The following is a 57,671-nucleotide window of genomic DNA, read 5'->3' as shown; positions in this document are numbered from 1 at the left end:
CAGCGGGCTCTGTGGTTTCCAAGACATCGCAGGGGACAGCAATGGTTATGGATTCAATGGGAAATGCCGCAGGAAGGATGTCGCAGAGCATGTCTGCCTCCTCCTCCTCTGCTCCTTATTTTGAGGAGAAAGGAAATTATATGAGCGACAGGCTTAAAGGAAATTCAAAATAAACTAAAAAGATCATCCCATGTTCAGCAAAATGAATAATATAGACACTGCTTTTAAGTATGTCAGAGGATTTACAATGCTTATTATCGTTGGATGCGTCACAATCTGCTGCTATACGCTTTACAAAAGTTTTCAGACTGTCAGCCGGATGCAGGATAAGGTATATATCCTTGCGGCAGGAAAAGCTCTGGAAGCATATGCGTCAGACAGGAAGGATAATGTGCCTGTTGAAGCACGAGATCATATTAAAACTTTTCACCAATTTTTCTTTACCCTTGACCCAGACGATAAAGTAATCAAGTCCAATGTTACCAAAGCCCTTTATCTGGCGGACGAAAGCGCTAAAAGAATTTATGATGACCTGAAAGAAAACGGCTTTTATTCCGGAATCATCTCAGGCAATATAAGCCAGACCATTCAGATTGACAGTGTAACTGTCGATACACGTGACTATCCCTACCTCTTTAAATGTTTCTCGCGGCAGAACATCATCAGAACCACCAGCATTTTGAAACGAAGCCTGATTACGCAAGGGAGTCTGCGCAATGTATCAAGAAGCGACAACAATCCGCACGGTTTTTTAATTGAACGTTTCAATACGATTGAAAACCGAGATTTAACTGTTGAAAACCGAAAATGACAGGTTATGAAATCACTGCTTGAAAAACGAGAAACTGCATTTACATACCATAGGCACTATCTCTCTGCACAAAAAAAATGGTCTGAAAAAATGAGCAGCCTGGCGGAAGGGTGTTCAAAGAGAAAGCTCATTTTTCTTCTCAGCTTATTTGTTATCCTATCAGCAGGCTACCTTCTTTATAACATCTATAATACCTTTTCAGAAAAGGAAACACAACAGGTAAAAATTTCAGAGCAGACTGTAAAAATTAAAATAATCGATTAAAAAATAAACACATGGAACAGAAGACGATATCACTTAAAGAAGCAAAAAAACGAAAAATGCTTCTGGTTCTGCCAATCATAACACTTCCTTTTATCACCATTCTTTTTTACACCTTGGGAGGAGGAAGAATGGAAGCGGCAGCGGCTGAAAATGAAATAAAGAAAGGATTTAATTTTAAACTGCCGCTTCCAAATTTTAAAGAAGATTCTTCTTTGGATAAAATGAGCTACTATGACCAGGCAGCTGTAGATTCAATCAAACTGCAGGAGCAGATTAAAAAAGATCCCAACTATTCCAATCAAAAAGTTCTTGAAGAATCTTTGAAGGAGTTTCCTGAACTGGATTTTGCATCACAGAGTTTTTCAAAAAAAAGAACCGGCTTGAATGCAGTGGCCCCGCAGGACAGAAACGAGCAGAAAATCTATGAAAAACTGCAGCTGCTCCAGAAAACCATCAGCCAGCCTGCATCTGTTAAAAATTATGGCCAGGATATGAGGGAGTTCGAAAACTATGGCTCATCCAATGAAGCATCTGCCCAGATTAAGAACTTGGAACAGATGATGTCTGCAATGGGTGAAACTCAGCCGGACCCGGAACTGCAGCAGCTCGGAGGCATGCTCGAAAATATCCTGGATATTCAGCATCCTTCAAGAGTGCAGGAACGCTTAAAACAAAATTACGAGAAAAAAAAAGGAAAAGTTTATTCCGCAGGCCTTAAAAATACGGAAGACAATATTTCTTCTCTCCAAGAAAATGCAATACCTGCGGACACCTTTAAATCGAACGCTTTTTTCACTGCAGATGAGGATTTAAATCCAGATCATACGCAAAATGCACTTGAAGCTGCCGTGCACGAAACACAGACCATTGTAAATGGATCTGTGGTTAAACTAAGGCTCACTGCCGATATTACACTTCAGGGAACAACAATACCCAAAAACACCTTTGTATACGGCATGGCGGCATTGAAAGGAGAAAGGCTTGAAATAAAGATAGAAAACCTCCAGCATCATGGTTCACTTTTTCCGGTGCAGCTCTCGATCTATGATATAGACGGAATTGAGGGAATATACATTCCTGGTGCCATTAGCAGGGATGCTGCCAAAGCATCTGCCGACCGCTCGATTCAGACACTTGGACTTACCGGGGTTACTGATTCATGGGGAGCACAGGCTGCTGGAATGGGCATTGAGGCAGCCAAAAGTCTTATAAGCAAAAAGGTTAAACTCATAAAGGTACTGGTAAAAGCAGGATACAAGGTGCTGTTGTATGATGAAAAACAAAAGAATTTAAAACCATAAAATAGAGAAAGATGAAAAGAATTAATTATTTGTTTTTAATGAGTCTGCTGCTGGTTACTGTTTGGGCTTATCCCCAGCTAAAGAGCAGGGAAACTGTTTTTTACGAAGACCACTATAAAAATCTTCAGATCGGCTATTCGAAGACTACCAGCATAGTTTTTCCGTACCCGATTAAAAGCATCGATAAAGGGAGTGCTGATGTGCTGGTGCAGAAAGCCAAAGGAGTCGAGAACATTCTCCTTGTAAAAGCTGCAAGACAATACTTTTTCCAGACTAACCTGACAATAGTCACATCTGACGCAAAATTATATGTATTTGTACTGAACTACAATGAAGACTGCCCGGACCTGAATATAAATGCAGAAAATGCTTTAGCTGCAAGTAAGGAAGTGCTATTTACCCTAGTAAACGAAAATCAGAAAAAAATAGAACAGTCTGCTTCACTGGCATTATCAAAAAAAATAAAGACCAGTGGTTTAAAAAAAGCTAAGTTTCAGATAAAACTGGAGGTCAGCGGCATTTTTATACATGAGGATGTGCTGTATCTGCGTGCTGTATTTGAAAATAAATCCAAAATCAGCTACGATATCGACCAGCTGCGTTTTTTCATAAGAGACCAGCGAAAATCAAAACGAACTGCCTCGCAGGAAATAGAGATTCAGCCACTTTATTCAACTTCATCATCTGCGGTGATTCCTGATAAGTCTGAAGTAGTAAAAGTTTTTGCACTGGAGAAATTTACCATTCCCGAGAATAAGTATTTAACGATCCAGCTGCTGGAAAAGAATGGCGGAAGGCATTTGGAAGTCAACGTTAAAAAAAATCTGACCGATAAAGTAATCCCGCTGCCATAATCCTGGCACCATCCTAAAGAACTAAAAAAGCAGATTATGAATATAAATATCAATGAGACCGAAACGCTGTTAAGCTTTGCAGAGGAAATGGCGTCACTAGGCTATCGCTATGCTGTACACCCTGTTAATCTATCAGCTGACAGCGACAACATTGCTTTTTTCAGGACATCAATGGGCGCAGAGGACCATTGTCTGGTGGGGAGTAATGATATCGACTATTTTAAGAGCGTGCCGATCGATTCGCTTATAAATGACTTAAAGATAGTCATGCAGAGCGGAATTGATCTGTACAGCAATCAGAAACTTGATCTTACGGAGTTTGTCCGTCTGGCAAAAGAAAACAAGGAATTACCAGAAAATAACTTAAATACAAACATTATGAATGAGACTAATTTAAAATACCTGAAAGACCAGCTGAAATATACTGGATTTGGAGAAACTTTCGATACTGAATTGAAAGAAAACATGCTGAAAGGAGATAAGGATTTTAAAATCATGCACACCGGCATTATGAACAATGGCGTTCCCAACAGAGATACCGTAAAGGTTGAGCTGAACTTCAAGAAGTCAGACCAGACTGATATGTACTTTTTTAATTCCTATCATGTGAATCTTCAGAAAGAAGAAAACAAGCCGGGACTGCAGCAGACATTTTACATCAATAATGATGCAACCAGCATTACACTCAAAGAAGCCTATAATTTAATGGAAGGCCGTTCGGTAAATAAGGATCTTAAAACTAAAGAAGGAGAAAGTTACAATTCTTGGTTAAAATTCGATTTTAAACAGACAGACAATTCCGGAAATTTTAAGATTAACCATTACCATCAGAATTACGGCTATGATCTGGAAGCAAGCCTTGAGAAGCATTCCATAAAAGAACTCAGTACGCCGCAATATAAGGAAGACCTTGTAAATTCCCTTAAAAAAGGAAATCTGCAGTCTGTAACTTTTGTTGTCAGCGGCGTTGAAAGCAAAATGTTCGTAGAAGCAAATCCGCAGTTTAAGACTCTTAATGTATATGACGGAAACCTCCAGCGCATCAATCATCGAGAAAGCAAAGAAGAGAAAAAATCTGAAGGAGAAAAAACTTCAGAAAAGCAATCTGACAAAAAACAGTCTGAAACCACTGAGGAGAATAGTGAAACTCCTTCCGCTAACAAACCCAAAAAAAGAAAACAGCAGTCTAATTCGGTTTAGAGATTTTAAAATTATTAAAGTTTAGATGATGAACCCGCAGTTTCCCGTAAATAGAGTAGAAATGGAATTCAGCCAATGGAAAGCAAGAGAGGAACGTTTCAATACGCTCTTTTCAATTACTCCGGCAGAAAACAGATCTTTATTGGCTGAGAAACTGCGGCAGTTCGAGAGAATCAGAACGAAATACAAATCTTCAAAAAATGTTGAGGAGCAGCATACGCTTCAAATCCTTAAAATGGAAATCCATAGGATGTCAAAACAATTATATCCAAGTCTCATTTCACGTATCCTGAGGAAAATAATCACCAGCACGCAAAATCAGCTTTCACTTCGCAGTGCGGCAAAAAAAGACGAAAGAAACTTCAATTCGCTTAACGAGGAAGTGCAGCGTATCGGCTTTCCTGATTTATCCGAAAAATTAAAAAATCTTATTGACAAGGAACAGGAAAATTTCAGCATTCCTCTATCCTACTACATTAATGAAAAAGAAAAGATTACTCATACTCTTTCGTTTTCAAAAAATGCTGAAAGGCATTTTGAACTCGATGGATTTAAAAGCAGCATGCAGAATAATTCTGCACCAGAAGACAGCAGGGATTATTACTTTAAAAATGGGCAGGAACGCAATTTTAAACTTAATGAAGTTTATAATTTATTGTCAGGCCGTTCTGTAGAGCATAACCAATCATGGTTTCAGCTCGACTTTAATGATAGAGACGCTTCGGGCAATTATCACTTAAAAGAATTTCGAAATGAATATGCTTATGATTTAGAAAAGACTTTAAAGTCCATTCCTTTAAAAGAGATATCTAATACATATGAAATGGAAAAACTAAAACATGCTTTAAGACAGGGTGACAGAGTATCTGCTGTGCTGATTAAAAATGGACGAGAAAATCAGATTTATATAGAGGCCAATCCGCAGTTTAGATCATTGAATATCTATGACCGGCATTTTCGTAAAATCCAGACAGCTTCATCAAAAAACCAGGCAGCAACATTCCCGAAACAATCTGTCCAAAAAGGAATAAAATCTAAAATACAGCAGTGATGGAAAAGTTAAATCCTTTAACGGAATTCTTTAGATCGATAGAAAAAGACCAGCGCATCAGTATTACCCATATTGGAATTTTTGCGGCACTGCTTCAATTCAGAACAAATCAAGGCAATATCAATCCTATCAAAGCCTACAGGCATGAAATTATGAAAATAGCCAAAATAACCGGCCCTGTCACTTATCACAGGTGCATAAAAGACTTAAATGAATACGGCTACATAAACTATGTCCCCAAAAAAAATAGAAATCAAAAAAGTGTCATTTATTTTCTCGTTTAAAAGGCAGGTTCTGACATAATTTTAAAATTAAACTTAAAGATCGAAATTATCGAAATAATACAATGTAGAGGCTTAAGAAAAATATCTCTATGAAACTATCACTGCAAGCGGCCCGCATCCCAAATTAATTATTGAATCATTACCAGCCGCAAGAATATGACTTGATTTAGGAGAAAATTTGAATTTCCTGCTCTTGTTTTTTTAAATATAATTATTGCTCAACTGAAGCAAAAAATTGGTGTATTCCTAACAGCCGTTAGCATTTTTTTAGCCCCGATAGCAGTGGAAATCCTTTTGTGCCGGGGTTCGGCGCAAAAGATTAGAACGGATAGCGGGAAAAGCTCCTGAAAAAATAACAAATCAAACCTAAAAACCCACTGATCAGCATGGTCATTGTATATAATACTGCACCTCCCCCCCCCCCGATAACCTGACCGCTGTTCTATAAACACAGCCCCTTATGCTGTAAAAAAAAACCGCCCCTGTCCGCTTTACATCTGATAAAGGACAGCCCGCCAAGATTACCCCTATTGGAATTTTTGCGGCATTACTACAATTCAGAATTGCTGCAGGGCATATTAATCCCATTAAAGCATATAGACATGAAATTATGAAGATCGCTAAAATAAGCGGCCCAGTTACCTATCACAGATGTATCAGAGACCTAAATGATTACGGTTATATAAATTATCTTCCAAAGAGAAATAGAAATCAGAAGAGCATAATTTATTTCATCGTTTAAGAGTTCACTAAAATTCTCAGTAAAATATGATAACAATCAGCACATGTATGCATAATTAAATTTTCAAATATAAAAAATGGATTCATTCTTTTAGCCCCGATAGAAGTGAAAATCCTATTCGCCGGGGTTCGGCGCATAGATTGCTGCGCATAGCGGGAAAAGCTCCTAAAAAATAAAAAAAAATCAGCAGGATAATTCTATGACTGCCAGTACAATTGGAGAAATTGTACAAAAAAGAAGTGTAATATTGAATAAACAAGTCCCCCGCATCCCTTGACAGGCCTCTAATTTTTGCCTAATTTTGTCCCATGACTCCAGAAGAAATAAAACGCTACTTTGAAGCCACGCCCCCGCCTCAGGAAGTAGATTGGAAGCCCTGGGCGAAAATCACAGATTCGCAGGTTTTTCTCAAAAGCTGCTACTCCACTATAAACAATTACAAAGGAAGTCTTGATATGTGCCCTGCATGGTGGCATTTAAAAGATTTTTACTTACTTGTCAGACGAAGCCCTCAGGAGAATAAAAGTGAGAATCAGCCCGAATAAATCAAGTGTAACTGTACATGATGTGACCTATAAAAAGTATAAAATTAAGGTCAATTAGTACACTTAATTTAAATCGGATGTTCTTTTGATTTATACCTGAATTATCAGGCCATCAGAATTCTTTTATTGCCTTTCTTAACTGCATACCAATCCAATTGAAATACCTTTAGCAATAATTTTTTTAAATCCTCAAAGGTGCTTGGTTTAACGGCATACAGGTCGGCACCAAGTTCATAACATAATTCAATATTTTCGGGATTACTGCTTGTAGAGAGCATGATAATCTTCACGTCTTTCATCTCCCCTTTCGCGCTTCGGATTTCTTCGAGGCACTCAAAGCCATTTTTACCTGGCATATTGATATCAAGGAAAATAATTTCCGGAAGTTGCTGTACTGCCTGTGACAGCATATCAAGAAGTTCCAGTCCGTCGACTGCTGCCTCAACAACAACCGACAGATTTAATTCCAGCATGGCATCAAGAAACAACATTCTGTCATCCTCATCATCGTCTGCCATATAAATCGTTCTTTGCGAGGTTTGCCCCTGTATCATAGCTTCTTATTTTTTAGTGCAGTTAAAGAAAATAGAATCTAAACTGCGCTTGTTATTAAAAAAACATTAGACTTTATAAAACTTTAAACGATCGTATTATATTATATTCTTGGAACATTGAAGCTTTAAATTTAAGAATTTTTCCCTAATAAATCCTTTTTAAAACGTTATAAAAACATTAAAAAGGTAAAAATCCACTTTTATAAATGAAGGAGTATTTCCAACGGAATATGTAAATGATACTATTAATTTAGGATGATGTAAATTCTGAATAAAGAGCAAAAAGTCCATTTTTTCCTATTTTGAAATCCCCCATAAAATAAGATATTTTTAATTTTGTTATCATTTATAACATAATTGATTTTAAAAATTGTTCCAATCTATACTAATTTTGATCTGTATAAAAGAAAAGATTATGAGCAGGGCAATTGTACATATTGACATGAATACGTTTTTCGTTTCATGCGAAAGGCTTACCAATTCTGAGCTTAACGGCATTCCATTGATTATAGGAGGAGGCGAAAGAGGCGTAGTGGCTTCTTGTTCTTATGAGGCAAGACGTTTTGGGGTGCGTTCCGCTATGCCCATTCATATGGCGATGAAGCTTTGTCCGCAGGCCAAGATTATGAAAGGCGATATGGAATTATATTCCAGGCTTTCACACGATATCACCGAAATTATTCAGGAGAGAGCTCCGGTAGTTGAAAAAGCAAGCATTGATGAATTTTACCTTGACATTACCGGAATGGATAAATTCTACGGCAGCTATAAATGGACTAATGAACTCGCACATCGGATCACAAAGCAAACCGGCCTTCCACTCACCTTTGCCCTTTCGGTCAATAAGACCGTTTCCAAAATCGGCACCGGTGAAGGAAAACAGAAGCAGAACCTTGAAATACCCGAGCATCTGGTCCAGTCTTTTCTAAATCCACTATCCATCCAGAAAATCCCAATGGTAGGCGAAAAGACTTTCCAGCTGCTTTCGCGTATTGGTATCAGGACTATCAAAACCCTTTCAGAAATGCCTGTCGAACCACTACAGCAGATGATAGGAAAAAACGGAATAGAACTCTGGAAAAAGGCCAACGGCATTGATAATAATCCCGTGGAACCCTATACCGAGAGAAAGTCAATATCCACGGAGCATACCTTTTCCCAGGATACAATAGATGTCGCAAAATTAAACAGGTTGCTGCAGGGAATGGTGGAGAAATTAGCTTACCAGCTCCGCTCGGAAGAATGGCTGACTTCCACTGTCACAGTCAAAATCCGCTACGCCAACTTTGATACCGAAACCAAACAATGCAGGGTAGCCTACACCTCTGCCGATCATATACTGACAAAGACCGTAACGGACTTGTTTGATAAATTATATCAGCGACGAATGAGACTGCGCCTTATCGGGGTGCGCTTTAGCGGACTGGTAAGGGGAACATACCAGATTGATATTTTTCAGGATACCGAAGAAATGCTGGCACTCTATCAGGCCATGGACAGGATGAAAAACAGGTATGGATTTGACGCGGTAATGCGCTGTGCCGGAGCCTCTTTTAAGCCCAACAATAAAAATGAAATTTTAAAACGTAAATCTTAATTCCATGTACCTCAACTGCCATTCCTTTCACTCCCTCCGTTATGGCACTATTCCGGTTGAAGAGCTGGTAAAGCAGGCATCATCTCTTGGTGTTGAGGCTATGGCACTAACAGATATCAATACCGTTACCGGAATTTATGAGTTTATAAAACTCTGCCTTGCAGCAGGGATAAAACCACTTGTTGGTATGGAATTCCGATGGGAGCATCAATTGCGTTATATCGCACTGGCCAAAAATGCACAGGGGCTTGCCGAAATGAACTACTTTCTAACACAGCATAACTTTCACGATATTGTTTTGCCGCAATTTGCCCCGGATTTCGAGCATGTTTTTATCATTTATCCTTTGGAAAATGCGCCCACTATTCTAAAAGAAAATGAATATATCGGCATACGTCCTGACCAGCTGCAAAAATTGGTGTTATCCAATTGGAAAGACAGACAGCAAAAAATGGTTGTGCTGCAGCCAGTGGTTTTCCGCACCAAAAGGGAATACAACCTGCACAGGATACTTCGCGCGGTAGACCTCAATGAGCTTTTGTCAAAATTAACTTCGGATGATTTTTGTAAAAAAAGCGACCTTATGATACCACCCGATGAGCTAATTGAATGGTACAAAGACTATCCCCATATTATTCAAAACACAGAAAGAATAATTCAGGACTGCAATTTTAATTATGAATTCCAGACCCCAAGGAACAAAAAGTATTATACCAAAGACAAGAAAGGTGATATAAATTTACTCACAACACTTGCCCATGAGGGTCTGCTCTGGAGATACGGTCCTCAAAATAAAGCCGCAAAAGCCAGGGTCGAAAAAGAGCTCAAAGTAATAAATGATCTTGATTTCAGCGGATATTTTCTGATCACCTGGGATATCATCCGCTACAGTAATAGCAGGGGATTTCTTCATATCGGACGAGGAAGCGGTGCCAACAGCATTATTGCCTACTGTCTTGGTATAACAGATATCTGCCCCTTGGAACTTGATTTATATTTCGAGCGTTTCCTGAATGAAAACCGAAAAAGCCCGCCTGATTTTGATATTGACTGGTCATGGAAAGAGCGTGATGTAATCCTAAAATACATCTTTGACCGCTATGGATATGAGCATGTGGCTTTCTGTGGTACAAATGTCGAATTCAAATACCGCTCTATTTTCCGTGAAGTTGGAAAAGTCTTTGGCCTTCCAAAGGATGAATTGGACTTGCTGGCAAAAAACCCAATGAAAATGCACCAGACCAATGAAATTGTAAAATTGGTACAGCAATACGGAATGATGCTCGAAAAGTACCCCAATATGAGAAGCATGCACTCTTGCGGTATTTTAATTTCCGAAGAGCCACTCACCAATTATACGCCACTGGAAATGCCGCCAAAGGGTTTTCCTATCGTGCTTTTTGATATGCATACGGCAGAAGATATCGGCTTTGAAAAATTTGATATCCTGAGCCAGAGAGGGATTGGACATATTGACGATACAGTGAAACTAATTGAGAAAAACAGGGGATTGCGCATCAATATCCGCGATACATCATTATCAAAAAACGAGCAGTCAGCCAACAAATTTCTGGCAGAAGGAAAAACAATTGGATGCTTTTATATTGAAAGCCCGGCAATGCGTGGCCTGCTTCGACGTTTGAAATGCGATAATTATAAAACCCTCGTGGCAGCATCTTCAATAATACGACCTGGGGTTGCCCAATCCGGTATGATGAAAGAATATATATTCCGGCACAATAACCCTTCAAAATTTGAATATTTTCATCCCGTTTTCCAAGAGCAACTTGGGGAAACATATGGCATAATGGTTTATCAGGAGGATGTCATAAAAATTGCTCTTCACTATGGCGGGCTATCCGCCGCTGACGGAGACATCCTGCGAAGGGCAATGTCCGGAAAGGGAAGATCCAAGGCAGCACTGCAAAAAGTGAAAGATGATTTTTTTATTTCCTGCGCCGCAAAAGGGCATCCCGAGGCGCTTAGTCAGGAAATTTACCGCCAGATTGAATCCTTTGCCGGATACTCATTCTGCAAGGCGCACTCTGCCTCATATGCAGTAGAAAGTTATCAGAGCCTTTATTTAAAAGTCCACTACCCTATTGAATTTATGGTGGCGGTAATAAATAATCAGGGAGGATTTTACAGGACAGAAATTTACATCCACGAGGCCAGAATGGCCGGCGCAGTTATTCATAACCCTTGCGTAAACAAAAGTGAGTATGAAACTGCCTTGTATGGCAGTGATATCTATCTGGGATTTATGCATCTTTTAAACATTGATTCAAAGCTTGCTCAGTTTATTTCCCTTGAGCGCAATAAAAACGGTGACTACCTCTCTTTGGAAGATTTCATAAACAGGGTCCCAATGGGAATTGAGAATATTAAAGTGCTGATTTTTATCGGTGCCTTTCGCTTTACAGGTCAAACCAAAAACCAGCTTTTGGTATTGGTAAGCCTGCTATTAAATAATTTCAAACCCGCCAATCGTGGTTTGATGCTGCTTCAGGAACCTGCAAAGGAATTTAAGCTCCCCGTTTTGGAACGCTCCGTTTTTGAAGATGCATTTGATGAGATTGAACTTCTGAACTTTCCGGTTTCCTGTACTGTTTTTGATCTCTTGCAGACCAGACACCGTGGTGACGTACTGGTTAAAGATCTTTTGAAGCATTATAAAAAGCAGGTAAGGATGCTTGCCTATTTAATCTCTACAAAACAGGTGCCCACAAAAAGAGGAAATATGTATTTCGGAACATGGATTGATGTTGAAGGTGCCTATTTTGACACGGCGCATTTTCCTGATAGTCTTGTCCAATACCCTTTTGAAGGGGGCGGATGTTACCTGCTTTTAGGTACTGTAGAAATAGATTATCATTTTCCAACTATAACGATAAACAAAATGGCCAAAATGCCATTCGTTCCCGATCCGAGATATATGGATTCAGACAAACGGTTTGTCACTCAGAACCAGATTAAGCAGGACATCAGCAGTACGGATCGGAAACCCTATCCGCAGGAACATGAAATTAACCTGCCACGCCATCGGATGAAATTTTGATTTTTTATTTATGTAAAGTCCCAATTATGAACTAATTTTGATAGAATGTGAAAAATATGAAGACGACAATAATAAAGAGGACTAACAGTTTATTGGTGTTTTTCTGTTGAAGATTATTTTTTCTCTGTTGATTTTCCAAAAGCAGTTTTTCAATGCGCCTTACGTCAAATTGATACCGGTTCATTAGTACATTTTTGTGGCAAATCTATCGCAGGGCAATTGACAAAACTGCCCAAAAAAAGTTTAATATTATTAAAATAAGGTGTTTTTTTATACTAAAATAATCAAAAAATTATGTGTTACTATGTTCAGCAGTCGGCGGCAATTGAAAATGTAAAACGACGTTTTAATGCAGAAGTGGATAACGAGGAAACTTATCTTCAGTCAGATTTTATAAATGGATTCGCGCATCCGAATATCCCAATAATCCTCAATTCATCACCCGGTTTAATTACAACGGACTATACGTGGGGACTACTGCCATCATGGGCAAAAGATATTGAATTTAGAAAAAACACACTCAATGCGAGGATTGAATCCATAGACGAAAAAGCATCTTTTAAAAATATAACACACAACCGCTGTCTCATAATTGCTTCTGCTTACTACGAGTGGCATTGGAATGATGAAAAAGGAAAAAGCAAGGATAAATACCAGATCAACTCGCAGGATGATGAAATCTTCACCTTCGCAGGGTTGTATTCCTCGTGGACAGATCCTGTTTCAAACGAAATAAAAAACACCTATACAATGGTTACCACAAAGGCAAATAAAATAATGTCCTATGTACACAACCATAAATACCGAATGCCCATAATGCTTAAAAGAAATGATGAATCGGCATGGCTGGACCAGTCTGTTAAAATTGAAGATTTTGCATTTCCCTATGAAGGAAACCTGATTGCATTTCAAGTTTAAAAAATATAGCCATGGAAGAAATTGATTATTTTAAAGGAGTTACCAATCAGGAATTTATTGATTACTATAAATTGGATTTGTATTCGCGTATGGAAATTACACTGTACACTTATCCCAATGAGATGACAGAAGAAGACCCTATTCCATGGGAACACTTCAACAGATGCGAGGGAATCCTTTATGAATACCTGTACAACGCGTATGCTGAAGCGCAATTTCAAAGAGGACAGCAGCAGGAAAAGAATGAAGGAGCAGAAATTTTAAACTCTGATGACCAGCAATCGGATTCTGACCAAATCAAAATTATAGTAACCGCCGAACAGAGGGCAGAAAGCTATAAAATGGAACAGGAAGAGCGCAATACAATTGTAAGGTCAAAGATGCAGGAACTAAGGCCTGAGCTGAGCAAACTGCAAAATGATTACCTAAAGAAAGTAAAACTTACTTTTATTGATTTATAATTTAATAGTTTCCATACCATCCCGCATGATCTTATTGTGATGCTGGTTTGATTAAAATTTCAGTAATTATTATCCTGAGAGATCAGTATTGCTGTAGTTTTATCGTCATGTAGTCCTCCATAATATTTTTCCAATACTTTGTGGAAAACAGGATCAGCATTTGGGACCTGGCCAAACAGGGTCATACAGGATTTAAGTTTTCTATCGTCGGGCCTGCCAAAAATTTCCAAGGCTGTTTTTCCCTGTTGAGAAAGTACCGCCTGTGAAATTTCAATCAGGCGTTTTCCAAGCACTGGATCATTGAGATATTGCCCGGCTTCCTTTAGGTCCCTAATTCCATAATATACGTTATAGTCTGTAAAACCCAGGCCCCTAATTTGGGGAAAAACAAACCACATCCAGTGGCTTTGCTTCCTCCCGTTTTTGATTTCATTCAAAGCCTGGAGGTAAACATTCCGCTGCGCCGCAACAAATCTTTCTATACCGTCTTCTGGATTCATAAGTGTTGATTATAGTTTATAGTTGTAAAATCGTGTCTTGTAGCGCAATTAGAAAAAAAAATTCTGGAACCTGGAACAGCATTTTCAAAACACCTGCTGATACATAAGTTCAATTGTAACCTCTTTTCTGCTCGGTCCCTGCTCGACAAAGATTGTACTCCATCTGGGCTGGAAGTTACTAACCAAGTAATGGAAAGCATGCAAAATCTCTTCAGCGGAACTATCCATATCGATCCCTAAATTCTTCTGGAACCCGATAATGCGGTAAAAACCCCATTTTCCAAAAGTTCATTGTGCCTATCTGCTGTATTGTCGGGGGCCATGCCAAAGTAGAAGATTTCTGTTTTCTGGTCAGATAACAGACCTGTCAAATGAGAACGGACCGTCAAAAACAATGGCTCGTCCATCAAATGATATGGTACCTCCAAATCGGCAGCTTTAATGGTGAGCCCAAAATCTTCAAAATGTAGGTCCATAACACGATCAATTATTAAATTGCAAAACAGCACGATATTTGCCGGAAGAGTTTAAATAATCATTAAAATCAATCCAGAATACCTTTCCCAAATACTTTTTCTACCTGAAATATATAGGTATTTAATATCGGCGTTGCTAAAAAGAAACGGCTTACTGCCGCGCCATTTGAATCTGTTTTCTGATTGTCAAATGACCGCTCCAAAAGCGTCGTGTAATCCTGAAGCTGGCCATCGTCGAAAACCGTTCGTAAATTTCTCTCGGTATTGATAAACGATTTCAACATTGGAAAATCATTATTATTATCCTTTTCGTACTTCTCTATACCAGACTTAACATCAATGAACTCCTTTTTGAACAAACCTAAAACTGCCGGCAGGTTATGTGCGTAAAAAATATTAGGTATCAGCCCGGACTTATAATTTGCATAATGCTCCTCTGATGCCACTGAACTGGCCAGGTACTTTTCAAAGGTCTGAATTCGGAATATATAATCTGTATGAAAAAAATTGGTGTCCTTATAATCAATATTCATGCTGTAAAATATTTTAAGTTAAATCTAAATCCCAACATAAAAGTAGCTAATTTTTCAATTGCAAAAAAGCAACAAAAAGCTCTTCCATCCTGTCGCGCATCCCTTGGCTACAGGTATATCGTAATATCTTTTGAATCCGTCCTGATTTCCGCACGGCATTCCTGCAACAAATCGAGCGCCATGCGCTCCACTTCGGTTTCACTCAGGGAATCATAAGCAATGCCCTGCTCAGAATCAAAGTGAATATCAATATAGCAGATTTCCCTGCTTACCGCCTCCATATCATCGCTGACAATGTCGCAGTGGTTATCAATCTCCACCCCGAAATATTCCACCTGGGTTAATCCGCGGCTAATTAAACCGGCAACAAAATCAACTGTGGCTACTTCCGGCAGGATAAGCTTTGCTGTGGACAAAACAAGAGTATGCGCTTCCATATCATATAATTTACATTAACCCTAAGTTACAAATAATTATAATTATAAACACATAAAAAATTTTTACCAACAGGGCCGCGCAGGAAATGAAAAAAAGGTAAAAATGCTTATAGGCGATACTTATAACCTGAGCCTGTGATTGTACGTGAACATACAGATAAAGGGATAATAAGATTGTAACGTTGTTTTAAACTAAATTCAATAGTGGAATTGCCCGCTAATTTGCCACAAAAAGTTAAGGCGGTTTTAAAGATATTTTCCCAGTCTAAGTTTTGTGCAGAAGCATGCCACAACAGTTTTTGAAAAATAGAAATTCAATGTTGATAAGCACTGCATAGTTTGGGTTCGAATCTGCAGCTCCTTGAAGCAGTTGAAATCGTGTCAGAGCAATGAATACTGAAAGGATGCTGTATTTTTCTTTAGATAACTTATTACTTGTACTAAATCTTTTTTGATAGTGTAATGGAGTGACATAAGTATTCTTGCGAGCTATGTTCTATTTATTTCGATTATGATTATATTTCAAAACTTCTGATTCGATTTCCTGTATTGTTTTCTTTTTCCCTTTAGAAATCCATTCTAAAAGTTCTTCTTCAAAAAAATACAGCTTTTTACCATACTGGTAGCAAGGTATTTTTCTCTGCCTTACAAGAGCTTAAATTATAGGTTTTGCCTTACGTACCAGCCGGCTTGTTTGTTCGATACCTATAGGAATATTTTTTTCTTTAGATTCATATACCTGTACATTCTGAATCATAAGTTTAATCTCGGCAATATCTGGTGCGGGTGTATATTCAATATGTTCTAATAGTCTGATGTCTTAAGTAATAAACAAAACGTTATATGCCTGAAATTCCATATAAGATTTGGTGGAATAAGACCATCAACGACAACCGCAGCCCAGCCAATTTCAGTCAGGATTCGGTTCATTCCATACATACTCGCAATAGAATCAACTTCGATTCCCGTTTTCTTGAATCCATTTAAATAAGAATGATGTGCCATTTTGATAAATAATCTACGTTTTTGCGCATCACATAACGCCAAAACGCCTGATTGATTGGCATTTAATCACTGTAACCCTGAGGTTTGATAAATTGCTTTAAATGCTTGGGCAAGCGTTCTAATAACGGGTTTGATTCAATATTTATGTTCATATTGGAATATTATATTATTATATCAATTAAAGTACACCTCTTTGACAAACTATGGCAGCTTGTGATTTGATTTAAAAAATTACATTAAACACTAATCAATTTTTATTTTACTGGTATGCTTAGTATCCTGGCACCCATAATTAAAACCGCATCAAGTTTTTTCTGTATACTGCCTTTTAAAAAAAAATCAAATAAGAGTTCGTGAAATCTGGTGCTCATTTTAAACTGGTACCGACAGTTCACAATAATCCTGTTGGCTTCTAATTGCGTAAAAGTAAAATGGCAGCGCATTGCATCTAAACCTCTAAAACGTTTAGATCTAAAATCGTCAATATGAACTGAAAATGATACCCTGGGAATCGCACTAAATAACTGATAGAGCGCGGTCGACCCATCGTCAAAATAAATTAGTTCCTCTAATCCCGGTTTCATATCAACCCTGTTTAAAGTATTTTTTTCATTTTTAGGAGTAAACAAAATCCCCCCAAGTACAACTGTAGGATTTTGCGAAAAAAAATAGGAAAACACCTCCTGGAGCGGTGCTGATATGATTACAAACGTATGAAGCTCTTTTGTCATCAAAAAAAATTAAATAATATAGATTATAGCCATGCTTGCAGCTCTTTTGACCATATACAAAAATGGTATCCTGATGTAAAATGTTTAACATACCTCTTAAAAAATAAAGAGCTGTCGGCAAACAGCTCTTTATGAGTCCTTCAAAAAAATAGTTAACAAATTGAATTCTCTAAAAATAAAAATTATGAAAGACCGACTATTAAAACTTATTTCAGAGGATTGCCGTCCTTATCAAGTGAACCTGATTTAATGATGACCATTTTTTCCGGTTGAATGTATTTCCTTATAGCTTCGTTAACTTCTTTTAACGTCACTTTTTCGATATCCTTTGGATATTGATTGATATAATTCGGATCCAGGCCTCTTTCGACAATAGACAAAATTGTTCGGCTCAGGCCAGTAGTTGTTGAAAGTCCTACTTTAAAACTTCCAATCAAGTTTGTTTTTTTATTTTCTAGTTCTGTTGCTGTGATACCTTCCTTTACCCATTTATTAACCTGTACCATTGTGGCATCTAATCCTTTTTGAAATAACGACGGACTAAATGACGCGTTAACATACCAATACCCGCCTGTCATAATATTTCCTCCACTTCCGGACGAAATGCTGTACGTTAATCCGTCAACATCTCTGACAGTCTGCATTAAACGTCCTGCAAATCCACCCCCAAGAGTGTAAGTAGCGATATAAAAAGGCACGTAATCGGCATCCGATCTTTTTAGTCCTGTGTACTGCCCAATGAAGAGCTCGGCACTAGGCTTCTCCGCAATGGTAATTACCTCTGTATTTGACGATTTTACGGCTTCTTCAAATTTTAAGCTTTCCGCTACACCGCCATTCCAGTTCTTAAAAGATTTCTTTATAGAATTATTCAGGTCAGCTCCCTCCGTATCTCCTACAATTACAAGATGCATCGCAGCTGGTCCAAAATATTTTTTATGGAATGCTTTTACTTCGTCCAAAGTGGCCATCTTAATGTTAGCAAGCTCCTCTTCTACACTTAAATTGTAATTTGGATTTCCCTTAGGATAGATCGCCTGGGTCAAGGCTATATTTCCTCTTTGCGCCGGATCATTAAGATTTTGTTGGGTATTTCCTGTAAACTGCTGCTTCACATTTTCAAATTCATTTTTGTCCATTAAAGGTGAACGCAATTCTTCAGCCAAAAGCACAATAACCTGATCTAGATCTTTTTTAAGACATTTAAATCCAATGTTAATTTTAGATGTTGAGCCGGTTACACTTAAATTCACTCCTAGTTTTTGAAGTTTTTCAGAGAATTTGAACTTATCGTTCAATATTGTTCCTTTTGACAACATTGCGGCTGTTATAGAAGGCAACATCGAATTTTTATTTTCATTAGCAAAATTCCCCAATGATATGCTGGCTGCGACCGTAACAAAATCCTTAGCTGAGGTTTTAACAGAAACCACATCGATACCGGCCACTTTCTCTCTTTTAAAGAACGTTGCACTTTGATCTTTTGGAGTTTCTTCTTTTGAAGCACTAATTTTAACTGGGTTATTTTGGTTCACTAAATGTGGCAAAGAAATATCATCTGTATGGCCGTGACTTGGATCTCTATAATAAAAGGGACCGTTTTCTGTCATAAATTGGCTAGCAGCTGGTTGTTGCCCATCATTTGGACCAGACTGTTTCGGAATAAAATATCCTGTAGTGCTTTGATCCTCCACTAAATATTTTTGAGCCACACGCAGAACATCAGCTGGTGTAACTTTTTTAAGCCTGTCAACTCCCGTAACATAATCGGCCCAGTCACCACTCGCAATTGCTTCGGTTAATTCAGATGCAATTATACCAGAACCGTCTCTGCCTAAAATCGTTTGAGCACTTATTTTTGCTACGACGCGGTTTACCTCGTCCTGAGATACACCCTCTTTTTGTATTTTGGCTATAACCTCGCTTATCTTAGCATCAATATCCTCATGTTTCGAAGTAGTCGGAAAGCCAACTGCAATGGTAAAAAGACCTACTTCTTTAAAATTACTTGCGCTGGCATATGTATAGATTCCCAATCTAGTGTCCACAAAAGTTTTGTTTAAAATTGCTGACGGGCCCGATCCGATAATTTCACCTAATATGTTAAGCGCCGGAAGATCGTCATGTAATGCCCCTGGGATTTTGTATGCCTTGTTAATTACGCCAAGTTCGCCAGGTTTCTTCACTATAATTTTACGAGGACCATACTGCTTCGGTTCTTCCGTATAGGGCTGCGGCATAGCCTTTGGGGCCTTTGAGATTTTTCCGAAATACTGCTCAATAAGGTTAAAAACATTTTCTTTTTTAAAGTCACCTATAATTGTTAAGGTCGCATTATCCGGCCAGTAATAAGTATTATAAAAATTACGCAGCACTTCAATTGGTGCTTTTTCAATATCCGATTTCCAACCGATTGTAGAATGATGGTATGGATGTGCAATATAAGCCGCCGCCCAGATTTCTTTATCAAGCAAACTGTTTGGATCATTCTCACCACGCTCAAATTCATTGCGTACTACTGTCATTTCTGCCTCTTTATCTTCTTTTAGAAGAAGAGAATTGCGCATTCTGTCAGCTTCAATCTGAATTGCTAAAGCAATTTTATCACTAGGCAGGGTTTCAAAATAATTGGTACGGTCATACCATGTTGTAGCATTTAACTGGGCTCCGGTATTCTGAAGCACATCAGTAATGGCGTTTCCTTTGCCTTTGTTAAAAGTTGGGGTTCCTTTGAACATTAAATGCTCTAAAAGGTGTGTTGATCCCGTGTTTCCCAAAACTTCGTTTTTGGATCCTACCCTGTATACTATCTGTACAGTGACAACCGGCGATGCATTGTCCTGTAAAAGCAGGACATTCATTCCATTGGGCTGGTACAAATATTCTTCAATTCCGCCTAAAACCTTAATTTTATTAAAATTAGGATTGCTTTTCTGTGCGGACATTACGCCGCAGAAAGCCAATGAGCAGATGCTCAAAATAATGTTCTTTTTCATTTCTATTTAAATTATGAAGTTTATTATAAGCTCATCCACTATTGTTTTTTTTCAAATATATTTATACCCCTAAGGGATGATTCCCTGCGGATCATCACAGTTATTTGGGCCTTCGATAATTGATTGAAGCTTTGATACTGCCAATATTTCTTTAAAAGTTGTAGTGGATTCATAATATGCTATTGCAGGTAAAACCAGCTTTTTATTATTTCTTTTTCTATCGAAGCAGTTCCTATATGCAGAAACTCATTCTTTTGTGCGTCGTACTGGTAATCCCCTTCCCATTCTGTTACGTTTTTTACTGTCTCTTCAATAGCCTCACAGATGAAAACGATCTCTGCATTGGTCATTGTTGGATGAATAGACATTCTTATCCAGCCCGGGCGGGCGATAAGACAGCCTTCGAGTATTTTCTGTTCAATTGATTTTGATAAGGCTACATCCACGTTTAATAAAAAGTGACCATACGTTCCGGCGCATGAACAGCCGCCTCGGGTCTGTATGCCAAACCGGTCATTAAGAAGCTTTACTACCAGATTATAATGGACATTTTCGATATAAAAAGAATATACCCCCAGTCTGTCCTTGTTCTTTGGTGCCAGTATTTTTAAGTTAGGAATCGTTGAGAGTCTTTCCAGAACAATGGCATTTATTTCATGTTCTCTTGCTAGAATATTTTCAATACCCATCTGCTCTTTGAGCTTAATTGCCATTGCAGTTTTTATGGTCTGCAAAAAGCCCGGTGTACCTCCATCTTCGCGCGTTTCAATATCATCGATATAATCCCTGTCACCCCACGGGTTGGTATAAGAAACTGTCCCGCCGCCCGGGTTATCAGGTATAAGATTTTTGTATAATTTTTTATTAAAGACCAGAACCCCTGAAGTCCCGGGTCCCCCCAGAAATTTATGCGGCGAGAAAGTAATGGCATCTAAATACTGCAGTTCATCAGCCGGATGCATATCAATTGTGACGTACGGAGCTGAACAGGCAAAATCAACAAAGCATAAACCATTATGGGAGTGCATTATTTGAGCAATCTGATAATAATTGGTTTTAATTCCCGTCACATTGGAACAGGCTGTAACAGCCGCAATTTTTATCGGAGTATTTTTATACTGCTCTAATAACTTTTCAAGACTCGCCAGACACGGCAGTCCTTCTGCATTCGATGGAATAACTTCCACTCTGGCAATAGTTTCAAGCCACGAGGTCTGATTGGAATGATGCTCCATATGGGTTACAAAAACAATCGGTCTTAAAGCATCAGGGACTATTGTATAATCAGCTATGTTCTCATTTACTTTAAGTCCCAGAATACGCTGGAATTTATTAATGGCTCCAGTCATTCCCGTGCCGACAGTAAGCAGCACATCGTCAGAAGATGCATTGACATGCTCTTTTATAATAGTTCTAGCATCATGATAAGCCAGGGTCATAACAGATCCGGTGACAGCGGTTTCGGTATGTGTGTTAGCTACAAATGGCCCTACTTTATGGAGAAGCATTTCTTCAATAGGTCTGTAAAATCTACCGCTGGCAGTCCAATCTGCATAGATAATTTTTTTCTTTCCGTAAGGTGAATCAAATTCCTGCTCAACCCCGACTACATTAGCTCTGAAAGAAGCAAAATAACGCTCCAGTACAGATTGCTCCTTGGCAGTATCAGGTGATAAAGGCTTAGTATTAACTGTCATTTCTATACGTTTAAATTTAAATAGTTTTGAAAAAGAATCACTTTAAATTATACATCCAAAGCAATTCTTTTCAAAGAATTAACAACCTTCTATATAATTACTTTTTAAAATGGGAAATTCCCGTTTTTAACCAGTTATGAAAATCCTCTACATTGGGTGTATAGGCAATAGGAGCTATCAAATTTTCCTCTTTGTGATCCGTCAGTACATAGAACGGCTGTGAATTGGCCTTGTACTTAATGGTCTGGAGTTCACTCCATTTCTGCCCGATATATTTTAACTTTTTACCGGGATGCAGTTTGGACTCCACAACCTCGCTCTGCGCCAATTCCCTTTTATCATCCACGTAAAGTGAAATTAAAACAACGTCATTTTTTAAAAGTGCTAAAATCGCTGGATCAGGCCATACATTCTGCTCCATTTTTCGGCAGTTCACACAAGCCCAGCCCGTAAAATCCAGCATAACAGGTTTTCCTGTTTTTTTGGCATATGCGAGTCCCTTATCGTAATCATTAAAAGCCATTATATCATGCGGGGCCATCAGGTGCGCTCCATCAGGTACATCTGCATGAGCTGCTTCAGAAGAAGATCCTCCTTTTGAAGACCCTACGCCATATGGAGATTCACTATAATCCTGCGGCGGTGGAAATGCACTGATTAAATTCAGTGGAGCGCCCCATAAACCAGGAATCATATAAATGGTAAAAGATAAAACAACCAGACCAAGGCTCAATCTACCTACCGAGATATGCTGCAGGGGAGAATCATGAGGCAGAGTAATTTTTCCGAAAAGATAAAAAGCTAGAGCTCCAAAAACAGCAATCCAAATTGCTAAAAACACTTCACGTTCCAACAAATGCGTCTGCATAACAAGATCTGCCTGCGAAAGGAATTTGAAAGCCAGTGCCAGTTCTAAAAAGCCTAAAACAACTTTTACAGTATTGAGCCAGCCTCCAGATTTAGGAAGTGAATTCAGCCAGCCTGGAAAAGCAGCAAATAAAGCAAATGGCAGGGCAATGGCCAGAGAGAATCCAAGCATGCCTATAATAGGCGCCAAACCTCCTTTAGAAGCAGCCTGTACCAGTAAAGTACCTACAATAGGTCCTGTACATGAAAAAGAAACTATAGCGAGCGCCAATGCCATAAAAAAAATTCCAACAAGACCTCCTCTGTCGGCTTGTGAGTCTACTTTATTGGACCATGAATTGGGCAGCATAATTTCAAAAGCCCCTAAAAAAGAAACCGCAAAAACTACCAGCAGCAAAAAGAATATAATATTAAACCAGACATTGGTTGCCAGTGCATTTAACGCATCAGCTCCAAAAAGGCCCGTTACGGCAGTTCCTAAAAGCACATAAATCACTATTATACACACCCCGTATATGATGGCATTTTTAATCCCGACCGCCTTATTCTGGCTTTGTTTGGTAAAAAAACTTACTGTCATTGGGATCATAGGGAAAACGCATGGAGTTAAAAGGGCCGCAAAACCCGATAGAAATGCAATAAAGAAAATTCCCCACAGCCCTTTCTCAGGCTCGTCTTGCATCAAATTATCGGTTACCACAACAGTATGCTGCGCACTTTCCTTTTCTAATTTTACCTCTGCAGTATCTTTTTGTGCAACTGTAGAATCAGATACATCACTATTCTGCTCTATTGGTGCTGCTGTCTCTGCAGCTATGATTTTGGACTTGCTTAAATTAAAATTCAATTCAACTTCTGTTGGAGGCATACATCTCGAATCATCGCAGACCATGAATTCCACTATTCCATTTACCGTAGAGACACCAGGCGAAACTGTAATCATTTGCTCGAAAACAGTAGATTTTTCAAAATACTTGATTTTCATCCTGAATATTGGATCGTCAATGGTATGTCCTTCCTTTTCACTTGTACTGCCGATTACTTTGACAGCTCCCTTAGAAGTTTCATATTTAAAAGTGGTTGGTATAGGACCGTTCTCAGGAACACTTTGAGAATATAGATGCCAGCCTTGCTGTATGATCGCTTTTGATATTAATTTGTACTCTGTATCGGAAATTTTTTCAACGGCAGTTGTCCATTTTACAGGGTCTAAAACTTGTGCCTGTCCAACCCAGGTAAACAAGAGGATTATTATTAGAATTGCTTTTTTCATAGATATTTTATATTTATTTGGGACGAATCTTTAAATGCGCTACAACACAATATCTCTTAATTCCTGCTTTTTTTTTGCACTTTTTACAACTTGTTAATATAGAAAGAGGACCGGTTGTATTGAGTCCTCTTTTCTTCCTTCCTTAATTGTTTCCAAATTTGCTTACTAATTCAAAATTTTCTTAATGAAACAAAATATTATAAAGAAGTATTCCAACTTTTAAAAGTACTTTCAAAAATGGCAGACGATGCTTATTGCAATGAGATGCTGTTTTATATATAGAGTCTAAAATGATCTTATACCCTTGCTGAAAACTGTTAAATTTTTTATTTTTTATTTACAAAAAGGCAACAAAATTGCTACCGAATCAAAAAATAAGCTTTTTTATTGCTTAATTCAGGTAAATCAATAATGTTCTGCCTTGCAGATGTACAACAGTTTTTGCTTTTTATATCCCGAGCTCTGTAAACAGTTTAACTATTTTATCCTCTTCGGCAGGTCTTGGCGCATTCGAACTGATAATATTCCCCGCAGGATCAAGCAGGATGAATCTCGGAATAGCCATTATCGAATAATCTTTTAAAAACTGAGAGCCAAAATCTTTATCAGCCATTAATTGGATACCCCCTAATTTTTTATCTATGATCATCTTTTTCCATTTGTCATGGGCACTGGCTTTATCAGCTGATATGCTTACAAAAGTGATATTCTTTCCTTCGTATTTCTCCTCCATTTTTTTTAGGAAAGGAAGTTCAGCCATACAAGGACCGCACCAGGTTGCCCACACGTCGATGTATACATATTTCCCTTTTAGATCCGCCAAAGATGTTTTACCGCCTTCATTATTTTCATAATTTACAAATTTTGGCGAAGGCTGCCCCTTGTCGACAATAAGGAGTTTGTTATAGATTTGGGTAACTGTTTTCTTATTGTCATCATTTGAAGAAGCATCCATAAATTCTTTGTAGTAGTTTTTCAGATCGGATGTTGTTGTAATTCCTACGGCAGCCATGGAAAATAGAAGTTCATTTTTAATTGTCACGTTAGAAATGGTGCCTATTGACTTTATCGCTGCAACATCCTCCGCAATCGAACCTGATTTGCTAAGCTTTTCAGCTTGCTTCATATGGTAGGAAACGATCATTTTTTTGTAATCCTCTGAAAAATTGAAGTCTTCCAGATTCTCAAAAGACAATCCGTCAAGTTCACTCAAAAATCCCTGAGATACTTTAAAACTAGGTTTTGCAGCAAAATATTCATGATACTTTTCATAGTTGTCTAATTTTGCCAGAAAGCTGTAATTTATATTTCTCTTCTCTTTGGTTTTATAGCTTTCTGAAATTCCTTTAATACCATCCAAAAGTGTTTCCAGACCAGCTTTGATTTCCTTTGATTTAGCTTTAAATGCTGCTTCCTCGAGTGAGTAAAATGCTTTTTGGTCTCCCATAATCTTATCTTCGGTCTGCTGTTTTACGGCAAGATAATTTGTAGCTTCACTTCCCTTTCCCGAAAACTTTATCGTTTTATTGAAATCAGCAGCATCAGCATTCACAACAATAACAGCTCCGTTTTCAATATACAGTTTGGCAAAATTCTTTCCGTCATATAGAAAGTAAATACCTTCGCTCACACGAAGAGTATCACTGAATTTTCCTTGGTCATCGATTTTGAGTGTCTGTGAAAAGGACTGGTCTTTACTTACAATTTTCCAGTCCGATGACTTATGGGTAATAACTCCCGAAATTAAGGTATAGTCTACCTCTTTCTTATTCCAAGACACAAATACTAATGCCAAAGTTATTAAACAGATTATTTTTCTCATTTTTTGATATTTTCTTTTTAATAATTTAAGCTGACAATACTATTTTTTCGTAGTGTCAACCATCCATTTGTAGCCGCCTGCTTCTGTAAAGAATAATTTGGATGCATTCTCGTCTAACCATTTTTCCCACTCCTGCGGACTTTTCTGCATACCTGTATAGCGCAAAAGTAATCTGTTTGCTAATTCCGTTTCTTTACCATTTTTCAAAAGACTTACACACTGTTGCAAAAGTTTTATATCTTCATTACCTATGCCTAACTTTTTAGCATCCTCATCAATTTTCAGCCCGTCTGAACTCTCTGGTTCATTGTACATATATTTTTTGTTGCTTTGCAGATAATTTTTTAACTTATCAGTATTTTCAACATATTCAGGTTTGAAATAATTCTCAGAAATCTTCTGAAGATATTCACCCCAGCTAGGAACAGGAATCGGCTGTGATTGCGCTCCCAAAATAGCTTCTTCCATCTCAGAGAGCTTTTCTCCTTTTTCCTTTTTGTTCAAAAACTCTTTTATCATTTTCTCTCTCTCGGCATTCACTTGAGTCATGTACTTCTTAAAATCATTATAAGATTCCTTGTTAAGTCTTCCAAGTATAATGTCAATTGATTCTTTTGTAACAATACTTTGGTTGTATTTCCTCGCAATTGGCTTTTGTCCTTTAAATTGTTTAATGTAAACCACAGCATTGGCAAATACCTGCTTGGCTTCGTCAGTCATATAATCAGGGGAAGCGGAAAAGCCCCATAATAAAAAATTTCCATGGCGTCCTATTGCCACTGCGCCCAAATCCTTAGTATTAACACCGCTTGATATGTATTCTGCATCTGGAGAATCTAAAAAACCGCCACCTCTTGATACCATTCCTAAACGGTATCCCTTTCCTTCCAGATAGCCTTCTTTTTGAACACGCCACATTGGTATTTCTTTTGGCACATTCTTACCAGATGGATAATGGTAAATCCCTTCAGGTGTGGCTTTTGTAACCATTGTCAGTTTAACCGGAAAAGGTCCATGAAAAATAGGATGCTCGCTCTTTAAATGATGTGCATCAGCATCTAAACATAAACACAGCCAATCCAGTTTCAAACCAATACTTTCTCCCATAACGGGTGCGGTATGTCCAATAAAAATAGTTGGAGAATCAAAATCTTCATTTAAATACTTTGCAGGTTTGTATTGCGGGGATCTTTGTTTTTCTTCAAAAGGGGTAACTTCCTGATCAAAAATAGTAACATCATACCCTTTTGACATATCCATCGTATAACTTCGGGCATCTACGGCCTTAACATTTGTAAAATATTCTTTCAAATAGCTTTCAAATGCATTAAATCTGGTTTTCACATCCTCTCTAAAACGTTCTGGTTTCATCCCTCCTGTACCGGATGGTGAATCAATAATTTTTTCACTTACAGCGATTGCAGGATCAAAACCTACATATAATATCGATAGGTTTTCTTTTTTATCCTGCTGGGCACAAACTGAAGCATTTGCACAAAACAGTATCATAACCAATACTGTTAAATTTTGAAATTGTTTCATTGTTTTTTTTATTTATAGAGTTATAATTTTAATTCTTTAACTTTTGTATTGGGCGGTAAACACTGTCTGATATCGCAGGTCTGATAAAAAAGCCCCGCTGTTATTTTCGCACCAGCATCTATTTTTTTTACTGAGAAATATCTCGTGAATATTATTTGTCCTTTATAAACAAAAATATTATCGTCAAACGGATAAGAATTGGGTTTGATCCATTCAGTCAGGGGTGTTACTCCAGCAGGAAGATCCAAGATCATTTTATATTGAACATAAGGCTGGTTTTTAGGCACGTAAGCATATATATGCCATCCTGCCAAAATTTTGGATCTGATCACAACTGCAACCTGACTTTTATTGCTGTTCCATATCAACTGAGCATCGACAGAAACCGGATCTGAAACAAACGGTTCTTTAACTTTCAGTCTTAAAGCTGCTTTTTCTACTTTTTTTGTAAATACCGGATCCACCGGCTTTTGACCATATGATTTTAACGCTAAGGTCAAAAACAGAATAAAGCCGTATTTTTGAAATGTTTTCATGTTGTATGTTTTTTAAAGTTGGTGGGGGCTAAAATTTTTTTCCAAACTGATTTCCGTAAAGATCAATCAATTTCTTATCCATAAAAAAATCTCTCATCTCCCTAGTAACAATTTTTCCTTTAGGGTCCAAAAGGATACAGGTTGGTATCGCGCTAAGCTGGTATTTTTTAGCTAAGTCCCCATTAAATGCCTGCAGATCTGACACCTGCAGCCAAGGCATTTTTTCTTCTTTTACAGCACCAAGCCATGTCTGCTTATCCTGATCCATAGAAACGCTGATGATTTCAAAACCTTGAGGATGATAGAGCTCATAGACTTCTTTTAAATGTGGGATAGAAGCTCTGCATGGATGACACCATGAAGCCCAAAACTCCAATAGCACAAAGTTGCCTTTCCCGACGTGATCAGAAAGTTTTACCGCTTTCCCCTCTGAATCCTCAAAAGGCAGGTCAATGAAAGCAGCCCCAGACGCTACACTCTTGGCATTGGTAATTTGTGCAATTATTTTTTTGCCTGCTGCAGTATTTTTTTGAGCGGCAGGAATATCGAATGATAATTTTTCCAGTTCCTGCAGTGAAAACTTATCCATTTCCTGTTTTGCAAGAGTCAGTCCTACCATATTATCTATATTTTTCTTTATAAATTGAAAAACATAGGCATGTCTTTTTTCTTGATTATCTTCAATTTTAGTTACAATGGCAACACCTTTTGAAACAGATTCTTTTGCCGATCCATTCACCGCATTTAAATATGGAAGGTATTCTGAGTTAAAAAGAGCGCTTGCTTTTTCTTCAAAACGCTGTATCCCTTCCCTATAATTAAAATAGATATCCTGGCTTACAGAACCTGTAACTGTAATGTTTTTATATGAAAATTTACCTCCAGACAGGAATACATCAGCGGATGGAATACTGTCCAGTTTCGCTTCAAGCTCAATATCCGAATTTTCTAAAAACACAGGAACAGACGGCTGATAAACAGGCATTCCAGTCTCTTCTGCATTCGTTTTACTGGCTATTACCAAAAGATACAGTTTTGCCTCAGGTAGTTTTCCTGAAAATTCAAATTTCCCATCTTTTATCTGTGTACTGTCTGCAATATTTCCCGGGCTTAGAACAGCAGTCTGCAGATCCTCATCAACAGCTTTTAACAAAACCTTTGTCCCGTCTGCCGCTCCTTCAATTTCACCTTTGAAAGTATAGTTTTCTTTTTTTTCTTCTTTACACCCTATCAGCAAAACACTCATTAAGGCAATGCAGCAAAAGCTAACTTTTATCTTAAAATTCATTTGATTAGTATTATTTAGAATCTGAGTGCGGTAATCGCATCAGATATATATTATAATTCTGCTTTTACAAAATGGTTAAATGGTTAAATGATTAATTGAACTTAAATCACTCAAATCGATATACAGACAAAACCAGCATACAAATAAACTATTTGCTGTTTCTTATTTTTAATAAAAAAATGGATAATAAGGCCTTCGGCAGAAACCAAAGGCCCTATTCCTTAAGACTAATAACCTGGGTTTTGTTTTATAACATCCTGTGCTACTCTTACAGAAGCATCAGGAATAGGCATGATAAAATAATCTGGATTTACTGCTGTTGCTTTTACATCAGAAACTTTAAATCCTGTTCCAAATCCGTCGATGTAATCATAACGCACTAAATCATACCATTCTTCTCCGGTTTCAGAACCAAGCTCCATTAATTTTTCCATACGGACCGCTTCTAAAAACTGTGTATAAGAAATTGCTGAAGGATAAGTTTCAAATCCATTGGCTCCTGTGGTAATGGCACCCGCCCTTATTCTTACCTTATTTAGGGAGGCGAGCGCCTGAGAAGAAACAGTATTACTGCTTCTTGCTGCTGCCTCCGCATAAATCAAATAAACCTCTGCCATACGTAAATAATAAAGTGTTTCGTATTGTGACTGGGGACCGGAAATCTGGGCAAATTTCAAATTGCCATTAAAGCCAAATCCAGGTATAAAATAAGATCCTGTTTTCATAAAAGCAGTTCTTGTCTGATCGTAGTTAATGACTTGTGATCCAACTGTCATACTTCCATTTGCACCAAGATCATAATACCAGTCTGAAACAGCGCTGTATATTGCCCACGAACTGCCGTTTCCTAAGATTTCATCTGTATCAGCATACACTTCGAAAAGTGCTTCTTTATTATCTAAAGTATTTATCGTCGAATGATCGAATAATTTAGTAAAATCATTTTCCAATGCAAAATCAGCACCTGAGTTTTTAATAACGTCATCAGCTAGAGCAGCAGCTTCATTATATTTTCCCATGTACAATAGAACCTTAGCTTTTAGTCCTTTTGCAAAAGTTTTATTTACAAAATATTTTTTTCTTAGACCCGGAGCCATAGCAATGCCTTCATCGAGATCTTTTAAAATTGCATCATAAGTTGCACCTACTGAAATTCTAGGCTGTGGCTTAGCATCTTTGGCCGGCTCTAAACGAACATTTATTCCATAAGCAGAATTAATATCATAAAATTGCCCAAATACACGAAGTAGATTGAAATGAGCCAATGCTCTCAAAATTTTAGCCTCTCCTATAATTTCCACACGTCTGTTGTCATTAATAAAATCAGTATCCGTTAATTTATCAACACCATTTATGACCCAGTTAGCTCTATTAATCATTACATACTGCCCTGAGTATATTGATGATATTTTTCTGCCTGTCGTTATAGGTGAGTTCTTTAAAATAGACTGATCCTCAGCAGTTAATACCGGCGAAAATCCACCCGTATCAACACCGCTCAAAGAACTACCTAATATTGAGTTATAAGGATTGGCACCATCTTTCTGCTGTAAGATTGCATAAACTCCTGTCAAGGCCAATTCTGCCGAACTCTCATCAGCTATAGCTGTCTCTGCCGGCAGGGAATATAATGGTTCGTATTCATCCAGATCTTGTGTCAAATCACAAGATGTCAGAGAAACTAAAAAAAGACATGCAACGATATATATATTATATTTTGGTTTCATACTATATTTTTTTTTATTAAAAAGTCACATTCAGACCAATGGTAAATGATTTAGCTATAGGATAAGCATAGGATGTATCATAATTGAGATATCTTGTTGTTCCACCCGATACCTGATAAACTGACTCTGGATCAACACCTATATAATCACTGATGGTAAACAAGTTATTACCTAATAAAGATAATCTCATACTGGCAATCTGTGTTTCTTTCAACCACTGTGATGGAAAATTAAATCCTAAAGAAGCAGAACGTAATCTTATATAAGACGCGTCACCAACATGTTTTGAAATAGGAGTTACTTCAGCACTACTTCCAACACGGCTGTAAGTCGCATCAGGATTCTCTGGAGACCAAGTATCATAAATTAAGGTTGTTGGATTAGCTTCAGGGGTACTGATATTATACAAGGTCGCTACATTTACCTCTTTTTTATTTCCTTGCGAATATTGAAAGTTAAAAGATAAATTAAAATTTTTATAGGACATAGTATTATTCCAACCTCCAAAATAATTTGGATTCATATCTCCCAAAGGTTTAATATCACTTGAGTTGACTCTGCCGTCTCCATTTACATCTTTATAAATATAATCACCAGGCTGATTCAGGTTTCCATAATATTTTCCACCTGGTGCAGCATCATCAAGAGCTTTAATTTGCTCTTGATTTTGTGCAATGCCTGAAACTTCATAACCCATGATTACTCCGATAGGCTGCCCTTCAACTATTCCTGAGTTGGAGCCTGAACTAAGGACACTTCCTCCATTTAAAGCATCTACGTTATTTTTTATAAATGATATATTAAATGAGGAATGCCAAATAAATTCTTTCCCTCTGATGATATCACCTCCTAAAGTAATTTCCCATCCATTATTACTAACATCTGCAACATTCGAATTATACGATCCAGTACCTGTTTCTGATGGCACTGGTGTAAATAAAATGATACCATCTGTCTTTTTCTTAAAGTAAGCTACCTCACCTGTTAAACGATTATTAAATAATCCAAACTCAGCTCCAAAGTCAAGCTGTTGTGTTTCCTCCCAGCGGATGTCCGCATTTGGAAGAGCACTTACTACAATTCCATTAACATTAGCATAAATCGAACCGCCATTTGGCAGTGAATTTAGGTAGGTCAGATAAGAGAATGAAGTCAGGTTATCTGAACCTGTTCTTCCTATCGATGTTCTTAGTTTTAATTGATTGATTACGGAACTTTTAAAAAAACTTTCATTGTGAATATTCCATGCTAAAGCTCCTGATGGGAAAAAACCATATTGATTGTTTGGACCGAATTTTGTTGATCCATCTCTTCTGGCAGTAAATGTAGCCAGGTAACGATCTTTATAGATATAATTTACCCTTCCAAATATAGAGTTCAGTCCATTTTCAATTGATTCACTTTGATAAGTAGTCGCTCGGTTCGCAGAGCCAATATTTGTCAATATAAAATCATCTGGAAAACCGGCATAATTCTGCGCCTCTAAATCCATTCTGGAGTGATCCCATGAAATACCAGCAACGGCATCAATACCGTGACCGGATTCAAATTTTCTTAAATAATTCAAAGTGTTACTGAACGAAGTAGTGTAACCATAATTGCGCTGTGTCTTCAAACTCGCATCAGCACCTCCACTCTCAGGGTTTGTTACAGCATAACTTGTAAATGAAGGCATAAAGTTATTTACAACATTGCTGTTAGTAGCTACGCTTAATAAAGATTTGAATTTTAAGCCTTCAACAATTTTAATTTCAGCATAAACAGAACCTAATATATTTTGAGAAGTTATATTATTTCGAACCTGCCCATCTCCACCCACAGGATTTCTAACTGTTGGATTTGGCCCAAAGTATGCAGGAGAACTAGTGTATTCCCCATTTTCTTGATATATCCCCACGTCAGGTCTGAAACTACCCATCAGCAGTCCACTTACATTAGAGGTTTTATTTATAGAGTAATTATAACTAATAGAAGTTCCTACTTTCAAATTTTCTGTTATAGTAGCATCAAGATTACTGGCAAAGTTGTATCTTTTAAATTTGCTCCCTATCATAATCCCTTCCTGATCAGTTATATTAGCAGCAACAAGATAGTTTACGTTCTCGGACCCACCTCCAACATTGAAATTATATTCATTCCAAAGTGCATTTTTGTTAGTGATTTTGTCCTGCCAGTCTGTATTTTCATTACCAAAATAACTACCGTTAACTATCTCATCATCCGTTGCACTACCCGTTCCTGCCGCAATTCTGGCCTGGGCTTGAGCAGTATTGAATTTTTTATATTGATCAGCATTTAAAAAATCAAATCGGCTTGTAGGATTCTGAAAAGTAGAATTTATTCCAAAATTAAATTGAGGCTTTTGATTTCGCTTACCGCGCTTTGTGGTGATAAGAATTACTCCGTTTGCCGCTCTGGAACCATAGATTGCTGCAGAAGATGCATCCTTTAAAATATCAACACGTTCTATATCATTGGGATTAATGGCCATCAGTGGATTTTCGCGCCCTCCAAGAGCTCCTAAACCATCATCCCCAAAGGCAGGATTAACAGTAATAGGCAGACCATCCACCACATAAAGAGGCTGATTATCACCACGCAGAGCACTTAGTCCTCGGATATTCACTGTTGCCCCTGCACCCGGCCTACCGCTTACTGGAGATACATTCACTCCACTTATCCTCCCTCCTAATGACTGCTCAATGGTCTGTGCTTTAATCTGAGTGATTTCTTCCGCTTTCACAGATCCTACTGCTCCTGTCAAATCTTTCTTTTTAGTGGTTCCATAACCAACAACGATGACTTGATCTAATTGATTGACTTCTTCTTTAAGCACTATATTATAGTTTTTTACACCAGCAATAATGGGTTCAGAATAAAGGCTGTAACCTGTACCTGCTGCAAAAATATAATAGCCCCACTGCGCCTTGATAGAAAAGCTACCATCAAAATCTGTTACAGTTCCTCTGATAATAAAATTTTTGTCTGGCCCTTGACCATTTGTTTTACTGCTACTTGATGCAAAAACAGAAATCCCTGGAATTGAAAGACCGTTCTTGTCGGTAACTTTACCAGAAATAGTAATTTCACTATTATCCTTTAATTTTGGAACTTCACTAATTACAATGGTATTGTTGTTGAAATTATAGTTAAACCTTCCTGGGGAAAGTGCCTTATTTAGTAATTGGTCTGCCTGGATAGTCCCTTTGTCCAATTTTACTTTTGGATAGTTTTTAAACTGCTGGACTTGATATATGAAAGTATAGTTTGTCTGGCTCATGATAAGATTAAACACCTCATCCACACTCGCAGTTTTATCTTGGTCTATTTTAATATTAGCAGTTTGTGATAAAACGGTAGATGGCAGCAAACCAAACACAATTGTACAAAATAAAAAAAGAAGCTTTCGTGTCTTTTCTATTTTAAAATTTCCTTTTCTGTGGGGAAAAGAAACATTGGTTAATTTATTTTCCATAAATTTGGTCGATTTTTAATTGGTTTTAGCATTAAATTGATTAGTCATCATTAAGGGGATAAAGTATTTATACTTTGGTCGGTCTAAACTTTGTTCCCTTTAATTTTTATTTCTTAATAATTATTCTGTCCTTTTTTATTTCATAGGCTTTTATAAATTTAGTTTTCTTAATTAGGGTTAGTATCTCTTCAATATTTTGGTTTTTATTTAACACCCCTTTAAATTCAATATTTTCAAGGCTTTTATCTTCAAATTCTACATCAACATCATACCATCTGGAGAGCACCTGCATAATTTCTTTTAGGCTTTTGCTCTGAAAAGCAAATAGCCCTTTTTTCCATGCAGTTTCAGAATAAACATCAACATCTGCAATTACTCTATTTTTATTAAGCTTATTTAAGGTAAGCTGTTGATTAGGTTTCAGCAATTCTTTTTGTTCCGCAATTTCAACTGCAACTTTCCCTTCTACTAATGTGGTATAAATTATGTCTTCATCTCTATAGGCTTTTATATTAAACTGCGTACCTATCACCTCTACCTCCTGAAGACCGGTCAAAACTTGAAATTTTGCTCCTTTATGAGCTGTACTTGGAGAGACTGAAAAATACGCCTCGCCATATACCAATTCTACCTTTCTGGTTTCCCCTTCAACAAATGATACAGGATACTTAAGCTTAGACTCAGAATTCAACCAAACCTGAGTTCCATCTGCTAATTTTACAAAAAACTCACCTCCTCTGGGTATTGTCAAATAATTATACGCAATTGCCGCTTTTGATCTACTTGTCTTAGAATATATCAACTCCTTGCCATTACTTACCAGATTATTTGCTGTATAAGATTTTCCTTTTTCAAGAACGATTGTTGTGCCGACTTCCGTGGTTAAAATAGCTTTGTCTGACCCGATCTTAATATTATTATTTACAATACTTGTTTCAGGTGTTTTAATCTTCTGCAAATTATGTTCATTGTAAATGGCATTAAAAAAAACAAAAAGTAAAATCGCGGCCGCTACACCATATTTAAAAATATTATTATTAAATAATCTAATTATTTTAGACTCCTGAGGCTCTTCATCCTGAATGGCCTCCAAGATATTAATAAGCATCCTGTGTTTAATTGGATCCTCCGGGCCTAATTCGTCAACCCAATCGTTATCCTGCTTAAAACTATGGTAATAGTTTACAAGCAGCTTAACCTCTTCTAAAGATATTTTACCATCAAGATATTTTTCAATAAGCTCTTGAAAATCTTGTTTATTATAGTTAGTATCCATTGATTTTTGTTTTGTCATTATAGTGTATATTAATATAGTGTAGATAAAAGAAAGCATCCCCTAAAGAAAAAGACACTTTTTCATATTTCGTAGATAATTTTACATTAAAAGGGTTAATTATATTAAATTATCTACAATGAATACGTAAATTAAACAATAATTTAATATTTTAGAATAATTTACTAATTAGCGCAGGAAGTGCAGAATAATTTCAACTGCAAGCACATTACCTAAAGAATCTCGTAATATCTTTAATGCATTGGTGATATGATTCTCAACAGTTTTTGTTGAAATACCTAACTGTTCTGCTATTTGTTTATGACTCAGCTGTTCGTTCCTGCTTAGTTTAAAAACCATTTGGCATTTATCAGGCAGACTCTCCACAACACGTTTTATATGCTGTTCTAATTCTTCGTGAATCATTCTGGTTTCAGGAGTTGAATACTGAAACCTTCCATTAATATCATCGTACAATTCAACGCGCTCGGGTTTGTCTCTTCTAAACTCTGCAAACACTTTGTAGCGCACGCAAGCATAGAGGTAACTATTGAATGAAACTTTAATTTGCAGTTCCGCTCGCCTGTTCCATATTTCTATGAATATATCCTGGATAATTTCCTCACATAATTCTCTATCTTTAAGTAAGAGGTATGATGAGGCAAAAAGTCGCTTCCAATAAGTATCGTAAAGTAATGTTAGCGCCTTTTTATCGCCGTCTCTAAGGCGCTGAAGTATTTCGTCGTCTGTAATATTCATCGTGTAATACAAATATTTTTGCAATTTAACCAAAAGATGACAATGTCGATACTTTTTCTTCTTTATACAAATAAAATAATTATTTTTTTAAGAATACTCTATCAAAATTCGTCCTTAGCAGTATTTTATTTCCATTTTCGTAAATTTAAAAGAGCATTTTTTATGAACTATTTAAAAATATTAGCTTTAGAACTGGAGTGCAGAAGTGGGTACACTTAGTAAATATCGAAAAAAAACTACTTTACAAAATAAACCTAAGTATATTAAGATGCTTACTATTCCAAATGTGATTTTTTTTTAACCCAACAAATAGTCAATTTCAAAAGTTAGTTAACACATCACATTTAGAAAAAAATTTTGGTTTAGAGAATTTTTTATCTTCATAATCATTTCGGGAAAAATAGTAAAATTTTAATTCTATCTAAAAACAATAATAACCAATCCTTTACCAACATTATTAGCCACAACTTCTTTAATAAAATCAAATCGCTCCTTACATAAGGAGCGCTTGTAGTCGAGTTCTTGCATGCAACCCGCTCAATCCCGATTTTATGACGGACATTTCGGATGCTTACGAAGCAGCTTAAACCATAATGCTAAACCTTAACAGGTCGTGCATACAAAAGCAAGGGGATTTTTTCGTAGAAAGCCCAATTATTCTATTGGCGGCAATTATCTGGTATCTGAAAATCTATGATGATGGTAAGTATTGTACATTCCCTCACGCTATTGAATTGCTGAATAAAAAGTATTCAGACGTATTTACAATTCTGATATCCTATACGTTACATACGATACAACAAGTATTGACAAAATGAACAATGGATACAGAATATTGAATATAGGATCGCCAACAACCGAGTGTGCAATAAATGCAGATATGAAACTAATTGACAAACCAATATAAGCTGTTTCTTTCGCAAAACGGAAAGGCAGCCAAAGTGCAATGGCGGCAAGACCTTTTGCAATTGCTATTTCAATCCTGAAATAATCAGGAAAACCCAAATGTTGAAACGCTTCTTTTAAAGCAGGATTTGACAAATACGCAAATGTTGAAAATACCATTGCTAACGACATCAACCCTGTCGTAATGTAATAAGTGATTTTTGTTGACTTCATTTTTCTCTTTTTAATTTTTAATGCTCTAAAATTACTTATATTTGATTACTAATAGTTAGTAGTAAACAAAAGGTTAGTGGTGACTGTTAGGTTACTTTCAATAAATTATGAAACAAAAAGTAATGTATTCAGAAGTACAATGCACTAAGCACATCAACTCGGTAGAGGACGCATTGTACGTATTGGGTGGTAAATGGAAATTACGAATTATTATAGCTTTGTTTAGCGGACAGAATCGTTTCAACGAATTACAGCGGACAATTAAAGGCATTTCAGCAAGAGTACTTTCTAATGAATTAAAGCAAGTAGAATTGAACGGATTGCTCACAAGAGTCGTACACGCTGAACAAACACCTATTGTTGTAGAATATATTTATACAGAATATGCAACAACACTTAAAGATGTTGTTACAGCATTAGCTGATTGGGGAGAAAAACACAAAAAAAAATTACAGCAAAGCTATAATGTTTAATTACGCAAAAACGAAACATACATTGTCAGCATCCATTTTTCCTGAGAGAAACGAGCCTCAGCTCCCATAAATAAAAAATATAAACAATGATTAGCAATTGGGATAAATTCGACCATCTTTTTAAACGACAGGAAGTTCCTGCCAAAACAATCCTTTTACAGGAAGGAGAAATTTCGAGAACAATGTTCTTTATCGAGAAAGGCTGTTTGCGGACCTGGGTAAATAATGACGGTAGAGAAATTACTACTCAATTTTTCTTTGAAGGCGACAAGGTTTCTTCTATTGAAAGTTTTAGAACAAATCAACTGAGTTTATACAGCATTGAAAGTTTAGAACCTTGTATTTTACAGACGATTTCACAACAAGACTTTCAAAACGTATTAGAAAATTTGCCAGAAATCAAAGAAGAGATGCAGGAACATTTATTCAGACGACTTTTGCAATCTCAAAAAATTTTCTATTCCTATCTTAAAAATACGCCTCAACAACGCTACCAAGAGCTTATTGAAGAATATCCCCATATTATCCAGCGTATTCCGCAACATTATATCGCGTCCTATTTAGGCATCACTTCTGTTTCATTAAGCCGAATACGAAACAGGCGATAAGTCCATTTTCCTTCAAATTTATTTGTGAGGTGAAATACCATACAAATAAAATCCATTGGCTATCTCTTTGCCATTTCTTTACAATTGTTATCGTCAAAGCATTTGCTACTTCTCAACTTTGCAGAATAAAATAAAGTAAAAAATGAGAGTAGCAATAGTATTTAATCATCCTTACGAGGGAAGTTATAACAATGCCATATTAGATGCCGTAACAAAAGGGCTAAAAAATGCAGATCACGAAGTTGACCTGATGCATCTTGACAATGACGGATTTAATCCTGTAATGTCAAAAGCCGATTTAAAAGCCTTTGTAGAACACAAACCAATTGACCCGCAGGTAATAGATTACAGCGAACGTCTAAAAAAGGCAGACCATCTGATTTTTATCTTTCCTATTTGGTGGGATTTAATGCCTGCAATGACAAAAGGATTTATTGACCGTGTTTTAAGTCCCGGAATTGTATACGACCATCATCCAAGAGGTTTTGGATTAGTCCCACTTTTGAAAAACCTAAAAAGCGTGACCATCATCACTACAATGAATAAACCCAAAATAATGTATTCCCTGCTTATTGGAAATTTAATCAGGAAAGCAATGCTAAAAAGTGTTTTTAAAACTATGGGTTACAAAAATCTTAATTGGATAAGCTTTGCTTCAGTAAAATCTGTAAGTCAGGAAAAGAGAAGCAATTGGCTGATTAACCTTGAAAACAGATTTTCAAAATTCAACTAAACAACCCTTTGTATTATGAAACTGAACAGAAATTATATTACCCCTTTTATTTCCTTGGTTTTTCTTGTTGTGGGACTTTCGGGGTTACTGATGTTTTTCCATTTGTTTGACGGCTATACCGAAGTTGTCCACGAGTTCCTTGGTGTTTTTTTTGTTGTTTGTGCCGTTTTCCATATCATACTTAATTGGAAAGCATTAAGGATTCATTTCAAAAAGGGTGTCTTCATTCCTAAGGCATTAGCTGTTATAGTCGTATCTGTACTATTCATCGTTCAGCAACATTTAAATCCGAAAGTGGATACCATACTTTTAGATAGAATAATAAAGGCACCTATCAATGATGCTTTTAAGGCGTTGGGGGTTGATTATTCCGAAGCCGTAAAAAGATTAGATACAAAAGGAATATCAGTTGAAGGAGCTACAACAATAGAAGCTATTTGGATTAACAATAGCGCTGACCCTGAAGAAGTGATTGATTTGATTGTTGAATAATTACCAAAAAAACATGAACGATAAAATCTTATTATATATCCAGGATATTGTGCAGGAAACTGCGGATACCATAACGATGCATATTGTCCAGCCAGAACAACAATTGAGCTATCTATCAGGACAATTTTTAACTCTTATTTCTGAAATTGAAGGAAAGGAAGAAAGACGTTCTTACTCGCTCTGTTCTTCGCCATATATAGATAAAAACTTGTCTGTAACGGTAAAAAGAGTAAAAGGAGGGAAAATGTCAAATCATCTTAGCAATAATGTCAAGGCTGGAGATAAGATAACTGCATTGCCACCTATGGGTAATTTTAAATTTAAACCCGAAAATAACCAACGTCATATTGTGCTTGTTGGAGGCGGAAGTGGAATTACTCCTTTGTTTTCTATTATCAAGTCGGTTCTTATAAAAGAGCCTGGATCAATGGTATCTTTGATATATGTAAATTCAAACAGAGAAAATACTATCTTTTATCATCAGCTTGAACAATGGTCTTCCGAGTTTTCATCACGTTTCCGTATCGTCTATTATTGGAGCGATGTTATAAAGAATGAACAGCTGAAATCAGGTTTTTTATCAAGACTTTTTAGAAGTGTAAATGAAAATTCCCATAGAATAATACTATGCGACTGGAAACAATTCTTACTGATTTACAACTTAAAAATGACACAAACACCGAGTTTTATATTTGCGGTCCGCAGGAGCTGATGGAAATGGCAACAGGCACTATACAAAAAATAGGGTTTTCTAAAGAAGTTATTCATAAAGAAAGTTTTTATACTGCCACAAAAACAACGCATAAACCAGCTGAAGCGCAACAAGAATATCAAATAAAAATACTTTTAAAAGGTAAAGAACACAAAGTAAACACACCTGCGGGTAAGTCTATTTTATTTGCAGGACTTGAATCAGGACTTGATATGCCTTATTCCTGTCAAAGTGGAAATTGCATAAGCTGTGCGGGCAAATGTCTGTCAGGAAAAGTAGAAATGTTAGTAGCCGAAGGACTTACGGAAGAGCAAATTAAAGACGGATATGTGCTTACTTGTGTAGGATATCCCAAATCTGATGATGTGGTAATCGAATTTAACAGGGTAATTTAAGATGAAATATTTAGTAATAGAAAATGAAGAGCAAGAAATAGGTGAATTTCTTTTCGATATTGCAGATTACTTCTGGAATAATGGAAACGAAGTTTATATCAGTGACAATTATAATGATGAAATTGACTATCATGATATTGTGAAAAAATGTGATTGTATAGTTTTGTTGATTAATAACGATTGTTCCGCAGAATCGTTTTTTGAAAATGAACAAGAAAAGTTTCAAAAAAATTTTGACGTAAAGAAAGGCAATACTAAAAAATTAATGCTGGTTTTCTCAATGAATGGTGTTTATTCTAATGCAATTCCATTTCCCCATAAAATTTTTCATTTTAATAAGTTAAATAAAAATGAATTGAAACGCTTTTTTAATTGGTCTAGGAAATTAAATCTGTTTGACAAACAAAGTTAGTCCAAGCAAAATCTTAACCAAGTATAATTAAGCTTTTGCAAGATAGCAAGCGTTAGTGTTAACATAAATTTCTTAACTACCATGGATTAGGATTTAAAAGTAACTGAATGGATAAATTTTACAATGAAACGCTATATAAGCTAGAATCCGAGATAAAGGAATTAGAAATTGAAACTGCTTGTCCAATACAACGGATTGAAAAGGTTATACCCATTATCGTACTATGTCTTTCCGAAGTAAAAGAATATGTTTTAAAAAACGGATTTAAAAATATTGATAAAGAAATTCATTTTTTCAAAAACCAAAAACCGATCATTGTTTCAAACTAATTTACTATAATGCCATTTATAAAATTGAAACGAAGAAACCTAATGATGCAAAGGCTATCAAGAAATACCTCAAGTATTATTATTGTATTCAAAATTATTATATTATTTACTTTAAAACTTTCAACACGTACTTAATGCGCTCTACAGCTACCAATAATTATTTAATTTGTAATTAGTCTTTTGAAGCCAGATAACGTTCTGCATCAAGAGCCGCCATACAACCCGTACCTGCGGCAGTAATTGCCTGACGGTATACATGATCTGCGGCATCTCCGGCTACAAAAACACCATCAACATTTGTTCTAGATGTACCTGGAGTATTAATAATGTAACCAGTTTCATCAAGTGTAATGTAATCTTTAAAGATGTCTGTGTTTGGTTTGTGGCCAATTGCTACGAAAAATCCTGTTGCAGGTATTTCGATAACTTCACCTGTACTTTTATTTAAAGCTTTTATAGCATGAACAACGTTACTATCTCCTAAAACTTCAACCGTATCGTGGTTCATTAAAATTTCGATATTCTCTGTTTTACGAACACGTTCTTCCATAATTTTTGAAGCTCTGAATTTTTCACTTCTTACCAACATCGTAACTTTTTTACAAAGTTTAGATAAGTAATGTGCTTCTTCACAAGCAGAATCTCCAGCTCCAACAATTACAACTTCCTGATTACGGTAGAAAAATCCGTCACAAACAGCACAAGCAGAAACTCCTCCACCCATATTTAAATAATGTTGTTCTGATGGTAATCCTAAATATTTAGCCGAAGCACCTGTTGAAATAATAACAGTTTCACAGTGCAATTCAATACTATCGTTAATCCAAACTTTATGAATATCTCCTGAAAAATCAACTTTAGTAGCCCAACCATCACGAATATCAGCACCAAAACGTTTAGCTTGTTCCTGTAACTGAATCATCATTTCCGGACCTGTTACTCCTTCAACATAACCCGGAAAGTTTTCTACCTCGTTTGTAGTAGTCAATTGACCACCTTGCTGCATTCCTTGATATAAAACTGGATTCATGTTTGCTCTGGCGGCATAAATTGCTGCAGTGTAACCCGCCGGACCAGATCCTATAATTAGGCATTTAATTTTTTCAATTGTATTTGACATAGATCACATTAAATTTTTAGATATAATTTTCGTTTATAATTTATTGAAATAGGATTAGAATATTAAAAAAATTGAACTCCCTTGTCTTCATATTTTAATTATCATTTTGCTGTAAGAATTTTCAGATTTGACCAGTAACAATCCTGCCAATCCGTGATAATATGGAAAAGAAGTCCAACAACAATTATTTTGGTTTTTCGAAATAACAGCAGTAAAAGATTAATGCAAATGGCATAGTAGGAATGCAGCGGATGAAATCCAACACTGCATCGTGTCGGATCAAAAATTGGCGTAGCTAGCAGGTGGTCCAGATCAATCAGCATAGTGCTATCATGATAAGCCAGTTTCCAGTGTGGTTTAAAAAAAATAAAAGCAATTAGTCCAGGTGCTAAAAAATGCAGACTGTAATGAAGAATACTTTGTAATAATCTTAAAATTTCAATATTCATATATTTAAAAGACGGTATATTAGTGCAGTTAATGAACTCGGAACAAATTTTTTCGTTGTCGTTAATCAATATCGAGCTCATTATTAAAGTGCGAATTTTTAACTATATCCCCCAAAAGAAATATTTTAATTCCATACAAGTTTCGATTTTTATTTGAAAATATAAACTAAGTTTAACTACGTTACAACCGGAACAGTAGTAAAAATCCAATTTCTGTGAAAAATGAATTTAAGTAATCTAAATAAAAGTTCCATAGTTATAAAATATAAGTTAAACATAAAACCAAGTAATCAAATAGACTGGCTTTTCCATCTTATCTTCAGCTTTTATTTGTTTCGATTATGCTTATATTTCAATGCTTCTGATTCGATTTCCTGTATTGTTTTCTTTTTCCCTTTAGAAATCCATTCTAAAAGTTCTTCTTCAAAAAAGTACAGCTTTTTACCATATTTATAACACGGAATTTTTCTGTGCCTTACAAGAGCGTAAATTGTAGGCTTTGCTTTTCCTATGAGGCGGCTTGCTTGTTCAATACCAATAGGAATACTTTTTTCTTTAGATTCATATACCTGCAAATTCTGAATCAGAAGTTTAATCTCTGCAATTTCTTTCACTAAATGTGCCACTGCTTTGGGCAGGTTCTCAAAAGAGATTTCATTTATGTCCATGGCTATCGATTTTAATAGTTATGGTGCAAATGAAAAAAGTGTTTCTGCTGTGTTCTTCTTCACAACAAAAACACTTAAAAAACACAGTGCTTTATAACTATTGGTATTTAAAAAGCGGTAAAATCTTCTATTATCCTTATAAGCCCTTTCTTTTCATCATCTTTCAGATGCGTTTTAATGCTGTTCTGCTCAACATCTTTTAAAGCGTCAGCAAAAGTCAGTTTTAAAAATTGTGCAGCTCTGTCCTGTTTACTAACTTTAAAATAATTCCAGATATTCCAACCAAAATGATACAAATCGAGATTGGACAGATCTTTTACTTTTACCGGCTTAATCTTTTCAAAATTTATGCCTTCAGCATATATGATTATATTCTTTTCCAATTGCTTCAAATCATCATCCGTCACGTAAAGTGCGAACTCCTGCTGCGTATAACGGATGGCAGTATCAATCCTGGCCTGTTTTTGATTTCTGCCTGCATTTTGCTGCTCCTCCCTTAACTGCTCAATATCTATCGCGGAATTTTTATTTTCAGACAATCCGGGCACAATTAAACCATCCTGAAGCTCCTGTTCTATTTTTATAAAATCTTCACATGGAATAAGGCTTTCAGGCGATTCATTTTTTTTTGCCTTCAAAAAACGATTCACCAATGTCTCAGCCAAATCGTTTAGAAATAAACTTAGAATTGCAAACATTAAAACACCAAATCCAGTGCTGATCCAAAAGAAAACGCCGGCCGTATATTCATCCGCACCTTTTTCCAGCAGCACCAGTCTTCCGATTACACCGACAAAGACGCAGACTAAAAAAACAGACAAGTAAACTGTGATATATTCAAAGTATTTAATTTTCATTGCGCTTATTTCTTTAAAGATTCCAGTTGTATTGCCTGCGAAGCACTGTTTTTCTTCTCATCTATTACTTTGGCATAGATTTCAGTAGTTTTTACATTGGTATGCCCCAGCATTTTACTGACCGTATAAATGTCTGTCCCGCTTGACAGCTGCAATGTTGCAAATGTATGGCGGAAGCAGTGGAAGGTAATATTTTTTTTAATGCCTGCCGATTCAATCCATTTTTTCAGAGGGCGTGAAATCCACGACGGGTCGGGCAGATCTTCAAAAACAAGTTGTCCGGGAAGCCTCGGTTCTCCGCAGAGATCTAAAGCCTGCTCAGAAATAGGCATATATTCGACACCCCTTGTCTTTTTCTGTGTGAAATGCAGTTTGGCCATGCCGTCTTCCAGAGTTATCTCTTTCCAGCGGAGTTTCTGAATGTCGGAATGCCGCAGTCCGGTAAGCGCTGAGAAAAGCGCGGCTCTTTTAAGGACATCTTTTTCACAGGGCGTTTCGGCCAACCCGTTCAATTCTTTAATGGTAAGATATTCGCGTCTCGATTCCTGCTCAGGGATGCCTTTTATTTTTGAAGATAAATCAACGGTTAAATATCCATCAATAAAAGCCTGTTTCAAAGCGGCTTTAAATATCGAAAAATACGTTCCCGCAGTGTTGCGTGAAAGCATTCCTTTTTTACCTCCTCCGCGCGGAGCTGATAATAAAAAAAGTTTAAAATCTTCCGCCATTCTGCTGTCAATTTGGGAAAACATTAGGCTGCCAGCTGAATAGCTTTTTAAAAATTCTTTGGTGCGCTCCCAAGTGATCTGAATGGATTTTGAACTTCGGGCGTGCCTTTTAGCCGCCACCGCAGCAATGTATTTAATAAAATCCTCTTTTGCTTTTTCTTTCTGTTCAGCCAATAGGTTCTCAGCATCACTGTACAGATCTGTTTTATCATATTCTTTCTGCCGGATATTACGCACTGCGTCCGCATATAGCATTATCTCACGGTCGCTTTCGCTGCTGCAGATTATTATTCCGTTATCGCTGCGTCTGGCTTTATAGGATTTTATACCCTCTGCATCTGTGCGGGCAGTTCTTTTCTTGTCCCACTCCACTGTTGTTACGGATCTGTTTAAATATTCACGGATTCTCTGGGGCGCTTTCTTTCCGGAAACCTCGACAGGATAGCTTTCTATGTAGACATACCATTCCTTTCGGTCTTCCGCTTTTCGAAGACGCACAGTCACCTTGGTTTTTGCTAATTGTTTCATATAAAATCATTTCCATTATACAAATTATCAATTTCCGTTTTGGGGGCATATACATGCTTTCCGATCTGTCTGGTTGGGATTGAATATTTCCTGATATGGCTGTAGACAGAACCTTCAGATATCTGAAATCTCTGAGCTATTTCACCGATGGAATAACAGTCTTCTTTTTCAAGGCTGTACAATTTTTTCTTTGGTGCACTTTCAGCCTGCGGCAGGATGCGGGCAGGACCGAAAATCTCCTCCATGGCTCTGCGGTCTATCCTAACAAGGCGGGTTCCAAGATTGATTGAAGCAATTTTTCCCTGACCGACAAGCCTGTAAAGGGTCTTTTTGGCAATTCCAAAAAGCATGCCAGCTTCAGGGACAGAAAGAAATGCCCTGTTCTCGGGTATTTTATCTGTCAGAGATTTGATCTCCGCTTCATTTTTAAGCCGCTTTATCTTCTGTTTATATGCTTTTTTGCTGCATGTGTGCGAGCAATAGATAGAAGTCACAGTCTTAGGCAGAAATTCCTCCCCGCAGTTAACACATTGTTTATTTACTCTTTTCATCACCTTTGTCTCCTCATTAAGGTACCATAAGGGTACATAAGGGACACTTTGTCTCCCTTTAAGTGCCGGTACAAATATGGTACAAATATATGGCAAAAAACGATTAAAAAACAGCAAAAACAAAAAAGAATAAAAAAGAAAAACCGCTGTAAACATTTTGTTTACAGCGGTTTAACACTTATTATTAACTGATGTTAATCAGTACTTATTTGACTTCTTCGAATTCAACGTCTTCAACATTGTCTCCAGATTGCTCTTGTTGTGGAGCAGCTTGTTGACCTTGTTCACCACCTTGAGCGTACATTGCTTCTGTAGCTGTTTTCCAAGCTGCATTTACATTGTCTAATCCTTTTTGGATTGCGTCAAGATCTTGAGATTGGTGAGCCATTCTCAATTCAGTTAAAGCATATTCGATAGCTGTCTTGTGATCGTCTGTAAGTTTATCTCCCAATTCTTTCAATTGACTTTCAGTTTGGAAAATAGTACTATCAGCTTCGTTCAATTTCTCAGCTCTTTCTTTTGCAATTTTATCAGCATCTGCATTAGCTTCAGCATCTTTTTTCATTTTTTCGATTTCTTCAGCTGTTAATCCAGAAGAAGCTTCGATACGGATATCGTGAGATTTTCCTGTTCCTTTGTCAGTTGCAGAAACTTTGATGATACCATTAGCATCGATATCGAAAGTTACTTCGATTTGAGGAACTCCTCTTGGCGCTGGTGGAATACCATCTAAGTGGAAACGACCGATAGTTTTGTTATCAGCAGCCATTGCTCTTTCTCCTTGTAATACGTGGATTTCAACAGATGGTTGAGAATCAGCAGCAGTAGAGAATACTTGAGATTTTTTAGTTGGGATAGTTGTGTTAGACTCGATTAATTTAGTCAATACACCACCCATAGTTTCGATACCTAAAGATAAAGGAGTAACGTCAAGTAACAATACATCTTTTACATCTCCAGATAAAACTCCACCTTGAATAGCAGCTCCAATAGCAACAACCTCATCAGGGTTAACACCTTTAGACGCTTTTTTACCGAAGAATTTTTCAACTTCGTCAGCGATTCTTGGCATACGAGTAGAACCTCCTACAAGGATTACTTCGTCAATATCAGATGTAGATAAACCTGCATCTTTTAATGCTTTAGCAACTGGCTCCATAGAACGTTTAACTAATGAATCAGTTAATTGCTCAAATTTAGCTCTAGATAATTTTTTAACTAAGTGTTTTGGTCCTGAAGCCGTAGCTGTAACGTATGGCAAGTTGATTTCAGTTTCTGAAGAAGAAGACAATTCAATTTTTGCTTTCTCTGCAGCTTCTTTCAAACGTTGCAATGACATTGGATCAAGACGTAAGTCGATACCTTCTTCAGCTAAGAATTCAGTAGCTAACCAGTCAATAATTTCGTGGTCAAAATCATCACCACCTAAGTGAGTATCACCATTTGTAGACAATACTTCAAATACACCGTCTCCTAATTCAAGAACAGAGATATCAAAAGTACCTCCACCTAAATCGTAAACAGCAATTTTTTGATCAGTTCCTTTTTTATCTAATCCGTAAGCAAGTGCAGCAGCAGTTGGCTCATTGATGATACGCATAACTTTAAGACCAGCAATCTCTCCAGCTTCTTTAGTAGCTTGACGTTGAGCATCGTTAAAGTAAGCAGGAACAGTAATAACCGCTTCAGTTACAGTTTGACCTAAATAGTCTTCAGCAGTTTTTTTCATTTTTTGAAGAGTCATTGCTGACAATTCCTGAGCAGTGTATAAACGACCGTCAATATCCACACGTGGAGTATTGTTGTCACCTTTTACAACACTGTAAGAAACTCTTTTTGCTTCGTTTGTAGTCTCAGCAAAAGTGTGTCCCATAAAACGTTTAATAGAAGCAATCGTTTTTGTAGGATTCGTTACTGCTTGTCTTTTTGCAGGATCACCTACTTTAATTTCGCCACCTTCAACAAAAGCGATGATAGATGGAGTTGTTCTTTTTCCTTCTGCGTTAGGAATAACAACTGCTTCGTTACCTTCCATTACAGAAACACAAGAGTTCGTCGTACCTAAGTCAATTCCGATTATTTTACCCATTTTTTATATATTTAATTTTTGATTTAATTTTATAACTCAGGTGGCATAAGTCAATCTTTGTGCCAATATAAAAAACCAAAGTAAATTGTCAGTTTTACCGTCCAGACCTTAAAAATCATCTGACAACATGACATTTTAGATACCTGACATGTATGGCATAACACTATTTTTTGCTGTCATTATCAGGTTACAACGCGTTACTTTTTCATTTTTTTTAAATCATCAATTCATTGAAGATGTAAATTAAGTACATTAGCTATTCGTCTAAATTGCAAAAAATGGAAAACTACACCATCATCATTTTTATACTGGCAATTATTATTGGTCTTTCTGCCTTTGCAGACAAAGCAAAAATCCCCTTCCCTATACTTCTGGTAATTGTTGGCGTAGCAATTGGTTTTATTCCAACAATGAATGAAATAGAAATTAATCCCGAAATTGTTTTCCTGATATTTCTTCCCCCATTATTGTATGATGCGTCTTTTAATATTTCCCCAATCGATTTCAAAACAAATATTAATACGATAGGAACATTAGCGATTTCATTAGTTTTTCTTACCGCAATGGGCATTGCTGTAGTAGCACGTTATATGATTCCCGGAATGACCTGGCCTTTATCGTTTGTACTGGGTTCTATTCTTTCTGCTACAGATGCTGTTGCTGCAATAAGTATTACCAAAGGCCTAAAACTTTCGCACAAAACACTAACCATATTAGAAGGCGAAAGTCTGATTAATGATGCATCGGCACTTGTGGCGTATCGATTTGCAGTTTTAGCCGTAATGGGATCTTCTTTTTATCTATGGAAAGCCACTCTGCAATTTGTATTTTTACTTGGAGGAGGATTTTTTGTTGGTTTTGTCATGGCAAAGATTCTGGCTTATATATTAAACCGCGTTCATAAAAACGTAAATGTAACCATCAGCTTCATGCTGCTAATGCCATTTGTTACCTACATGATTGCCGAAAAACTTCATGTTTCGGGCGTTATCGCTGTTGTATTTCTTGGTCTGGCTATTGCCCGTTTTAGCAACAAAATTCTGCCTGAACCTTTAAAAAACACCTCAAAAGGTCTATGGGATCTCATTATTTTTCTATTAAACGGATTGATTTTTATCTTAATCGGACTTAACTTTCGATATGTCTTAAAAGATATTCATAACGATATGATTTTGCCTTATATTGGTTACGCCTTTATCATCACAATTGTAGCATTATCAATCAGAATGGGAAGAATATTTCTTCAGAAAATAAACCTTCAAAAAGCATTTCAAAACAGCAAAGACAAAAGAAAAGTCAGCGAAAATGCTTTACTGGATTTCGGCAACAGCCTAATTTTAAGTTGGTCTGGCATGCGGGGTATTGTATCACTTGCTATTGCGCTCGGATTACCAAAAGTTCTTAAAGATGGTACTCCGTTTCCTGAACGAAATGCAATCATTTTTATCTCTGTTGCTGCCGTGCTTATTACACTTATTGGTCAGGGGCTTACTTTGCCATGGCTGGTGAGAAAAATAAATTCGATAAAAGAAAAAAAGCATTTACAGAAGCAAAACACCAACAAACCAATCTCAAAATCATCTGATTAAAGCATTGATTAGAAAAATAAGCTTAACTTTATAGTCTTGCATTTTTCATCTAAAACTTTACAGAAATGACTTCAGATATCCTTTCTACAACGCCAGACTCAGAAATTGTTACTACCCGAATTCTGAATTTCCCTCAAGAACTTGTTTTTAAAGCGTGGAGTGATCCAGAGCACTTGAAAAACTGGTGGGGACCGAAAGGTTTTACCAATACTTTTAATGAGTTTAACTTTTGCGAAGGCGGAAAATGGGAATTTATTATGCACGGTCCTGAAGTTGGAAATTATGCCAACGAATGTGAATTTATCAAAATAGACAAACCTAATCTTATTGCCTGGAAACGATATTCAAAACCTTTGTTTCAAATTTTAACTACGTTTGAAACTGTTGCTGAAAACCAGACAAAAGTCGTTTTTAAAATGCTTTTTGAAACAGTTGAAGAATGCAACAAACTCAAACCTTATGTTGTAGATAAAAATGAGGAGAATTTTGATAAGCTAGAAGCTGAATTAGCAAAAATGACATTGTAAACACATCAACTAAAGACATATATGATAATCAATCCTGAAAGAATATGTGCAAAGTTTATAACACCATCGGATGTCTTAATACTTTAAAATTTGATTTGGTCAATTATAAAGTAGATCACTTTCGCACGCTAAATGAACTTGTAAATTTTCAGAAAAATTATCATGCCGGTGAAGAGCAAATCATTTCAAACCACACTTTGTTTATAGAAGAAGAAAAAACAACTCTCGAAAAAGATATTAGCGAATTAAACACTGCAATTCCTCAAACCAAAATTGATCTTACAGCAAAATTAAAACAACAACTTGACGATTTTAATCAGCAAATTGAAAACCTCCCCAACCCCAACTTCAAAATTATTCCAACAATAAAAGATTATTGTTTTAACTTAGTGATCTGTACTAAATTTTGGTTTGCCCAAATTAAATCTCATTTTGAAATTATTCAATTTAATTACGAGACAAAAAAAGCCCTTTCCAGAAAAAACAAACGTTTCGAATATCTCACCTCAAATTTTCAAGATGCAATAAGCGAAAGCAGTTTCTTGGATTTACAAACATTTGAGAAGAAAAAAGAAATAATTGAAAATCTAAAAAATACCATTTACGGAGCAATTGGCGAACAAAAAGTAGAAAACACACTCAAAAAACTCTCAGACGACTACATCTTGATAAATGATTTTTGCTGCACTTTTAAACCTCCAATTTACAATAAAAGCAATAACGATCATATTTGTTCCATTCAAATTGACCATCTCCTTCTCTCTCCAGCAGGCATTTTCTTAATCGAAACAAAAAATTGGAGCACAAATTCTATAAACAATTCAGATTTCCGATCTCCAGTTCAACAAATCCTTAGAACCAATTTTGCATTATACAACATAATGAATAATGAAATCAACAAAATCAATCAGAATTTTGCTCATCATTATTGGGGAAGAAAAAAAGTTCCAATAAAAAACATTGTTCTTTTTACTAATACAAAACCAATCGAGGAATTTCAGTTTGTAAAAATTCTCACATTAGACGAGTTACTTCCTTATATCAAATACTTCAATCCTAGCTTTCTTGTTGAGGAAACAGAAATGATTGCCGATTTTCTGCTTAAATTCTCCGAACAGAAGCAAATCCATTCTAAACTAACTAATTAATAACCTGTAGCTCTTTTGCATCGGCAGTAAATAATTAAAACTTCTCTTATAAAAAAGCATTATATTTATCAAAACTATAAAGCCAAACCAATGAAAAAAATTATTTGTCTTACACTACTTTTCACAATGCACCTTTTTCACGCACAGAATAAAGGGACAAAAAAGCCTGAAAACGTTATTATAATCAATAATGAAATTGTGTCGATGGAACAAGTCGAAAAGTATGGCAGTGAGGGTTATGTTAAGTCAATGGCAAAAGGGGTTACCGAAGAAGAAAGAAACGAATTAGCCAAAAAATTCGGTGATAAAATTGGTGATAAAGAGTTTATTATAGTAGTTGGGATTTATACGGAACAGGAAAAAATTGAAAACGATAAAAAAAATCAATCCGTAGTAAAAGAACCAAAAGTAATAGCTAAAAAAGAACAATATATATTGAACGTAAATGACACAGCAAAAGACTTCATTGTAAAATTAATAGACGGAAAAGAGGTAAAACTTTCTGATTTAAAAGGCAAAGTCGTCCTCGTTAATTTTTGGGCAACCTGGTGCGGACCATGCTTACAGGAGTTTTACGATATTCCAACAAAAATATTGGAGCCGTTTAAAAATGATGATTTTGTACTTTTAGCAATCTCAATTGGAGAAGCTGAAAATGTAGTGGCAAAAAAAGTAGCCAAATTAAACCAGGATGGTCTTCGTTTTAATTTCGGAATTGATCCAAACCAAAAAATATGGAACGAATATGCTGTAAATTCAATTCCTAAAAACTTTGTGATTGATCAAAACGGAATTGTAAAATATACTGCTATGGGAAATGTTGAAGGAAACTTAGACAACATAGCAAACGAAATCAAAAAATTACTTTCTAAATAGATTATTCTTCTGCGAGTTAAGGCTGACATCACGCAAACATAGCAAGATTTGGATTTTTTAGTCTGTTAAAAAAAATGACTTTTGCTAAAAAAATCATGGAAGCAAATTTTATAATTAAGCCTTTAAATCATACAGAATTTTTAGGCTTTTTCGAATTAACAGATTTAGAACTGGAAAAAATTGGCGCAATTAAAATGACGGTTGATAAATTTCCGGGCTTTCCTTGCAGAATAAGCCTGGAAGATGCAGAAATTGGCGAAGAAATACTTCTATTACCATACAAGCATCACAAAACAAACTCGCCTTATCAGTCAAGCGGCCCCATTTTTATCCGTAAAAAAGCAAGTACACCAGTATTCACAGTCAACCAAGTCCCGAAGATGCTGAATCATCGATTACTATCATTACGTGGTTATGATAAAAAGGGTATGATGAAAGAAGCTTCTGTAACAGAAGGAAATTCTCTTAAAGAACAGATTATTCAAACTTTCAAAAACGAACAAATAGAATATATCCACATTCACAATGCAAGACCAGGCTGTTACAATTGTTTAGTGGAGAGAGCGTAAATTGTACATCATTTTTTTTGAGAAAATTAAGATTTTTCTAAAGATTCCATTTGTTTTTTATTTGTAATTTCGATTTTTAAAAAATGATTGTTCTTTCTGCAGAAATAAATTCAGAAAAACGATCGCAATACAATTAAAATACAATTACAAATGGCTTCATTTATTAAAGAGATTTCTTTTCGCTGGTCAGATCTAGACCCCAATTTTCACGTTCGTCACAGTGCTTATTATGATTTTGGTGCACAGCATCGTATCGAAATTTTAGAAGAATTAGGTTTGACTTTACGAGTGATGCAAACACAAGGTTTTGGACCGGTTTTGTTTAGAGAAGAATGTGTTTTTAGAAAAGAACTAAAACTTTCAGACAAAATATTTATTCATACTAAAACATCAAAAATGAAAGCCGATGCTTCGCGTTGGTCAATCATTCACGAATTTAGAAGAGAAGATGATACACTTTGCGCAACAATTACTGTTGATGGCGCATGGATGGACACAAAATTGCGAAAACTGGCTTCTCCAACGCCGGAAATTGCAATTGAAGCGTTAAGCATTTTCCCAAAAAGCGATGATTTTGTTGGCTTATAAAAACCAACTTTTATCTTAACTTTATAGAATCCAAAAAACAAAAATTAATTATTTGTTTTTTGGATTTTTTTATCAAAATAAAAATTTATGATTAATTACGAAAATGACTTTAGAATAGTTATCATCATAGCCATTATTGGCATTACCACAATTCTTTTAGGTGCAATTACAGACAAAGTCCTTCGCTATATTTTATATCGAAAACTAAACGATAAGGAATATGATGCAACCGGTTTTAGGTTTTTAAAACACCTGATCATCACTGTAATTTATATTCTGGGTTTTGCTTTTGCTTTAATTCAAATTCCCGAATTTAAAATCATCGGACATTCTTTTCTGGCTGGCGCCGGAGTTATTTCGTTAGTTGCAGGTTTAGCTTCGCAACAAGCCTTGAGTAATATCGTAAGCGGTGTGTTTTTAGTTATTTTTAAGCCTTTTAAAATCAATGATAAAATCACGATCAACAATTTTGTCGGTACCGTAGAAGACATTAATTTAAGACAAGTTGTGCTGAAAGATGCCGAAAACAACCGAATCATAATTCCTAATTCAGTTATAAGCAATCAAATTATTGTCAACACCAACATGCAGGATACCAAATGCTGTAAACTAATCGAAATTGGAATTGGTTATGAATCCAATATCGAAAAAGCGCTTGAAATCATGCAGGATGAAATTGCCAAACATCCACTTTTTATAGACACCAGAACAGCCGAAGCCAAAAGGCAAAAAGCACCTTTGGTTATAGCGAGAGTTGTTGCACTGGCAGATTCAAGTGTAAATTTAAAAGCATGGGCATGGTCAAAAAATTCTACAGAAGGTTTTGTGATGTATTGTGATTTATTGCAAAGCATTAAAAAACGTTTTGACGAGGCCGATATCGACATTCCGTATCCACAAAGAGTGGTAACAATTAAAAAATAAACTACTGAAACTTCAATCCAAAGTTTACCTTATCAAAAGTCGTACTGCAAGAGAAAGCAAACCGACCGACATTTAAAGTTCCGAAAATACCGCCAACACTGTGTCCGGAGTAAAATCCGCCCGCAGAAAAACGGTTTACCTGATATTTTAATGCAATGTCATTTACCCTGCTGCTTAATTGCCCAAAAGCAATCACATTGGGAATAATTTCATAGCTTCCAAAAACTTTTGGAACCAGTTTTTTGTAATAATCAAAACTCTCATCCGTTTCATAATCGACACTTGTCGAATGCAGGTTTTCAAGATTTCCACCAATATAAGTGTTTTCAGAAAAATGCCAGGAAACACTAAATCCGGTAAAAGTGCCATCATAACCACTCCGTGATTCTAAATACCCCACACCAATAGTTGCTCTGAATTTTCCGCATATCTTCCCGATATAACCAATATAAGTCCGGTCAATTTCTGATTTATCGATTCCGGCTCCAAAAATAATATCGTCATCACACATACTAAATGCATATTGAAAATAGGCCGAGTATTGATCCTGATTTGCCGCAACAACACTTCTGCCTTTGTCAAGGTCAATATTGGCAGAAATTAAGGTTGAATTGATAACGGCAAAGTCAAATGTATTGATTTCCTGTGCAAATGTAGGGACTGCGAGCAGAAGTAAAAGTACTGTTTTTTTCATAATACCAATTTTAGCTTACAACATTCTAGTACTAATTTACAGACATTTTTCCTGCTAATAAAAGAAGTTCCCTGAAGTACCGCATTACTCGTTTAAATGCATTATTTTCATAATCAACACCATTTAATCGATAAAATTTCAATAAAACATCGATAATTGGCAACAAAAGTCATTAAACTAATTTGAAGGCTTTTTTTCTGATAACTTTAAGAATGAATCTTTGCATTTCAAAACTGTTAACGGTATTTTTATAGTTCGTAATTTCAGGACAACCAGTTTTTATAAAACTATCTTTTGATTTAATAAATCAATTAGTACTGCTTCGTGAAATTCATGACAAGCATTTTTTACTAATACTAATCTAAAAAAACGAAAATAATATGTTTACAATCGAGCAAATAAAAGAAGCACACGCTAAAGTACAAACCGGTGCCGATTTTCCTAATTATATACAAGACCTGATCATTTTAGGCGTAAAAGGATATGACACATTCGTAAACGACGGACATGTTGCCTATTTTGGCGTAAACAACTATTCTGTAACATCAGATGAAAAATACACCCCAATTAGTGTTGCTGCAACCGTTAATAAAGAGCTCTTCATCGAATTTTTAGTAAAACACCAACAAGGCGAAACAGATTACCTAACCTTTTGTAATCATGCCGGTCAATGCGGTATTGCTAAATGGAGAGTTGATATTATCGAAATGACCTGCACTTACTTTGATAGTGCCGAAAATGAAATACTGATCGAAAAAATTCCAAGCTAAGCACCATCATTCATGAAGTTTTTCGATCATCAAAATGATAAAACAATTAGAAAAAGCATTCTTGTAATGCTTTTTCTAATTTCTTTTTCTGCTATTTCTCAGCATAAAACAGAAAAGCCAAAATTCAAGGTCATCGCTTTTTATACCGCACAAAACGATCAGGCACATATAAGTTTTGTTCACGAAGCCAACAATTGGTTTCCAAAAATGGCTGAGAAAAATCATTTTGAATACGATTCGACAAGTAATTGGGAAAATCTCAACGCAGCATTTTTATCAAAATATCAAATCGTTTTATTTCTCGATACAAGACCAGAAAAAACAGAACAGCGTGAAGCATTTCAAAAATACATGGAAAATGGCGGCGCTTTTATAGGATTCCACTTTTCAGCTTTTGCATTAAACGATTCCTCTTATCCTCAAAACTGGAATTGGTACCATAATACTTTTTTAGGATCTGGCGAATATGGTAGCAATACCTGGAAACCAACATCGGCAATTTTAAAAGTCGAAAACCAGGATCCGATAACAAAAAATCTTCCTAAAACATTCAAGTCGCAACCAAACGAATGGTACAGATGGAGCAATGATTTAAGAAAAAATCCCGATATAAAAATTCTATTGGCTATTGACGAAAGTAGTTTTCCGTTAGGAACTGGACCAAAACCAAACGAAATATGGCATAATGGTTATTATCCCGCAGTTTGGACCAATAAAAACTACAAAATGCTTTATGTAAACATGGGACATAACGATATTGATTATGAACATGGAACCAATAAAACACTTTCGTATACTTTTGAAAATGAAACTCAAAATAAACTGATTTTGAATGCCCTGCTTTTGTTTGGGAATTCAAAAAAATAAAAAAAACGCAATATGTCAAATAAACTTTCCCCCCTTATACAGCCCGAAGAATTAGTTCAATTACAAAATTCAGCTGACATTATTCTAATCGATGCGCGCGCTGGAATAAATGCTCAGGAAAATTATCAAAACGAACATTTAAAAGGTGCTCGTTATGTCGATTTGAATCGTGATTTAGCAACAGTCGAAAAAGATCCTGCAAACGGAGGAAGACATCCTCTTCCTTCTTTGGAAAAATTCTCTGAAGTACTTTCAAAAATTGGAATCTCACCAAATAGC

At 36.3% G+C, this 57,671-nt stretch carries 57 protein-coding genes and 2 pseudogenes (2 of these 59 only partly in view); 32 read left to right on the top strand and 27 right to left on the bottom strand.

All coding sequences use genetic code 11. The features are described from left to right. From traJ to KHA98_RS04915, 9 genes are all read left to right on the top strand, one after another. Positions 1-173 carry the 3' end of a conjugative transposon protein TraJ gene (gene traJ, locus KHA98_RS04955; RefSeq protein ID WP_213255887.1) on the top strand. It extends 1,024 nt beyond the left edge of the window, so 173 of the gene's 1,197 nt are visible here — the last part of the coding sequence; its start codon lies off the left edge, out of view; it ends in the stop codon at positions 171-173. A 17-nt stretch (positions 174-190) separates the two neighbouring features. Beyond that, on the top strand, positions 191-811 hold the full coding sequence (gene traK, locus KHA98_RS04950; protein ID WP_213255885.1) for a conjugative transposon protein TraK: 621 nt from the start codon (positions 191-193) through the stop codon (positions 809-811). 6 nt (positions 812-817) lie between these two features. Continuing rightward, complete coding sequence (locus KHA98_RS04945; protein WP_213255884.1) at positions 818-1,075, top strand: hypothetical protein; 258 nt, start codon at positions 818-820, stop codon at positions 1,073-1,075. An 11-nt stretch (positions 1,076-1,086) separates the two neighbouring features. Then, the gene (gene traM / locus KHA98_RS04940; RefSeq protein ID WP_213255882.1) at positions 1,087-2,376 is read left to right on the top strand and encodes a conjugative transposon protein TraM; all 1,290 of its coding nucleotides are present in this window, start codon (positions 1,087-1,089) and stop codon (positions 2,374-2,376) included. Between the two features lie 11 nt (positions 2,377-2,387). Then, positions 2,388-3,230 (top strand): conjugative transposon protein TraN, encoded by an 843-nt coding sequence (traN, locus tag KHA98_RS04935; protein WP_213255880.1) that lies wholly within the window; start codon positions 2,388-2,390, stop codon positions 3,228-3,230. A 36-nt stretch (positions 3,231-3,266) separates the two neighbouring features. Next, positions 3,267-4,430, top strand: coding sequence for a hypothetical protein (locus KHA98_RS04930; RefSeq protein WP_213255878.1), 1,164 nt, complete (start codon positions 3,267-3,269; stop codon positions 4,428-4,430). A 25-nt stretch (positions 4,431-4,455) separates the two neighbouring features. Continuing rightward, positions 4,456-5,481, top strand: coding sequence for a hypothetical protein (locus KHA98_RS04925; protein ID WP_213255876.1), 1,026 nt, complete (start codon positions 4,456-4,458; stop codon positions 5,479-5,481). Then, positions 5,481-5,765 (top strand): hypothetical protein, encoded by a 285-nt coding sequence (locus KHA98_RS04920; protein ID WP_213255875.1) that lies wholly within the window; start codon positions 5,481-5,483, stop codon positions 5,763-5,765. The genes KHA98_RS04925 and KHA98_RS04920 overlap by 1 nt, the downstream gene beginning before the upstream one ends. 1,050 nt (positions 5,766-6,815) lie before the next feature. Next, positions 6,816-7,052, top strand: coding sequence for a DUF6965 family protein (locus KHA98_RS04915; RefSeq protein ID WP_213255874.1), 237 nt, complete (start codon positions 6,816-6,818; stop codon positions 7,050-7,052). Positions 7,053-7,156: 104 nt separating this feature from the next. On the opposite strand, the gene KHA98_RS04910 is transcribed toward KHA98_RS04915, so the two are convergent. After that, positions 7,157-7,570, bottom strand: a complete 414-nt coding sequence (locus KHA98_RS04910; protein ID WP_246522163.1) for a response regulator — start codon at positions 7,568-7,570, stop codon at positions 7,157-7,159. Between the two features lie 451 nt (positions 7,571-8,021). Between KHA98_RS04910 and dinB the strand changes: the two genes are divergently transcribed. The 4 genes from dinB (at position 8,022) to KHA98_RS04890 (ending at position 13,640) form a co-directional block, all read left to right on the top strand. Then, positions 8,022-9,203 carry a DNA polymerase IV gene (gene dinB / locus KHA98_RS04905; RefSeq protein WP_213255872.1) on the top strand — a complete coding sequence of 394 codons (1,182 nt, stop codon included), beginning with the start codon at positions 8,022-8,024 and terminating at the stop codon, positions 9,201-9,203. A 4-nt stretch (positions 9,204-9,207) separates the two neighbouring features. Then, positions 9,208-12,261: a DNA polymerase III subunit alpha gene (locus tag KHA98_RS04900; RefSeq protein ID WP_213255871.1), complete on the top strand. Its 3,054-nt coding sequence runs from the start codon at positions 9,208-9,210 to the stop codon at positions 12,259-12,261. A 294-nt stretch (positions 12,262-12,555) separates the two neighbouring features. After that, on the top strand, positions 12,556-13,179 hold the full coding sequence (locus KHA98_RS04895) for an SOS response-associated peptidase (RefSeq protein WP_194602445.1): 624 nt from the start codon (positions 12,556-12,558) through the stop codon (positions 13,177-13,179). A gap of 11 nt (positions 13,180-13,190) precedes the next feature. Beyond that, complete coding sequence (locus tag KHA98_RS04890; protein ID WP_213255869.1) at positions 13,191-13,640, top strand: hypothetical protein; 450 nt, start codon at positions 13,191-13,193, stop codon at positions 13,638-13,640. A gap of 59 nt (positions 13,641-13,699) precedes the next feature. On the opposite strand, the gene KHA98_RS04885 is transcribed toward KHA98_RS04890, so the two are convergent. The 17 genes and pseudogenes from KHA98_RS04885 to KHA98_RS04805 form a co-directional block, all read right to left on the bottom strand. Continuing rightward, complete coding sequence (locus KHA98_RS04885) at positions 13,700-14,140, bottom strand: DUF1810 domain-containing protein (protein WP_213255867.1); 441 nt, start codon at positions 14,138-14,140, stop codon at positions 13,700-13,702. 236 nt (positions 14,141-14,376) lie between these two features. Beyond that, on the bottom strand, positions 14,377-14,616 hold the full coding sequence (locus KHA98_RS04880) for a hypothetical protein (RefSeq protein ID WP_213255865.1): 240 nt from the start codon (positions 14,614-14,616) through the stop codon (positions 14,377-14,379). A 68-nt stretch (positions 14,617-14,684) separates the two neighbouring features. Then, complete coding sequence (locus tag KHA98_RS04875) at positions 14,685-15,149, bottom strand: hypothetical protein (RefSeq protein WP_213255863.1); 465 nt, start codon at positions 15,147-15,149, stop codon at positions 14,685-14,687. 107 nt (positions 15,150-15,256) lie between these two features. Continuing rightward, a complete protein-coding gene (locus tag KHA98_RS04870; RefSeq protein WP_213255861.1) occupies positions 15,257-15,586 on the bottom strand; it encodes a hypothetical protein in 330 nt (109 codons plus the stop codon). Between the two features lie 823 nt (positions 15,587-16,409). Next, positions 16,410-16,743 (bottom strand): annotated as a pseudogene (locus KHA98_RS04865) (aromatic amino acid hydroxylase); the annotation flags it as partial. Between the two features lie 102 nt (positions 16,744-16,845). Continuing rightward, the gene (locus tag KHA98_RS04860; RefSeq protein ID WP_213255859.1) at positions 16,846-17,322 is read right to left on the bottom strand and encodes a hypothetical protein; all 477 of its coding nucleotides are present in this window, start codon (positions 17,320-17,322) and stop codon (positions 16,846-16,848) included. 206 nt (positions 17,323-17,528) lie between these two features. After that, entirely contained in the window at positions 17,529-20,318 is a 2,790-nt protein-coding gene (locus tag KHA98_RS04855; protein WP_213255857.1) for a M16 family metallopeptidase, read from the bottom strand. 179 nt (positions 20,319-20,497) lie between these two features. After that, a complete protein-coding gene (locus KHA98_RS04850) occupies positions 20,498-22,015 on the bottom strand; it encodes an aminotransferase class V-fold PLP-dependent enzyme (protein ID WP_213255855.1) in 1,518 nt (505 codons plus the stop codon). A 97-nt stretch (positions 22,016-22,112) separates the two neighbouring features. Then, a complete protein-coding gene (locus tag KHA98_RS04845; RefSeq protein WP_213255854.1) occupies positions 22,113-24,155 on the bottom strand; it encodes a protein-disulfide reductase DsbD family protein in 2,043 nt (680 codons plus the stop codon). Positions 24,156-24,603: 448 nt separating this feature from the next. Further along, positions 24,604-25,977 (bottom strand): TlpA family protein disulfide reductase, encoded by a 1,374-nt coding sequence (locus tag KHA98_RS04840; RefSeq protein WP_213255852.1) that lies wholly within the window; start codon positions 25,975-25,977, stop codon positions 24,604-24,606. 39 nt (positions 25,978-26,016) lie between these two features. Further along, positions 26,017-27,519, bottom strand: coding sequence for a hypothetical protein (locus tag KHA98_RS04835; protein ID WP_213255851.1), 1,503 nt, complete (start codon positions 27,517-27,519; stop codon positions 26,017-26,019). A gap of 20 nt (positions 27,520-27,539) precedes the next feature. Continuing rightward, a complete protein-coding gene (locus KHA98_RS04830) occupies positions 27,540-28,055 on the bottom strand; it encodes a protein-disulfide reductase DsbD domain-containing protein (protein ID WP_213255850.1) in 516 nt (171 codons plus the stop codon). Between the two features lie 28 nt (positions 28,056-28,083). Further along, on the bottom strand, positions 28,084-29,343 hold the full coding sequence (locus KHA98_RS04825) for a TlpA disulfide reductase family protein (RefSeq protein WP_213255849.1): 1,260 nt from the start codon (positions 29,341-29,343) through the stop codon (positions 28,084-28,086). A gap of 227 nt (positions 29,344-29,570) precedes the next feature. Continuing rightward, positions 29,571-31,070, bottom strand: coding sequence for a RagB/SusD family nutrient uptake outer membrane protein (locus KHA98_RS04820; RefSeq protein ID WP_213255848.1), 1,500 nt, complete (start codon positions 31,068-31,070; stop codon positions 29,571-29,573). A 16-nt stretch (positions 31,071-31,086) separates the two neighbouring features. Further along, positions 31,087-34,440 (bottom strand): SusC/RagA family TonB-linked outer membrane protein, encoded by a 3,354-nt coding sequence (locus KHA98_RS04815; protein ID WP_213255847.1) that lies wholly within the window; start codon positions 34,438-34,440, stop codon positions 31,087-31,089. Positions 34,441-34,651: 211 nt separating this feature from the next. After that, positions 34,652-35,821 carry a FecR family protein gene (locus tag KHA98_RS04810; protein WP_213255845.1) on the bottom strand — a complete coding sequence of 390 codons (1,170 nt, stop codon included), beginning with the start codon at positions 35,819-35,821 and terminating at the stop codon, positions 34,652-34,654. Positions 35,822-36,007: 186 nt separating this feature from the next. Continuing rightward, positions 36,008-36,577: an RNA polymerase sigma-70 factor gene (locus KHA98_RS04805; protein WP_213255844.1), complete on the bottom strand. Its 570-nt coding sequence runs from the start codon at positions 36,575-36,577 to the stop codon at positions 36,008-36,010. A gap of 527 nt (positions 36,578-37,104) precedes the next feature. Here KHA98_RS04805 and KHA98_RS22865 point away from each other — a divergent pair. Next, positions 37,105-37,362, top strand: a pseudogene (locus KHA98_RS22865) (conjugal transfer protein TraG); the annotation flags it as partial. Here the strand turns inward: KHA98_RS22865 and KHA98_RS04800 are convergent. Further along, on the bottom strand, positions 37,340-37,696 hold the full coding sequence (locus KHA98_RS04800; protein ID WP_213255842.1) for a DoxX family protein: 357 nt from the start codon (positions 37,694-37,696) through the stop codon (positions 37,340-37,342). The pseudogene KHA98_RS22865 and the gene KHA98_RS04800 overlap by 23 nt on opposite strands. A 107-nt stretch (positions 37,697-37,803) precedes the next feature. On the opposite strand from KHA98_RS04800, the gene KHA98_RS04795 reads away from it, so the two are divergent. The 8 genes from KHA98_RS04795 (at position 37,804) to KHA98_RS04760 (ending at position 41,850) form a co-directional block, all read left to right on the top strand. Further along, on the top strand, positions 37,804-38,169 hold the full coding sequence (locus KHA98_RS04795) for a winged helix-turn-helix transcriptional regulator (protein ID WP_246522161.1): 366 nt from the start codon (positions 37,804-37,806) through the stop codon (positions 38,167-38,169). An 86-nt stretch (positions 38,170-38,255) separates the two neighbouring features. Beyond that, positions 38,256-38,777, top strand: coding sequence for a Crp/Fnr family transcriptional regulator (locus tag KHA98_RS04790; protein WP_213255840.1), 522 nt, complete (start codon positions 38,256-38,258; stop codon positions 38,775-38,777). A 142-nt stretch (positions 38,778-38,919) separates the two neighbouring features. Beyond that, positions 38,920-39,510, top strand: a complete 591-nt coding sequence (locus KHA98_RS04785) for an NAD(P)H-dependent oxidoreductase (protein WP_213255838.1) — start codon at positions 38,920-38,922, stop codon at positions 39,508-39,510. 15 nt (positions 39,511-39,525) lie between these two features. Beyond that, the gene (locus KHA98_RS04780) at positions 39,526-40,002 is read left to right on the top strand and encodes a DUF4405 domain-containing protein (RefSeq protein ID WP_213255836.1); all 477 of its coding nucleotides are present in this window, start codon (positions 39,526-39,528) and stop codon (positions 40,000-40,002) included. 13 nt (positions 40,003-40,015) lie between these two features. Then, on the top strand, positions 40,016-40,714 hold the full coding sequence (locus KHA98_RS04775; RefSeq protein ID WP_213255835.1) for an FAD-binding oxidoreductase: 699 nt from the start codon (positions 40,016-40,018) through the stop codon (positions 40,712-40,714). Positions 40,715-40,719: 5 nt separating this feature from the next. Beyond that, entirely contained in the window at positions 40,720-41,109 is a 390-nt protein-coding gene (locus KHA98_RS04770; protein WP_213255834.1) for a 2Fe-2S iron-sulfur cluster-binding protein, read from the top strand. Position 41,110: 1 nt separating this feature from the next. After that, positions 41,111-41,521: a hypothetical protein gene (locus tag KHA98_RS04765; RefSeq protein ID WP_213255833.1), complete on the top strand. Its 411-nt coding sequence runs from the start codon at positions 41,111-41,113 to the stop codon at positions 41,519-41,521. A 107-nt stretch (positions 41,522-41,628) separates the two neighbouring features. Further along, on the top strand, positions 41,629-41,850 hold the full coding sequence (locus tag KHA98_RS04760; protein ID WP_213255832.1) for a hypothetical protein: 222 nt from the start codon (positions 41,629-41,631) through the stop codon (positions 41,848-41,850). A gap of 172 nt (positions 41,851-42,022) precedes the next feature. On the opposite strand, the gene trxB is transcribed toward KHA98_RS04760, so the two are convergent. The 7 genes from trxB to dnaK all read right to left on the bottom strand — a co-directional run bounded on the left by trxB (position 42,023) and on the right by dnaK (position 48,840). After that, positions 42,023-42,970, bottom strand: coding sequence for a thioredoxin-disulfide reductase (gene trxB / locus KHA98_RS04755; RefSeq protein WP_213255831.1), 948 nt, complete (start codon positions 42,968-42,970; stop codon positions 42,023-42,025). A gap of 101 nt (positions 42,971-43,071) precedes the next feature. Then, positions 43,072-43,419 carry a DUF6122 family protein gene (locus KHA98_RS04750; RefSeq protein WP_213255829.1) on the bottom strand — a complete coding sequence of 116 codons (348 nt, stop codon included), beginning with the start codon at positions 43,417-43,419 and terminating at the stop codon, positions 43,072-43,074. A 326-nt stretch (positions 43,420-43,745) separates the two neighbouring features. Then, positions 43,746-44,087 carry a helix-turn-helix domain-containing protein gene (locus KHA98_RS04745; protein WP_213255826.1) on the bottom strand — a complete coding sequence of 114 codons (342 nt, stop codon included), beginning with the start codon at positions 44,085-44,087 and terminating at the stop codon, positions 43,746-43,748. Between the two features lie 107 nt (positions 44,088-44,194). After that, entirely contained in the window at positions 44,195-44,944 is a 750-nt protein-coding gene (locus KHA98_RS04740) for a hypothetical protein (RefSeq protein WP_213255824.1), read from the bottom strand. A gap of 5 nt (positions 44,945-44,949) precedes the next feature. Beyond that, the gene (locus tag KHA98_RS04735; RefSeq protein WP_213255822.1) at positions 44,950-46,200 is read right to left on the bottom strand and encodes a site-specific integrase; all 1,251 of its coding nucleotides are present in this window, start codon (positions 46,198-46,200) and stop codon (positions 44,950-44,952) included. Then, entirely contained in the window at positions 46,197-46,751 is a 555-nt protein-coding gene (locus KHA98_RS04730; RefSeq protein WP_213255820.1) for a helix-turn-helix domain-containing protein, read from the bottom strand. The genes KHA98_RS04735 and KHA98_RS04730 overlap by 4 nt, the downstream gene beginning before the upstream one ends. Positions 46,752-46,956: 205 nt before the next feature. Continuing rightward, a complete protein-coding gene (gene dnaK / locus KHA98_RS04725) occupies positions 46,957-48,840 on the bottom strand; it encodes a molecular chaperone DnaK (RefSeq protein ID WP_213255818.1) in 1,884 nt (627 codons plus the stop codon). Positions 48,841-49,118: 278 nt separating this feature from the next. On the opposite strand from dnaK, the gene KHA98_RS04720 reads away from it, so the two are divergent. The 7 genes from KHA98_RS04720 to KHA98_RS04690 all read left to right on the top strand — a co-directional run bounded on the left by KHA98_RS04720 (position 49,119) and on the right by KHA98_RS04690 (position 55,061). Then, a complete protein-coding gene (locus KHA98_RS04720; RefSeq protein ID WP_213255816.1) occupies positions 49,119-50,429 on the top strand; it encodes a Na+/H+ antiporter in 1,311 nt (436 codons plus the stop codon). 65 nt (positions 50,430-50,494) lie between these two features. After that, positions 50,495-50,956, top strand: coding sequence for an SRPBCC family protein (locus tag KHA98_RS04715; RefSeq protein WP_213255814.1), 462 nt, complete (start codon positions 50,495-50,497; stop codon positions 50,954-50,956). Positions 50,957-51,000: 44 nt separating this feature from the next. Then, positions 51,001-52,104, top strand: coding sequence for a nuclease-related domain-containing protein (locus tag KHA98_RS04710; RefSeq protein ID WP_213255812.1), 1,104 nt, complete (start codon positions 51,001-51,003; stop codon positions 52,102-52,104). 90 nt (positions 52,105-52,194) lie between these two features. Continuing rightward, positions 52,195-52,980, top strand: a complete 786-nt coding sequence (locus KHA98_RS04705) for a TlpA family protein disulfide reductase (protein ID WP_246522159.1) — start codon at positions 52,195-52,197, stop codon at positions 52,978-52,980. Positions 52,981-53,075: 95 nt separating this feature from the next. After that, a complete protein-coding gene (locus KHA98_RS04700) occupies positions 53,076-53,549 on the top strand; it encodes a DUF1203 domain-containing protein (RefSeq protein WP_213255810.1) in 474 nt (157 codons plus the stop codon). A 150-nt stretch (positions 53,550-53,699) separates the two neighbouring features. Continuing rightward, entirely contained in the window at positions 53,700-54,137 is a 438-nt protein-coding gene (locus KHA98_RS04695) for an acyl-CoA thioesterase (RefSeq protein ID WP_026982233.1), read from the top strand. 87 nt (positions 54,138-54,224) lie between these two features. Beyond that, positions 54,225-55,061, top strand: a complete 837-nt coding sequence (locus KHA98_RS04690; protein ID WP_213255808.1) for a mechanosensitive ion channel family protein — start codon at positions 54,225-54,227, stop codon at positions 55,059-55,061. A 1-nt stretch (position 55,062) separates the two neighbouring features. On the opposite strand, the gene KHA98_RS04685 is transcribed toward KHA98_RS04690, so the two are convergent. After that, complete coding sequence (locus tag KHA98_RS04685; RefSeq protein ID WP_213255806.1) at positions 55,063-55,755, bottom strand: hypothetical protein; 693 nt, start codon at positions 55,753-55,755, stop codon at positions 55,063-55,065. Between the two features lie 380 nt (positions 55,756-56,135). On the opposite strand from KHA98_RS04685, the gene KHA98_RS04680 reads away from it, so the two are divergent. The 3 genes in view from KHA98_RS04680 to KHA98_RS04670 are tightly spaced (at most 12 nt apart) and all read left to right on the top strand, a layout consistent with a single transcriptional unit that may run on beyond the window. Then, positions 56,136-56,525 carry a DUF1398 domain-containing protein gene (locus KHA98_RS04680; protein ID WP_213255804.1) on the top strand — a complete coding sequence of 130 codons (390 nt, stop codon included), beginning with the start codon at positions 56,136-56,138 and terminating at the stop codon, positions 56,523-56,525. A gap of 12 nt (positions 56,526-56,537) precedes the next feature. After that, positions 56,538-57,392, top strand: a complete 855-nt coding sequence (locus KHA98_RS04675) for a ThuA domain-containing protein (RefSeq protein ID WP_246522157.1) — start codon at positions 56,538-56,540, stop codon at positions 57,390-57,392. Between the two features lie 12 nt (positions 57,393-57,404). Further along, a protein-coding gene (locus tag KHA98_RS04670) for a sulfurtransferase (RefSeq protein WP_213255802.1) crosses the window boundary here: on the top strand, positions 57,405-57,671 show its 5' end (the start). The gene runs 588 nt beyond the window's last position; only the first 267 of its 855 coding nucleotides appear in the window; the start codon lies at positions 57,405-57,407; its stop codon lies beyond the right edge, outside the window.

Origin of the sequence: Flavobacterium branchiicola (genome assembly GCF_018383905.1) — a bacterium.
Classification (GTDB): Bacteria; Bacteroidota; Bacteroidia; order Flavobacteriales; family Flavobacteriaceae; genus Flavobacterium; species Flavobacterium branchiicola.
This window is presented reverse-complemented; position numbering and strand designations above follow the sequence as displayed.

Bases quoted from the DNA above. Each gene is read 5' to 3' on its own strand.
- KHA98_RS04845 (WP_213255854.1), bottom strand. From the start codon at position 24,155: ATGAAAAAAGCAATTCTAATAATAATCCTCTTGTTTACCTGGGTTGGA.
- traK (WP_213255885.1), top strand. From the start codon at position 191: ATGTTCAGCAAAATGAATAATATAGACACTGCTTTTAAGTATGTCAGA.
- KHA98_RS04945 (WP_213255884.1), top strand. From the start codon at position 818: ATGAAATCACTGCTTGAAAAACGAGAAACTGCATTTACATACCATAGG.
- traN (WP_213255880.1), top strand. From the start codon at position 2,388: ATGAAAAGAATTAATTATTTGTTTTTAATGAGTCTGCTGCTGGTTACT.
- KHA98_RS04705 (WP_246522159.1), top strand. From the start codon at position 52,195: ATGAAAAAAATTATTTGTCTTACACTACTTTTCACAATGCACCTTTTT.
- KHA98_RS04740 (WP_213255824.1), bottom strand. From the start codon at position 44,944: ATGAAAATTAAATACTTTGAATATATCACAGTTTACTTGTCTGTTTTT.
- KHA98_RS04875 (WP_213255863.1), bottom strand. From the start codon at position 15,149: ATGAATATTGATTATAAGGACACCAATTTTTTTCATACAGATTATATA.
- KHA98_RS04825 (WP_213255849.1), bottom strand. From the start codon at position 29,343: ATGAATTTTAAGATAAAAGTTAGCTTTTGCTGCATTGCCTTAATGAGT.
- KHA98_RS04850 (WP_213255855.1), bottom strand. From the start codon at position 22,015: ATGACAGTTAATACTAAGCCTTTATCACCTGATACTGCCAAGGAGCAA.
- KHA98_RS04690 (WP_213255808.1), top strand. From the start codon at position 54,225: ATGATTAATTACGAAAATGACTTTAGAATAGTTATCATCATAGCCATT.
- KHA98_RS04785 (WP_213255838.1), top strand. From the start codon at position 38,920: ATGAGAGTAGCAATAGTATTTAATCATCCTTACGAGGGAAGTTATAAC.
- KHA98_RS04770 (WP_213255834.1), top strand. From the start codon at position 40,720: ATGGCAACAGGCACTATACAAAAAATAGGGTTTTCTAAAGAAGTTATT.
- KHA98_RS04800 (WP_213255842.1), bottom strand. From the start codon at position 37,696: ATGAAGTCAACAAAAATCACTTATTACATTACGACAGGGTTGATGTCG.
- KHA98_RS04920 (WP_213255875.1), top strand. From the start codon at position 5,481: ATGGAAAAGTTAAATCCTTTAACGGAATTCTTTAGATCGATAGAAAAA.
- traM (WP_213255882.1), top strand. From the start codon at position 1,087: ATGGAACAGAAGACGATATCACTTAAAGAAGCAAAAAAACGAAAAATG.
- KHA98_RS04790 (WP_213255840.1), top strand. From the start codon at position 38,256: ATGATTAGCAATTGGGATAAATTCGACCATCTTTTTAAACGACAGGAA.
- KHA98_RS04840 (WP_213255852.1), bottom strand. From the start codon at position 25,977: ATGAGAAAAATAATCTGTTTAATAACTTTGGCATTAGTATTTGTGTCT.
- KHA98_RS04730 (WP_213255820.1), bottom strand. From the start codon at position 46,751: ATGAAAAGAGTAAATAAACAATGTGTTAACTGCGGGGAGGAATTTCTG.
- KHA98_RS04735 (WP_213255822.1), bottom strand. From the start codon at position 46,200: ATGAAACAATTAGCAAAAACCAAGGTGACTGTGCGTCTTCGAAAAGCG.
- KHA98_RS04720 (WP_213255816.1), top strand. From the start codon at position 49,119: ATGGAAAACTACACCATCATCATTTTTATACTGGCAATTATTATTGGT.
- KHA98_RS04715 (WP_213255814.1), top strand. From the start codon at position 50,495: ATGACTTCAGATATCCTTTCTACAACGCCAGACTCAGAAATTGTTACT.
- KHA98_RS04775 (WP_213255835.1), top strand. From the start codon at position 40,016: ATGAACGATAAAATCTTATTATATATCCAGGATATTGTGCAGGAAACT.
- KHA98_RS04910 (WP_246522163.1), bottom strand. From the start codon at position 7,570: ATGGCAGACGATGATGAGGATGACAGAATGTTGTTTCTTGATGCCATG.
- KHA98_RS04820 (WP_213255848.1), bottom strand. From the start codon at position 31,070: ATGAAACCAAAATATAATATATATATCGTTGCATGTCTTTTTTTAGTT.
- KHA98_RS04675 (WP_246522157.1), top strand. From the start codon at position 56,538: ATGAAGTTTTTCGATCATCAAAATGATAAAACAATTAGAAAAAGCATT.
- KHA98_RS04855 (WP_213255857.1), bottom strand. From the start codon at position 20,318: ATGAAAAAGAACATTATTTTGAGCATCTGCTCATTGGCTTTCTGCGGC.
- KHA98_RS04685 (WP_213255806.1), bottom strand. From the start codon at position 55,755: ATGAAAAAAACAGTACTTTTACTTCTGCTCGCAGTCCCTACATTTGCA.
- KHA98_RS04760 (WP_213255832.1), top strand. From the start codon at position 41,629: ATGGATAAATTTTACAATGAAACGCTATATAAGCTAGAATCCGAGATA.
- KHA98_RS04870 (WP_213255861.1), bottom strand. From the start codon at position 15,586: ATGGAAGCGCATACTCTTGTTTTGTCCACAGCAAAGCTTATCCTGCCG.
- KHA98_RS04925 (WP_213255876.1), top strand. From the start codon at position 4,456: ATGATGAACCCGCAGTTTCCCGTAAATAGAGTAGAAATGGAATTCAGC.
- KHA98_RS04810 (WP_213255845.1), bottom strand. From the start codon at position 35,821: ATGGATACTAACTATAATAAACAAGATTTTCAAGAGCTTATTGAAAAA.
- dinB (WP_213255872.1), top strand. From the start codon at position 8,022: ATGAGCAGGGCAATTGTACATATTGACATGAATACGTTTTTCGTTTCA.
- KHA98_RS04930 (WP_213255878.1), top strand. From the start codon at position 3,267: ATGAATATAAATATCAATGAGACCGAAACGCTGTTAAGCTTTGCAGAG.
- KHA98_RS04890 (WP_213255869.1), top strand. From the start codon at position 13,191: ATGGAAGAAATTGATTATTTTAAAGGAGTTACCAATCAGGAATTTATT.
- KHA98_RS04805 (WP_213255844.1), bottom strand. From the start codon at position 36,577: ATGAATATTACAGACGACGAAATACTTCAGCGCCTTAGAGACGGCGAT.
- KHA98_RS04885 (WP_213255867.1), bottom strand. From the start codon at position 14,140: ATGAATCCAGAAGACGGTATAGAAAGATTTGTTGCGGCGCAGCGGAAT.
- KHA98_RS04895 (WP_194602445.1), top strand. From the start codon at position 12,556: ATGTGTTACTATGTTCAGCAGTCGGCGGCAATTGAAAATGTAAAACGA.
- KHA98_RS04700 (WP_213255810.1), top strand. From the start codon at position 53,076: ATGGAAGCAAATTTTATAATTAAGCCTTTAAATCATACAGAATTTTTA.
- KHA98_RS04710 (WP_213255812.1), top strand. From the start codon at position 51,001: ATGTGCAAAGTTTATAACACCATCGGATGTCTTAATACTTTAAAATTT.
- KHA98_RS04880 (WP_213255865.1), bottom strand. From the start codon at position 14,616: ATGGACCTACATTTTGAAGATTTTGGGCTCACCATTAAAGCTGCCGAT.
- KHA98_RS04860 (WP_213255859.1), bottom strand. From the start codon at position 17,322: ATGACAAAAGAGCTTCATACGTTTGTAATCATATCAGCACCGCTCCAG.
- KHA98_RS04680 (WP_213255804.1), top strand. From the start codon at position 56,136: ATGTTTACAATCGAGCAAATAAAAGAAGCACACGCTAAAGTACAAACC.
- KHA98_RS04900 (WP_213255871.1), top strand. From the start codon at position 9,208: ATGTACCTCAACTGCCATTCCTTTCACTCCCTCCGTTATGGCACTATT.
- trxB (WP_213255831.1), bottom strand. From the start codon at position 42,970: ATGTCAAATACAATTGAAAAAATTAAATGCCTAATTATAGGATCTGGT.
- KHA98_RS04830 (WP_213255850.1), bottom strand. From the start codon at position 28,055: ATGAAAACATTTCAAAAATACGGCTTTATTCTGTTTTTGACCTTAGCG.
- KHA98_RS04745 (WP_213255826.1), bottom strand. From the start codon at position 44,087: ATGGACATAAATGAAATCTCTTTTGAGAACCTGCCCAAAGCAGTGGCA.
- KHA98_RS04780 (WP_213255836.1), top strand. From the start codon at position 39,526: ATGAAACTGAACAGAAATTATATTACCCCTTTTATTTCCTTGGTTTTT.
- KHA98_RS04765 (WP_213255833.1), top strand. From the start codon at position 41,111: ATGAAATATTTAGTAATAGAAAATGAAGAGCAAGAAATAGGTGAATTT.
- dnaK (WP_213255818.1), bottom strand. From the start codon at position 48,840: ATGGGTAAAATAATCGGAATTGACTTAGGTACGACGAACTCTTGTGTT.
- KHA98_RS04915 (WP_213255874.1), top strand. From the start codon at position 6,816: ATGACTCCAGAAGAAATAAAACGCTACTTTGAAGCCACGCCCCCGCCT.
- KHA98_RS04795 (WP_246522161.1), top strand. From the start codon at position 37,804: ATGAAACAAAAAGTAATGTATTCAGAAGTACAATGCACTAAGCACATC.
- KHA98_RS04695 (WP_026982233.1), top strand. From the start codon at position 53,700: ATGGCTTCATTTATTAAAGAGATTTCTTTTCGCTGGTCAGATCTAGAC.
- KHA98_RS04835 (WP_213255851.1), bottom strand. From the start codon at position 27,519: ATGAAACAATTTCAAAATTTAACAGTATTGGTTATGATACTGTTTTGT.
- KHA98_RS04750 (WP_213255829.1), bottom strand. From the start codon at position 43,419: ATGAATATTGAAATTTTAAGATTATTACAAAGTATTCTTCATTACAGT.